We start from the raw sequence: 57,671 nt of genomic DNA on the forward strand, positions 1-57,671 counted from the left end.
CTTCGAATTCAGCCGGTTGCTGTATCCCCTATTATTAAAAGGTAAGAAGCCTTCAATTGTCAACGTAGCTTCTATTGCAGCATCTGTAGATGTGAATTCCGGGAGTCCCTACGGTATGGCCAAGGCAGGATTGTTACAGCAGACTCGAAATCTTGCCGTAGAGTGGGCGCAAGACGGGATACGCGTGAACGCCATCTCTCCTTGGTACACTGCTACGCCCCTTACAGAGGCAGTACTTACGCAAAAAGACCGGATGGACCCGGTGATTGCCACCACCCCTCTCCGGAGGGTTGCACAGCCCGAGGAAATGGCCAGCGTGATCGCTTTCCTGGCGATGGATAAAGCTTCCTATATTACCGGGCAGAACATTATCGTGGATGGTGGAATGAGTGTTTCGGCCTTCTGATCATTTCAGAATTCAAATTGTAGCTGTACGGCTATGGTATCTTCTTTTTCTTCTTCCTGATCCTGTTCTGTATTCAGGTTGCTGACGGATATCCCCAGTAGCCGAACCGAATTCTGAAGTATATCCTGGTACAACAATTCTTTTGCCGTTTGTAGAAGTATAGAACGATCCGAGGCAAAATAGGGTAAGGTCTTTGCGCGGGTCTGTAATTTAAAATCACTGTACTTGATTTTCAGGGTGATGGTTTTCCCCGCCAACCCATTCTTTTTTAGTCGTCGCTGCAATTCAATCGCGATCTGTTCCAACCTTTCTAACATGAAGATTTCGCTGCTGAGGTTTTCACTAAAGGTGCGCTCTGCACCTACGGATTTTGGTATACGTTCCGGTTTGACTGTACTATGATGGATTCCACGTACCACCTGGTAATAGAATTTCCCGCTTTTTCCGAACTGGGATAAAAGAAATTCTTCCGACTTATCTTTCAGATCCTTCCCGGTAAAGATGCCAAGTTGGTACATCTTTTCGGCAGTAACCTTGCCTACGCCATAAAACCTGCGAATCTCCAGGTTCTCCAGGAATTCCAATACGTCTTCCGGGTCTACGGTTTTCTGACCATTTGGTTTGTTGACGTCACTCGCCACCTTGGCGATAAATTTATTGATAGAGATACCGGCAGAGGCCCTAAGACCCAGCTGATCATAGATCTTTTGGCGAATTTCTTTCGCGATCATGGTTGCGGAGGGATTACCGTATTTATTCTCGGTAACATCCAGGTATGCTTCATCCAAAGAAAGGGGCTCCACCAGGTCTGTATACTCCAGGAAGATGGCCCGGATCTTTGCGCTGATCTCTTTGTAGCGGTCAAACCTCGGTTTCACAAAAATGAGTTCCGGGCAATTCCGTTGGGCAGCTTGCCCGCTCATGGCGGAACGTACCCCGAATTTCCGGGCTTCATAACTGGCAGCAGCAACTACCCCGCGCTTTGCACCACCGCCAACGGCAACCGGTTTTCCCCTTAAATCGGGATTGTCCAGCTGTTCAACAGAGGCGTAAAAAGCGTCCATATCTACATGGATGATTTTTCGTACCGGGAATTCATAAGCCATAAACAAATTTAAGTCATATCTTAGATTTATGGATACTCAGAGTAAAACAGCTATAGTGCTGGGCGCTACCGGTCTTATTGGCGGCATACTGTTGCAGATGCTGCTCGAGGATGACCGATATGGTCAGATCCGCTTGTTTTCCAGGTCATCCATAGGGTTTAAGCATCCAAAGATGAAAGAATACCTGGTAGACCTTGGCAATCCGGAAACATACAGGGAGGCATATAAAGGGGATGAAGTTTTCTGCTGCATCGGTACCACTAAATCCAAAACACCTGATAAAGCGAACTACAGGGCCATTGATTACGGAATTCCCGTACAGGCGGCTGCTCTCTGCAAAGAGAATGGTATAAGTACCTTTATCGTGGTCTCATCTTTAGGTGCAAATCCAAAAAGCAAGGTTTTCTATAACCGGACCAAAGGACAGATGGAAGCAGCCGTACTAAAACTACAGATTCCAAATACCTATATCCTGCAACCTTCATTGCTGGCGGGAAAAAGAGAGGAAAGAAGGATTGGTGAATGGATAGCAAGGCAGGTGATGAGAGCCATGAACCTGGTGATGGTGGGGCCCTTAGATAAGTATCGCTCCATATACCCGGAAAAGGTTTGCAGCTGCATGATATGGCTCGCCAATAACCCATATGAACACCGTCGGATCCCCTCGGACGAGATCCGCAAAATTGCGCATAGGCATGGAGGATAAGTACCGGGAGATTGAACGCAAATTCTTAGTGGTTTCACGGGGCTACCAGGATAAAGCCAGCGAAATAGAGCAGATCCGACAGGGTTTTCTCAATACAGACCCTGCGCGAACAGTGCGCATCCGAATCCTTGATAATTCTGCCTTCCTAACGGTAAAAGGAGCTTCCAGTGCGGATGGCACCAGCCGTTTTGAATGGGAGAAAACTATCCCTGTAGATGAAGCTCATAAATTGCTTAAATTATGCGAAGACGTTCCCATTGAGAAGAATCGTTATAAGGTGCCGGTGGGGAAACATATATTTGAAGTAGATGAATTCCTGGGCGCAAACAGCGGCCTGGTTATTGCCGAAATAGAACTTGGATCCGTGGACGAGGCTTATGAACAACCGGAATGGCTTGGACAGGAAGTGACCGGGGAGCCTGCCTATTACAATTCCCAATTGAGTAAACATCCTTTTTCATTATGGAATCCATAAAACTTTTTTTAATACTTGCTATTAGTTTAACGCTCTTGTCTGCTTGTGGTGGAGAGGGACCGGAGGAAAAAATCAGTGAGGAAAATATGCAGTCTACGGAAGGCCGGAGATCTGTCAGAATGCTTAAAGATTCATTGACCCGACTGGGATACCAGACCTTTGATTATGTAGATGAGGGGACCAACGACACTATCCTCATGCAACAATACTTCCTGGTGCTGTTAAAAAAAGGTCCCAACCGGGCCAGTGATAAACAGGAGGCTGATAGTCTCCAGGAACTGCATCTGCAGCATATGGGCCGTATGTACGAGGAGGGTTATGCGGATCTTATGGGCCCATTTGGTGATGATGGTGATATCCGGGGTATTATTATTTATAACACTCCTACAATAGAGATAGCTGACAGCCTGGCAAACCTGGATCCATTAATCCGGTCCGGCGGTCTCGTAGCCGAAATTCACCCATGGTGGGCCGGTAAAGGATTTGGGTTGCGTTGAACTAACTGCCCAGTAAGCCTTCTTTTTCAAGAATAGGCAGGTACTTTAATTCCTGCTCTTCAATACTGTTCTTCCGGAAGATATATTTGCGTTCAAAGAGCTTACCTTCCGCATAGAAGGTAACAAAGAATTCGTTTTCCAGCTGCAGCACTTCTTCCTGTACCAATTCTATTTTGGCGAAAGAACGGGCTTCTATAACCCCGATGGCGTGACGCATCGTCGAGGTTTTGGTTTCGCCGTCATAGCCCTTAGATACGATGAGAACCATCTCTATTGCCGTGGTCCTGTTATTGATCAGGTAAGCATTCCAGTCCTTGGAAAGAAACTTATCATCCCAATCATGAGCTAAGGCTACGTGCACATCTTTAGCAATAGGTATTTCTATGTCCTTTCTCATTGTTACAGCTAAATTTGGAATGTTCTATAATAATAACCCGGCTGTGAGCATATTTATTGCATCCGGATAAAGCAGCAGTGTGCTATAGTGCACTGCGGAACTGCTCCAGGAACCTGGTATCGTTCTCGCTCAATAGTCTGATGTCAGATATCTGGTGTAACAACAGGGCAATCCTGTCTATACCCATCCCAAAAGCAAATCCGGAATAGACCTGGGGATCTATATCACAATTGCGAAGTACATTCGGATCTACCATCCCGCATCCCATGATCTCCAGCCAGCCGGTACCTTTAGTCATCCGGTAGTCCGCTTCGGTTTCCAGCCCCCAGTAGACATCTACCTCTGCGCTTGGTTCTGTAAAGGGGAAATACGAAGGCCTTAGCCGGATCTCCGATTTTCCGAAGAGCGCGGTGGTGAAATACTGCAGGGTTTGCTTTAGATCGGCAAAGGAAACACCCTTGTCGATGTACAAGCCCTCTACCTGGTGGAAGAAACAATGCGATCGTGCAGAGATGGCCTCGTTGCGATACACCCGCCCGGGAGATATAGTACGGATGGGGGGTTTATTGTTTTCCATATAGCGCACCTGTACGGAAGAGGTATGGGTTCGCAATAGTATATCGGGGTCTGTCTGTATAAAGAAAGTATCCTGCATATCCCTGGCCGGGTGGTGTTCCGGCAGGTTCAAAGCGGTAAAATTGTGCCAGTCGTCTTCAATTTCCGGGCCCTGGGATACATTGAATCCAATACGTGAGAAGATTTCTATTATCTGGTTCTTGACAATGGAAATAGGATGCCTGGCTCCCAATTCCAGGGGCTCTGAAGGCCTGGTGAGATCGTCGTATGTCCTGGACGTAGGAGCTTTACTTTCCAGCCCGTTCTTCAGGGCGGCCACTTTCTCGGTAGCTGCCTGCTTCAGTTCATTGATAGTCTGTCCGAAGCGTTTTTTTTCCTGCGGGGGAACGTTCTTAAATTCGCTGAAATATTGGTTCAGCAAACCTTTCTTCCCCAGGTACTTTATTCGGAAGGCTTCTATAGCTTCTGGCTGGTCCGATGAAAAGGCATTAACCTCTTCTATATGTTTCTGAATCTGATCTATCATCCGTCGTTGGCTTGGAGAAGTGACCGGTTCGTGGTCAAAATCAAAGTTTCACAAAAAATTATGTGCGGCAAATTTAAAACATTTAAGCTTCCTATTCGCCCTTTCGTCTAAAATAGAAAAAGGCCCCTTTCGAGGGGCCTTTCTGACTATGCAGTTTTAGAAGTGGTTTTGTCTTTGACATTGACTTTTACCCAGTTGACACAATCTTTAAAATTCTCAAAAATGTGTTCCTTAGGAATCAGGTCGGGAATGATATCAATCCGTTCCATCATATACTTCGGTTGTGGGAGAACATCGACCAGCAGAACTATAATATCTTTCCTGCGCAGTTCTATAATAACGTCTTCCATCGCGTAAAGTCCGGATTGATCCATATATTGCATCCTGCCCATCCTGATAATTACGGCATCTGCAGTCGCCGGGATCTGTTCTGCCAGGCTTTGAAAATCACTGGTAGAGCCGAAGAAAAGAGGGCCTTTAATATGCTTGATGAAAACCTCTTCCTTCAATTTTTCAGGAAATTCTTTTTCATCTGCCCAGGCTTTTTCCGGCAATGGTTTCACCCCGGATCTCTCGGCAGTAAGATCCCCCATCTTTTTCATAAACATTAATGAGGCAATGATCAGGCCTACACCAACGGCATATACAAGGTTCCAGACAGAGGAAAGCACAAGTACTACCAACATGATGATCACTTCTGAGCTCAATTTCAGTGGGCCCAGCTTGATGTCTTTTGGCAGGTTAGGAATCGCCTTAAGTCCTTTATAATCCATTACACCAATACCTACCGTTACCAGAATACCAGCGAGTACAGCCGCGGGGATCTGTGAAGCTACAGGACCCATAGCCAGTAATATTACCAAAAGTAATAAACCGGCGATCATTCCTGAAAGCCTTGTCTTACCACCGGACTTAATGTTTACCACTGTACGGATCGTTGCTCCGGCTCCGGGGATACCTCCAAAAATTGCCGCAATACTGTTACCAATACCCTGTCCGACCAATTCCTTATTTGGCTGGTGCTTGGTTTTGGTCATGTTATCTGCAACTACCGAGGTTAACAGTGAATCAATGGCTCCCAAAAGTGCCAGGGTCAGGGCCGTAAAAATATAGGGCGTGACCGACGATAATTTAAACTGTGTAAAGATCTCCATCTGGGGTAAAGGCAGGCCTTCAGGGATCTTCTCTATCGGCCGGTAATCCATGCCAAAGCCATAAGCTACACCAGAGACAACGATAAGTGCAACAAGCGTACTGGGTATGGTAGTAGTTATACGCTTAAATCCATAAATAATAATTATGGTAGCCAAGGCCAGTGCCAATTCCAGCCAGTCAATATTCTGTAATGCTCTGGGAAGAACGGAAATCGTTCCAAGTACCCCGGATGCTTCTTTGGCAGCAAGAGTTCTGGATTCCTTTAGGATATCTGCTTCTGTCGTTTTTTCCGCCCTGGAAATAGTCTCCTCAAAATCCTCGAGAACAAGTATGCCTTCCCCGGCTTCTTCTCTCAGGATATTTTCCAGGATAATTTCCTCGGCCATAGGCTTATACTGATCTACGTATTCAACATCTTCCTTAGGATAATATCCAATGGCCGGTAAAATCTGCGTAACGAGTATGATCACCCCGATAGCGGTCATGAAACCGGATACTACGGGATATGGTATATACTTGATGTATTTCCCGAGTCCCATCGCTCCAAGCCCGATCTGCATCAGTCCTGCCAACAGGAAAACTGTCAGGATCGCGGGGAGCGCTTTCTCCACATCTCCTTCGTTCATCGCGATAATACCGGCGATGATCACCATACTTACCGCGGTCATTGGGGCAGTAGGCCCCGAGATCTGTGTATTGGTCCCTCCAAAAAGCGCTGCGAAGAATCCAATGAAAATAGCACCGTATAATCCGGCACTGGGCCCCAGTCCGGAACTTACCCCGAACGCAAGGGCTAGAGGGAGTGCTACGATTCCGGCAGTAATACCACCGAATAAATCACCTTTTATATGTTTAAACATTTTGTAACGAGTTAGTTATGATTTAATATCAGAAATTTGTGCTTACAGGAAATTAACTTTTCCTGACTCTATGTCGTACATAGCGCCTTTGATCACGATTTCCCCATTTTCTTCCATCTCTTTTAGAACAGGGCTGTTCTTACGGATATTCTGGATGGTCAATTCTACGTTCTTTTCAGCTACGCTATCCACAAATTCAAGGTTACCTGAATTTCTCTCGCTAGCATCCCGGGGTTCTGATACGGCCTCAACTGCTGGCCTGATCTTTCCTAACAGGGTGGTGAGGTTGCCAAGTTTGGCGTCATCACAAGCTCCTTTAACAGCGCCACAACTGGTATGGCCTAATACTACAATAGCCTTGGTACCTGCCAATTTACAAGCGAACTCCATACTACCCAGGATATCATCATTGGCAATATTACCCGCTACACGCGCACTGAATATATCTCCGATCCCTTGATCAAATACAACTTCCTGCGGAACACGAGAGTCAATACAGCCCAGTATGGTAGCAAATGGGTACTGCCCGCTTGAGGTCTGTGTTACCTGGTTCAATAGATCACGATCTGCTTTTTTATTCTGTACAAAACGCTTATTTCCTTCTTGTAAAATGTCAATAGCTTTCTCAGGTGTGATTGCTGACTGTGCTTCTTTTGTTAGTGTTTTCATAGTTTTGAGGTATGAGTAATTAAAATGGATATTCCCATATAATCAGCATGCTGATTTATAGGTTTAATAAATTAAAATGGTTAATAGATAATTTAAGTTCCTTCCTGTAGACTGCGTGGAAAGAAAGAGATGAGGTGATCTGCTTCCTAAACGTACTTGGGGGGTGGGATTATTACTTCCCAGTCCACTTGTGGTATACCCAAATCGGTATAAAAAGGCGTTTCTGATGCGAGGTAGTCAAGTTGCAGGAAACAATTGAGCCCGGCAGCCTGGTTATAGACCGTCTGGTGCAATTCATGTTTCGCATCCTTGTGCTCTTCCTCCGTCAAAGTCAACACCACCCCTATAGCATCCTCGTCGACCAAAGTTATGATCGATGGCGCCAGGAGCGAAAATGCCCATAAGAGGCAAAAGTATGTGATGAATTTAGAACGCATGCTTTTTTTAAGATTCACAAAAATAGGGGTAAATCCTGAATATTCTGTTAAGAGCGCCTTAATAATCCTTTAACAGCTGTATCACATCTTCGGGAACCCATCCCGTTTTACCGTCAGACAAGCGAATTTTCTGCCAATCCTCAAGAGTTTCGAGTGCCTGTACCTTTGTGCCCTCGTGCAGGACAAAGGCTTCAGTACTTCTCTGGTTGGGTTCAGAGCGTACAACCACTTCTTCTTTAAAGATTATAGCGGGGTTATCAGCTTTGTAATTCAAATACTCTACGTAGGCGAAGATCAAACTGAGGATGCACAGGAACAGGGCAACCAGGCTGCTTATAAAGGAGACCCTTTTCTGCGTCGTGAATCGGAAAAAATAAAATGCGATGTAAAGGAGTACAAAGAGGATCCCAAAAATGATAGCGGTCACAGCCCATTGATCAAAACTCAGCTGACCCGTAACTGAATTGACAAACCTGCTGATCCCCGTTTGCGGAACTTCATCAATGTCGTCCAGGGTCATATTCCTTGCGTATTCCAGGTTTTCTATTATCTCCCGGTCCCCGGGGGCTAACAGTAAAGCTTTTTCGTAGTTATAAATACTGGGAGCAATTTCGTTCAATTTGTAATAACTGTTCCCAAGGTTAAAGTAGAGCGCGGCAGAGTGCTGACCGGAGTCCAGGATTTCCTGGTAATACGTGATAGCCTCTTCGTAATTCCCTTCGTTATAAGCTTTTGTAGCCTTATTGAAAGCCAACTCGTTCTGGGCTAATAGCCCAAAAAGCGAAAAGAAAAACACAAAGGTGATAGCGTATTTCATAGTTACAGTTGTTTATCCATTGAAGAGATTACTTCACTCGCTTCCTGGTAATCCTGTTGCATCTGCACATTAGAAAAAGGACTGTAGCGGGCCATTTCGCAGCTTTTCAGAAGCCCGATAAACCGATCGGCCGTTCCGGAATCCACTTGTCTCTGTTCTAATAATGTGGCGATCTTATCCTTACTGAATTCCGAGGTCTCAATTTTTAGTTTGGCTTTCAGGTAGTTATGCAAGGCTTTTTCCAGGGCAATATAGAAGGCTTCTTTCTGTCCCAGTTCGCGTTTGGCTTTAGAGAGGTATTTCCTTGCCAGCCTGTTGGCCTTCCGGACTTTATTCCCCACTACATCACTGGCGATCGCCTCCCGTCTCTTGCCCGTCATTATAGCTAATGGAATAAGCAGCAAGGGTAAGAGCAACCACAGCCAGAAACCAAGGGATCCAAAGAAATGGGTTGCGGTTTTTGGCCGTAACCCGGCTTTGGTCTTCAGGAAATGAAATTGGTTCTCAGCGCCCACTACACTTTGTTTCCTGGGCCCGGAACTACTGCTCTCATAGCGCCCTGTTGCCGGCCCCGCTAGAACATTAATGATAATCTCATCGGAACGCAGGGTATTATATTTGCCGGTACGGGGATTAAAGTAACTAAAACCGATACCCGGGATAGGGTATTTTCCCTTAGTATCAGGAACAATGGTATAGTGATTACTAACACTTCCCTGCATTCCTGAAAGGGTGGTACGCACCTGTTCCTCGAATTCAGGATCATATACTTCCAGGGCCCCGGGGAGGTTGAGTTCCGGTAATTGGAATAATTTTAAATTTCCCTTTCCCTTGACTTCTACCACCGCTTGTAAAGACTCGGAAGCGTTCAGTTCATTCTTACTCGTGCTCACCGATAAATTAAATTCACCGACGGCACCGTTAAAGTCTGCTGGTTTCCCGGCCAGGGGCAATGGTTTTACATTCAAGGTGCGCCTGCCTGCCGATACAGTCCGGTTGGTCTGGGTAAAGATCCTGCCCCCGAAGAAATCTCTTTTGTTGGTAGGCACATCAATGGTGACTTCCAGGGATAGGGGTTCAATTTCCAGGTTACCGTCTTTTTGCGGATAGAGGACCACTCTTTTCAGAACCACGTAACGATAAGGTTTGCCGTCATAAGTACCGTTTTGCACATCATAACGAGTTACGGGGATGTCCTGGCTCCAGAAGTTATTATACTTGGGATTATCCAGCGGCCTGAAGTTGGAAACGTTTACCGATGGGCTTACATAGAGCTTGTAAACTACGCTAACCGCTTCGTTCAGATAGGGATTGGTCTTGGATACTTCTGCGACCAGGTGAAGACTTTCTTCGGCTATATCATCTGCAGTCATCTGGTCGCTGGGTTTCTCTACGGCCGCAGTGACTTCAACTTTTTTTTCCAGTGACTTGTAAAGGTCGCCGTCTATTTCTATAGTGGCCTGGCCAATGGTAAAAACGCCCCGGGCTGTAGGTGCCAGGGTATAGGAGTAGGTCTTGGAATAGGAGCGAACCCCGTTTACCCAGGATGAACTGATATTTTGCAAAGGTCCGCCTACAACACGGAAACCTTCAAAATCCGGCGGGGTAAAATGGTCCCCGTCTTTGTTCATGGTAAAGTCTACCCTCAGCCGTTCATTGATCCCAAGCTTATCTTTGCTCAGCTGTAACTCAAAAGTTACGGCATCCGAATCTTGTGCCGGAGCCCGTTCAATACCGCTGTAAAATACACCGATGAAAAGAAGGAAGAGAATATAACTTCTGCTCATTACCAATCCTTTTTATTTTTTACCGGTACCCCTTTAACCTTCTTGGCATCCATTTTTTCCTGTACCTTCTTTTCTTCGTTCTGCATGGCTTCTAAGAGGTTCTCTATTTGTTGTGGACTCAATTGGTTGGGCCTGGGTTGTTGTTGATCACTTTCCCGGGGCTCTTTTTTCTCTTGTTTCTCATCTCCTTGTCCCTCTTTATTGTCTTCCTTTTCCTGCTCTCCTTGGTCTCCGTCTTCTCCCTCCTGCTTGTCTCCTTTATCCTGATCCTGTTGGTCATTATTGTCCTGCTGGTCGCCACCATCCTGCTCTTCCTTATCCTGGTTTTGCTCGTCTTTCTGGTCTTGCTGATCCTGTTTGTCCTCCTTATCCTGCTCTGGCTGCTCTTCTTGTTGCTTCTTCAGCATTTCCTTGGCCAGTGCCAGGTTATACCGGGTTTCTTCATCACTGGGATTGTTCCTGAGCGCCTCTTTATACGCTTCAACCGCCTTTTGATATTCCTTATTTTTCATAAAGACATTCCCCATATTGTGGAAAGCCCTGTGTTTGTCCGTTTTCGAACCTGCATTTTCACCGGCCTCCTTAAAACGGCTGAAAGCTTCAAGGTAACTATCCCTTTCGTAATAGGCATTTCCCAGGTTGTAGGGTGCGGCCACGTTGGTCTTACTTTTATCAATGGCCCTGCGGTATTTTGCCTCTGCAGAAACGAACTGCTCCTCCTGCAGATCCTCATTGGCTTCATAAGTGAGATTTCTCGAGGATTTTAAGGCTTTAAGGTCTTCCTGTTCTGCCTTAGCCTGGGAAAAAGCAAGCAGGGTGGAAAACAATGATATCAGGATTAATATATTTTTCATCTTATTCTACCTTCTTTTCGTTAAACAGGTTCAGTTTCCTGAGCCACTCTGTTTTACGCTCTAACAGGAAAATATCTAAAAATAGGAAGAATAGGGCTGCAGCCAAAAACCATTGGAACTGGTCCTTAAATTTAGCAAATTGCTTTGCCTCAAATTCTGTCTTATCCATTTGTTGCAGAGCTTCCGCTATCTTTTTAACGGCCTCTTCCGTATCGGTACCGTCTATATAACTTCCTTCTCCCTGCTGAGCAATTTCTTCCAGTAAAGCCCGGTCTAATTTGGTGATGACTACTTCACCATTTTCATCTTTTTTAAGTTGCTGTACAACACCTTTCCGTTTTAAAGGGATAGGACCGCCTTTTTCTGTACCCACACCGATAGTAAATACACGGATACCATTTTCCATAGCTTGTTCCACGGCAGTAGCCGGGTACCCGTCACCATGGTCTTCACCATCTGACACAATAAAGAGCACCCTGTTGGTTTGCTGTTCATTATCAAAATAGGTGGTTGCCAGCTCGATAGCCTCGTGAATCGCGGTTCCCTGCGAAGAGAGCATATCGGTATTCATACTTTGCAGGAACATCTTTGCGGCACCGTAATCCGTAGTAATGGGTAATTGTGGATAGGCCTGCCCAGCATAGGCGATGATCCCTACACGGTCACTCCCCAAAGAATTGATGATTTCAGACACCAGCCTCTTGGATTTCTCCAGCCTGTTGGGGGCAATGTCCTCGGCCAGCATACTCCTTGAAACATCGACGGCGAAAACTATATCAACTCCTTCCCTTTTCACGGTTTCCAACTGGGTACCAATTTTTGGATTTACAAGTCCCAGGATAAGGAAGCCCAGGCCGATTATAAATACCAGGAATTTCAGCAATGGTTTAAAACGAGATGTGTCCGGGGCCAGGCGCCGCAATAAATCCAGGTCACCGAATTTCTGACGGGTTCTCTTTTTCCAGAACTGCACACCAATATAAACCAGTACCAGTACCGGGATAACCAGCAGGAGGTAGAAATATGATGTCTCGTCAAATTGGACCATGTCTTTTAATAACTTTTAATAGTACTAGAGAAAACTCCTGAAAACAGTATGCCGGAGCAGCCACTCCAATAAAAGCAAAATTCCTGCCAACAGCACCAGGGAACGGAATTTTTCCTCGTATTGGTAATACTTGAATTCTTCTATTTCGGTACGCTCTAATTTGTTTATCTCGTCGTAAATAGCTTCGAGTTTTTTATTGTCTGTCGCCCTGAAATATTGCCCTCCTGTCAGGGTGGCAATGCTTTTAAGTAAGGACTCGTCTATCTCTACCTGCCGCATACCATAGCGGAAAGACCCATCAGGGTTATAGGCTATTGGGGATAAGGCATTTCCATTAGTTCCCAACCCTATGGTATAGGTCTTAATACCGAACTCGACTGCCAGGTCTGCGGCGGTCTGGGGTTCGATGAAACCGGAATTATTCACTCCATCGGTCAGGAGGATGATCACCTTGCTTTTCGCCTGGCTATCCTTCAGGCGGTTTACACTCGTTGCCAGGCCCATCCCTATAGCGGTACCGTCATTAAGTTGCCCATAAGTGATCTCCCTTAGGGCGTTAAGTACGATAGATTTATCCGTGGTAATGGGCGTTTTAGTATAACTTTCACCGGCATAGGCTACCAGGCCTATCCTGTCATTCGGTCTTTCCTTTATGAACTCTGCTGCTACTTCCTTCAAGGCGGCAAGTCGATTTGGCTTAAGATCCCTTGCCAGCATACTGGAGGAGACATCTATAGCCATAACAATATCGATCCCGCTGGTGGTTTTTGTCCTGGATGATATATCCTGTGTCTGTGGCCTAGCCAGGGCAGTGATTATAGCAGCTAGTGCCAGGAGCCGCATAGCAAAAAGCACTGGTTTAAGACGGGGAAGTACACCTTGTGTGCCAAAAGCCGCAGTACTTGGCATCCGTAAAGTAGCACGGTCTTTCCGGTATTTTAAATAATACCATAGCCCGGCTACCGGCAGTAAGAGTAACAGCCAGAAGAAATTGGGATTTGCAAATTCTACCGCTTCAAACATCAGCTTTGTGTTTTAACTTCAATGGAGTTGATCACCCGCTCAACAATATCTTTTGCATAAGGATCATCCTCCAGCCAGGATACGTAAACCTGTTGCTGAAATCCTTCCCCTCCAAAAATATAGATGGCGTATTGCCCTCTCTGGCTGTCATCTCCACCCGGTTCAGGGAAAGAGCCACTCCCGTATATCTTTACACCTTTAACTCCATTCGCCGTAGTGAATTCTTCTTGTTTGGTGATCAGGTTCCTTGCGCCTTTGGCGGTCCATTTTTTCAACAGGGCATCGATATCTTTCTGGACTTCAGGAGGTTTTTGTTCATTCAGGGTCTGGGAGATGGTTCCCATGACCAGCCAATGGTCAGGCAGGCTGAATTCAAAATTCTGCTGCTGCTGGATCAGGGCCTTTTGCTCGGGATCAGGTTTCTGCTGCTGCCGTAAAAGCACCTCGGGGCTCTGTAGTTGTACAGGTGGAAAGCCATAGGAGCTGCTTACCCATTCTCCTTCTAGGAGGGTTTTGGAGGGATGACCGAAAACCGAATCCTTAACATATCCAAATCCGTAATACGAGACAGCAAAGACGATACCCAGTACCATAAAGAGGACCAGGGAAGCCGCGGCGATATACCACTTTCGCTGTTCTTTTTTCCTAGTTTGCTGTTCCCGGTATTCCTCCTGCTGTTGTAATTCCTCTTCTGTGGGTTCCGGGATGCCTTCGTGAGTTTTTACTACGATCTCTTCTACGATATCCCGATCTTTCTGTGCTATGGACGGATCGGGTTTGGATTTTGCAAATTTGACAAGGTCCGCGGTTTCCAGGATGCGGCGAAACTGTTCAAGGGTCTGGTCGTCCAATTTGAGTTCCCCTGCATCTCTCAGCAATTCTATTTTAAGGAGCAATTGGCCCGTAGTACTTTCCAATGCCGTTATATGCACATCTTCTTCCAGATAAGACCTTAGGATATCTGTAAGTTCAGAATAGTATTTTTTGTAATCGTCCTGGATAAGGTAACGTGAATTCTCAAGTCTTTTGAGCTCTATCAATGCGCGATCATACGGGGGCAGCAGGGCGACCTTTTCTTCTTCTGACAGTGGTTTTTTCCGAAAGACAAACCAATAAAGCACAGCAGCAAGCAGGAGTAGAACAATGAACACCCAGGCAATGAACTTCCACAGATCCCAATAGCTTTTTTCTACCTCCATTATAGGTTTGATATCATACATCGCCTGGTTAACCGTGTCCACGGGGACGGTATTTACGGAGATTGACAGGGAATCTGTAAAATACCCCTTGCCGTTAATGTCTATCCGTTGTATGGGCAATTTGTAGTAGCCGGAATCAAACTGCGTCAGGGCATACATTTTCTGCAGCATCATACGGTTACCGGAACGGGTGGTATCCGTTTTAAAAGACTCTACGGTTTCCAGGGGGGAGAAGGTTTGACCTTCGGGGAAGATTACCTGGTCCGTGGTATCTGCTTCAACGAAAATGGAATATTTGATCTGCTCGCCAATCCGGATCACCGTAGTATCCGCTTCACCGTAAACTTTTGGTGACTCCTGCGCCTTTGCTATGGTAAAGCAAAGGAATAGCAGGCAGCTGATGACCCATTTTTGACGGAACAGGACATTTGGGGTAATTGTTTCTATGTTTCTACTGAAAGCCATCATGATCGTTGTTTAAAATAGCCCAGTAATTTTTTTACATAACTTTCATCGACCCGGCAGCTGAGAACACCGCAGCCCGACTTGGCAAATACCTCCCTGAAATATTCCACATGGTCCTTATAGTATTGCCCGTAAGACATGCGAACACTGTTAGATGCCGTGTTCACCAATTTCACTTCCCCGGTTTCCGCATCCTGCACCGGGACCATGCCCAGGTTCGGGATTTCGGTTTCCCGTTCATCATAGACCCTGATGCCGGTAACATCGTGTTTCTTTCCGGCGATCTTCAGGTTCTGTTCGTAGCCAGAGGCAAGAAAGTCGGACAATACAAATACGATAGCTTTTTTCTTGAGAATACTGCTTAAGAATTTAAGGGCACCGGTGATATCGGTCTTTTTGCTTTTCGGCTGGAATTCCAGGAGTTCCCTGATGATCCGGAGCACGTGGCTTTTACCTTTCTTGGGGGGAATAAATAATTCTATCTCGTCCGAAAATAAGATCAGGCCAACCTTATCATTATTCTGTAATGCGGAAAATGCCAATGTAGCTGAGATCTCCGTGATAATTTCTTTCTTGAACTGGGAATTGGTCCCAAAAAGTTCTGAACCACTGATGTCTGCCATAAGGATCATGGTCAGCTCCCGTTCTTCCTCAAATACTTTTACAAAGGGTTCGTTATAGCGTGCGGTGACATTCCAGTCTATAGATCGCACATCGTCCCCAAACTGGTATTGTCTTACTTCACTGAAGGTCATCCCCCTACCTTTAAACGTAGAATGGTATTCCCCACCAAAAATATGGTCGGACAGCCTTCGTGTCTTTATTTCAATTTTACGTACTTTCTTGAGTAACTCCTTGGTGTCCATAAGTGGTCAAGGTTTAAGGTATGGTTCAGAAGAACAGTTGCGATACCTGGGCCAAAAATCAGCCGAACCCACTAAGGAACTTCGATCTCGTTAACGATGCGATTAATAATTTCTTCCGAGGTAATATTTTCTGCTTCTGCTTCGTAAGTGATCCCGATCCTGTGTCTCAGTATATCGTGTACTACAGCGCGAACATCCTCTGGGATAACGTAACCGCGACGTTTAATAAAAGCATGGCACTTAGCTGCATTGGCCATGTTGATGCTTCCTCGCGGGGAAGCCCCAAAACTTATCAATGGCTTTAATTCGGCAAGATCATACTTTTCCGGGTAACGAGTTGCAAAGACCAGGTCCAGGATATACTGTTCAATCTTTTCATCCATATACACTTCCCTCACGGCTTTCTGAGCGCTCCTGATCTGCTCCAGGGTGATCACCGGCTTAATATCGGCAGGGGTCCCCTTGAGGTTCTGGCGGATAATAAGTTGCTCCTCATTGAGTTTCGGGTAATCTATGACGGTTTTAAGCATAAATCGGTCTACCTGGGCCTCCGGTAAAGGATAAGTCCCTTCCTGTTCTACGGGGTTCTGCGTTGCCATAACGAGAAAAGGCTGGTCCAGGGGAAAAGTTTCATCCCCTATGGTCACCTGGCGTTCCTGCATGGCTTCCAGCAGGGCCGATTGCACTTTGGCAGGCGCCCTGTTGATTTCATCAGCCAAAACAAAATTGGCAAAGATGGGTCCCTTTTTTATTGAGAAATCATTTTCCTTGATATTGTAGATCATGGTTCCAACCACGTCTGCAGGAAGTAAGTCCGGTGTAAACTGTATTCTGCTAAAGCTTCCCTTTACTGCCTTAGACAGTGTTGTGATGGCAAGTGTTTTGGCAAGCCCGGGCACACCTTCCAGTAAAATATGCCCTTGTCCCAAAAGACCGATGAGCAGTCGTTCTACCATGTGCTTTTGCCCGACTATGGCTTTATTCATTTCCAACCTGAGCAGGTCTATAAAGGCGCTTTCCTGGGCTATCTTTTCATTCACCGCGCTTATATCCACAGCTGTATTGTCTTCCATATGCAAGTATTATAATATCCGTTGGTTGTAGTTGGTAGATACAAAGGCGAAATTCAAAATTAATTTATATAATGCCTGTTAACGATTGGTTAAAAATAGCCGAAACCCCTGAGTTTTATGAAGGATTTAAGGGATTTATTTTATAAATTCATCCCATTGGCAGACCAACCGGTTATTGAGATGCTTCGCTCTTTGCCCTGAATTTTTTTAAACAGGATTATCAGACAACCGCAAAGTTACCCTCAGGCCTAAATAACGAAATTTTATGAGAAATGACCAATTACTGTTTTCAAGGCTCATAGCAGGGACAATGACCTGGGGTAGCTGGGGTAAGAAATACTCTGCCAAGGAAATGGAAGCCATGATGCACCACTGCCTGGAGCTTGGGCTAACCACCTTTGACCACGCGGACATTTATGGCGCCTATACTACCGAAGCCGATTTTGGAGCTGCTTTTGCCGGGAGTAGTATTAGCAGGGAGCACATACAGCTGATCAGTAAATGCGGGATACAGTATGTCTGTGAAAACAGGGACAATACGATTAAGCACTACAATTACAGTAAGGATTACATCATTTGGTCCGCAGAACAGTCGCTTTCTAAGCTCCGTACAGATTACCTGGACCTCTTCTTACTGCATAGGCCGAGTCCGTTGATGCAGCCGCAGGAGATTGCTTCTGCCGTGGAACAGCTTAAAAAAGACGGGAAAATTCGGGCTTTTGGCGTTTCTAATTTTACTCCTTCCCAAGTGAAACTTATAGAATCTGCCATCCCGGTAGCGGCTAACCAGGTGGAGTTTTCGCTGATGGCCGATAAGGTGATGTATGATGGGACCCTGGATGACGGCTTAAGGAAAAAAAGACACAATATGGCCTGGAGTCCTTTAGGAGGATATTTTTCTGAAAAGGGCGAACAAACAGGGCGGATAAAGGAAGTGCTGGAATCCCTGACGGAAAAGTATAACGCAACAGAAACACAATTGCTACTTGCCTGGGTGCTAAAACATCCGGCGGACATTCACCCGGTGGTGGGCACAACCCGGGCCGACAGGCTGACCGAAGCGACCCATGCAGTGTCCATAGAGTTAGAGCTGGAAGATTGGTTCCGATTACTGGAGGCTTCCCAGGGACATAAAGTACCTTAGTTTGCTATGAAAAAAACAGCATTTATTACCGGGGCCAGCAGTGGAATAGGAAAAGCTACTGCCGCAAAATTTGCGGAAGAAGGACTGCGGCTCATACTCTGTGGGCGAAGACAGGACCGCCTGGATAAAATTGCCACTGAATTAGGGGAAATCACCGAAGTTCACAGCCTGAATTTTGACGTACGGGACAAAGATGCCGTATTCCATGCCATAGAAAGCCTTCCACAGGAGTTCTCAAGAATTGATATCCTTGTGAACAACGCAGGGAATGCACATGGTTTGGATCCCATCTCTGAGGGAAGCCTCGAAGATTGGGATGCCATGATAGACATTAATGTAAAAGGTCTGCTCTATGTTAGCAAAGCCATACTTCCACAGATGATAGATCGCAAATCAGGACATATTTTGCATATAGGATCTACAGCCGGGAAGGAGGTTTATCCCAATGGCAATGTGTATTGTGCCAGTAAACACGCTGTAGACGCGATTAACCAGGGGATGCGAATGGACCTGAATGCCTACGGGATTAAGGTGGGTGCCATCAACCCGGGCCTGGTTGAGACCGAGTTCAGCAAGGTGCGGTTTAAAGGGGATGAAGAAAGAGCCGGAGAGGTATACAAGGGATACCAGCCCCTGAAGCCGGAAGATATTGCAGACATACTCTATTTCGCAATCAGCCGTCCTGCTCATGTCAATATCGCAGACCTGGTCGTAATGCCCACGGCCCAGGCCAGCAGTACCCAAGTGAAGAAAGATCTATGATCAACAAACGCCTGCTAGTTAAAAATTTACTCGCCCATAATGATGAAAACAGTTTTTACGACAAGAAACGATTCATCAATATCGGGGAAAGGGAAGGAAAGGCAAAGTTCCTGAAACACGTTTGCGCATTAGCCAATTCTAACCCGAAGAACAATTCATTTATCGTCATAGGGGTAGAGGATGAAGATAATAAGATCGTAGGAGTCGATTTTTTCGACGACAGTAAAATACAGAATCTCGTCAATGCCTACCTGGATAATCCACCCAGGATCGCTTATGAGAATATTCCTTTTCCGCATCTTCCGGAAGGGAAGGTGGTGGGGCTTGTCACGATCCGCTCCAATAGCAAGGTGTGTTCACTGCGTAAGAATATCTGGAAATACTACGGGGGCGCTGTTTTTTTCAGAGAAGGGAGCATCAGCCTGCCCAAGGCTTACGGGATAGAATTGAATGACATCAATTCTGAAGCAGTGGCCACCATAGAGCTGCATGCACGGAATAATATAGAACTTACCCTGGATGGGGTGATAGACTTCCTAAATCACCGGCATAAGGACCTGCAGAGCAGTTACAAGGTTTTTAAAGAACAATTCGTTGTCTGCTGGGCCGGGCACCAGAAAAAATCCAATGGGGAAATCTATTATTCCAGGGTAGACATAGAGCTGATCAATGAACAGGTAAAATTATTCTACTCTGCCCTGGATGAGATCAGTATCAGCTACGACGAGGATTCTTTCGGGATAGTTGAGTATGTTCAGCTGGGGCTGGGAAATCAGCAAAAATACTATCCCCTGGAAAAAGTGGATATTTTATTCCAGGAAAACGGGATGTACCAGATACAAAGTGAATTGATCTTTGATCCTCCCCAATATGACCGGAAAACCCTGCACCATATTTACAACGCCAATAAAGCACTGATCCGGAAGCTAGAAAAAGGGATTAAACTTAAACCTTCTGAAAAGATAGATGTTACCCACCTTCCGGCTACATATCTTATCTGCTATCTCAATGGCTTTGAAGAAGCCCGGGAACAATTAGAATTGGCCAGGCCTGTACTGAAAAAATACGATAGTGATGTTTACCTTTCCCTTAAAGAATCCCTGCGCGTCCTCCGCAAAATGAAGTACAGTTAATTTTTAACGATCCAGTACTGGGTATAAGGCGGAATTGGGAGTAATCCGCTGTTCAGTTTAAGATGTTCGTCGCTAATCATCTCTTTGAAACCGGAGTCATGTCCGTAGCCAAGAGACTCCAGCCAGTTTGCATCTATGACCTGTTCAGACTCGTCAAAATTGCTTAAAACTAATAGCCCTTCTTCGTCTCTCCCAGTTCTTTCATAGGCAAGGATATGGGGATTACCGGTGTGGTGTAAGACAAGGTTATTGCGGTCTGAGAGTACCGGAAGGTTTTTCCGAAGCTGAATCAACTGCCTTAAGCGGTAGAAGATATCGGAAGCCTCACTCTTTTTGTCGCTTAACTGTTTGATCGTATCCCAGTCCTGGTTCGGTCGGTTCAGCCAGCGCGTGTCCTCTTTTTTATCCGGTTTCTGAAGAAAGGAATAATCGTTCAGTGTTCCTATTTCATCCCCGGCATAGATCATGGGTATCCCGCCAAAACTCAGGATTATTCCGTGAACCAGTAATATTTTGTCTATAGATTTTGAGGTCATTTCAGCATCGCCAAGATCCAGTGCTTTTTCCAAGCCCAGCAGGGAGGCGGTAGATCCCGTAATACGACCATCACCATTTTTGGGGTTGTACATGAACATCATTCCTTTGGCCGGCGACCAATGCAGTTTCTGGCAGTAATATTCCAGGAGAAAGCGCCTGTGGCTTTGGGCATTCCACCCCAGTTCTTCGATCAATTGGTCATCGTAACCAAGGCCGATATCGTCATGGCACCTGACGTAATTGATCCAGGTGGCACTCTTGGGCTTATCGGGTACTGATAACAGGCTTTTATAGAGCAGGTTGGTCTTTTTTGTCGCTATGGAGTTCCACAGTAAAGCCATGAGGCTGGCATTGTAAGCTAAGTCACATTCGTTCCCTTCAAGGATCCCGTTCCCGAAGTATTTGGTAATATCCTTGGGGGCCACAATGGCCTCCGCCAGAATAATGACACCCGGGGCGATCACTTGCATGCATAGGCGGAAGAGGGATATCAGCATATGCGCTTCGGGAAGATTCTGTGAATTGGTCCCCAGTTTTTTCCAGAGGAACGCGAGGGCATCAAAGCGAACCACATCTACCCCGTAATTGATCTTTTCCAGGAGTATGCTGATCATTTCAATGAATACTTCAGGGTTGGCATAGTTCAGGTCCCACTGGTACTTGTTAAAGACCGTCATTACCCAGCGCTGCATTTCCTGGTTGTAGGTGAAATTACCCGGGGAGGTCTCAGGGAAAACTTCGGGCATGGTTTTTTCAAACTGATCGGGAATGCTGCGGTCCGGGTAGGTGTAGTAATATTCGCGGTACTGCAGGTCGCCTTCCTTGGCTTTAAGTGCCCAGCTGAATTCGTCCGATGTATGGTTGACCACAAAATCTAACATCAGGTACATACCCCTTTTCCGCATTTCTTTGGTCAGTTGCCTCAGGTCTTCCTTACTTCCCAGCCGTTTTTCAATTTCTGTATAGCTGTTAACCGCATATCCCCCGTCATTTTCTCCGGAAGGCCTGGTGGTTAGCGGCATAAGGTGCAGGAAGTTCACCCCCAGTTCTTCAAAATACGGTAAGCGTTTGATCAATCCTTGAAGGTTATCGCTGAAATGATCTACATAGAGTTGCATCCCGACCAGTTGTTCTGACTGGTACCAGTGGTCATTTCTTCCGTAGGTTCGATCTATATCCAATGCCTTGAGTTCTGCAGGTCTTTTTGCATAGAGCATCGGCAATCGCTCTATCAGTTTATCAAACATTCCCGGGTGCTCATCTTCTGGATAAAGGGAAGAAAAAAGGTGTTTGATGATGCTGAGGTTCGCCGCCATTCGCAGCTTAAAGAGCTCTTTACTCTTGGTGGGTGAAATCTGCTTCTTGTCTTGCTCAGCCAGAAGCCGGTGTATGGCGGTCTGATTCATATCAACTTTGTAGTTGTCGTTGGGTAGGGAGAGATTCTATAGCTCCAAAATTAGTTGTGGTAATGGCGCCGGCCTTATTTGCAGTAGCGATCATATCCTGCAAAAGCTGGGCATTTTCAAACAGCGATTGATGGGAATCCATCATGGAAATCTGCCATAGCAGGCATCCGATAAATGCGTCCCCTGCACCTGTGGTATCTACCGGATTAACCGCGATACTGGGCACGGTAAAGATTCCACCCGGGCTGCTTACATAGGTGCCCTCCTTCCCCAGGGTGATGGTAATTATCCTGGTCCCCAATTTGTGCAATACTTTACAGGCATCATCCAGGTCTTCTTTTCCGGAGATCAGCCTTGCCTCTTCCAGGCTGAATTTACAGAGATGCGATTTTTCTATATAAGGCAGGCACTTCCGGATAAATTCTTTATCCCTTTTTTTCCAGAGGTCTGAGCGGTAATTAGGATCAAAACTGATAAAAGCATTCTGGGTGAGGGCATCAAAGAAATAATGTCCATAGGATTTTTCAAGGGTGCCGCCTAGTAAGGCGGTTGCGGCTCCCAAGTGTACCATATTTCCTTTAAAGAGTGATTTTACCCCGGGATTGTAAGGGAGTTCCCGGTCTGCACCCCTGCTGAAGACAAAATCCCGCTCTCCGTCTTCAGCTATAGACACAAAAGCCATAGTGGTAAAGGTTTCGCTTTTTTCAATAAAGCTGAGGTCTACCTCATGACTTTCAAGGATATCCAGTAAAAAAGTTCCGAAGGGATCATCGCCAACACTGCCTATAAAGCTGCTTCTACCTCCTAATTTTGCAATGGCACAGGCAACATTGGCCGGTGCGCCACCGGCCTTTTTAGTAAAATCACTGGCCTTGGCAAGATCACTTCCCTGGTGCTCTGCAACAAAATCGATCAGGGCTTCACCAATACAGAATACCTTTTTCATTTTTTAGAAGGCTTAAGAATATAAAGTAAGCAGAAAATAAACGGCACGCCAAATTATTAGGAGCTAAATGCCTCTCAAAAATTAGCTCAATCGATTTAGTTGCAGCGAGTCTGTGCTCTAATCTTTAATTCCCTGACTTTTTAAAACTGGATTATGGTTATCCCCTTTGGAATTGCGATTTTTGTCTTATGAGAAATTTAGTGATAGGTGATATCCATGGAGGCTTAAGAGCCCTGGAACAGGTTTTGGAACGGGCACAGCTAAGTGCGGAGGACCGCTTGATATTTCTAGGCGATTATGTAGATGGCTGGAGTGATGCTGTTGAAACCGTGAACTACCTGATGGAACTGAAAACAACCCATAATTGCGTGCTGATCCGGGGGAACCACGACGTCCTCTGTGCGGACTGGCTGAGGACAGGGAATGATAATCCCCTCTGGGAACAGCATGGGGGTAAGGCGACAATGGCCTCTTACCGGAAATGGGGAGAAGACATACAGGCCCAGCACCTTACCTTTTATGATCAATTAGATGATTATTTCCTCAAGGATGACGAATACCTTTTCCTGCATGCCGGGTTTACCAACTTGAAAGGAGTTGCCCATGAATACCAGAGTTTTAATTTTTATTGGGACAGGACCCTGTGGGAAATGGCAAGAGCCCTGGACCCCAAATTAGACAGGGAAGACCCGAGTTATCCGCCCAGGCTTAAGAACTATAAGGAGATCTATATTGGTCACACCCCGGTGACGCGGATGGGGGAGACAACTCCGCAGCAAGCCGGGAATGTTTGGAACATTGATACCGGCGCCGCTTTTAAGGGTCCACTGACTGTTTTGGATATTGAGACTAAAGAGTACTGGCAGAGTGACGCAGTACACACTTTATACCCCGAAGAGAACGGAAGGAACTAAAGATTGGTATTTTTTTATGATGGATTCAGTATATTATATACGAACTTTGTAAAACATAAGCGGATTAAAATGGCTACTAAGAATATACGACTAGAAGTAATGCAGGCAATTGAGCCTAAGGTGCAAGGATATATGGATTCTTTTCTAATTCCTATCGAAGATATCTGGCAACCTTCGGATTTTCTGCCGGATCCTCAAGGAGATAATTTCCTGGACGAGGTAGAACAGCTACGTGAAGAATCTAAGGAGCTTGGTTATGATTTCTGGGTGACTATGGTTGCCGATACCATTACGGAAGAGGCACTGCCTACTTACGAATCCTGGTTAATGGATGTAGAAGGAATTAACCAGCATACAGAAGAGGAAACAGGTTGGGCTAAATGGGTGAGAGCCTGGACAGCTGAAGAAAACCGCCATGGAGATGTACTCAACAAATATCTTTACTTGTCCGGGCGTGTAAATATGCGCGAAATGGAAGTATCTACCCAGCACTTGCTGGCAGATGGCTTTGACATCGGTACGGACAGGGATCCCTATAAAAATTTCATCTATACCAGTTTCCAGGAACTGGCAACCAATATCTCGCATAAGAGGGTAGGCCAGATGGCCAAGAAGAAGGGGAATGCCCTGCTGGGTAAGATGTGTACTATCATTGCCGGGGACGAAATGCGTCACCACCTGGCGTATCGAGAATTCGTGAAGACCATACTGGAGCAGGATCCCAACGGTATGATCCTCGCCTTTGCGCACATGATGAAAATGAAGATCGTTATGCCCGCCCACTTCCTGAGAGAATCAGGAGGGACCATTGGTACCGCCTTTGAGAATTTTTCTAATTGCGCCCAGCGTTTAGGTGTTTACACCTCGCAAGATTATATAGAAATTCTCCAGAAACTGAATGCGTACTGGGATATTGAAAATCTTCGCAGCCTCTCTGATGAAGCTGAAAAGGCACGTGATTACTTGGTAAAACTGCCTGCACGACTTGAGCGAATCTCCGAACGGATGAAGTTCCCTGAAGACCAGTACCAGTTTAAATGGGTAGAGGCCAACGGGACCCTATAGTTTACCGTGCTTATGTTCTACCTGCCACTTGTGGAGGGCTTTCCAATCTCCCTGGTGGGCCATCTTTGCCTGCATAGGCCAGGATGACGGGTCATGGATCTTATACCGGTCTCCTCCTGAGCTAAGCACTTCATAACATCGTTCTACCGTGACTTCAGACAAGTCTTTCCAGGTCTTGATGTCAAAATTATGGAATAGGCCTTCAATTTTAGGGCCTATTCCCTCAACTAGCTTCAGGTCGTTTTCCTTGATCCGTTTCCCGAAGACCGATTTAGCAGAAACGGCGTCAAAGCCTGTATCTGAAGTTTGAGCTTCACTACCGAGTTTTTCTACCTTCTTACGGCAGGCCTCAAGTTCTGATTGAAGGCTTTTGTTCTTGTTTTCAAGAACAGCTATGGATGCAGGGTCAATACTATTTTTTTTACTTCCTTTCCCAAGGTAAAAGCCCATAATGAGTCCTACAATCCCTATGAGGATCAGCAGGGCCCAGTGAAGGAGACTCAAAGATTCAATTTCCATAATCGGTTGGTTTAGTGTTTGTTCTACAATGTATTAAAAAATAATTATACATAGTATTAATAGGGAAAGCCTGTAAAATGACAGCAAGGCATAAAAAAACCCCGGAGAATACCGGGGTTTTTATCATTATTAGAGCAGTATTTCTTACAACTCGAACTTAATTCCCTGGGCAAGGGGAAGCTCAGTGGTGTAGTTGATTGTATTGGTCTGCCTTCTCATATAAATCTTCCAGGCGTCAGAACCGGACTCTCGTCCACCCCCTGTTTCTTTCTCACCGCCAAAGGCGCCACCGATCTCTGCGCCCGAAGTACCGATGTTGACGTTGGCAATTCCACAGTCACTACCCTCAACAGAAAGAAACGCCTCCGCTTCTCTCAGGTTATTGGTCATGACAGCCGAGGACAGGCCTTGTACCACACCGTTCTGTTGGGCAATGGCGTTATGAATATCACCGGAATATTTCATAAGGTAAAGGATTGGGGCAAAAGTTTCTTCCTGTACGATCTCAAAACTATTCTCTGCTTCTGCGATTGCAGGTTTTACATAACAACCACTTTCATAGCCTTCACCGGATAGCACCCCGCCTTCAACAATTATTTTCCCACCTTCTTCTTTCACTTTCTCCAGGGCTGCCTGGTATTTGGAAACGGCATCTTTATCGATCAATGGCCCCACATGGTTATTCTCATCCAGCGGATTCCCAATTCGCAATTGCTTGTAAGCATCTACCACAGCTTGTTTAACCTGGTCATAGATCGATTCGTGGATGATCAGTCTCCGGGTAGAAGTACAGCGCTGGCCTGCAGTACCTACCGCGCCGAAAACGGCCCCGATGACGGTCATTTTAATATCGGCATCCGGTGTTACTATTATGGCGTTATTTCCACCGAGTTCCAGTAGCGACTTACCAAGCCTTGAGGCTACTGCCTGTGCAACTATTTTACCCATGCGGATAGAACCTGTAGCAGAAATCAACGGGATCCTCTTATCATGGGTCATGAATTCTCCCACTTTATAATCCCCGTTGATCAGGCAGGAAATCCCTTCCGGCAGACCGTTCTCTTTAAAAACGTCAGCTACAATATTTTGGCAGGCAATCCCGGTTAACGGAGTTTTTTCTGACGGTTTCCATACACAAACATCTCCGCATACCCATGCCAGGGCTGTATTCCAGGACCAAACAGCTACAGGGAAATTAAAAGCAGAAATGATTCCTACGACCCCAAGGGGATGGTATTGCTCATACATACGGTGCCCGGGTCTTTCCGAGTGCATGGTAAGACCGTGAAGCTGGCGGGATAGGCCAACAGCAAAATCACAGATATCAATCATTTCCTGTACCTCTCCAAGCCCTTCCTGGTAGGATTTCCCCATCTCGTAAGAAACCAGCTTACCAAGGGGTTCCTTAAGCTCCCTTAGCCGGTCTGCCACCTGCCGAACTACTTCTCCGCGAAGTGGGGCAGGTTTTTTACGCCAGATTTTAAAAGCTTCGGTGGCCGTACTTAAAACCTTTTCATAATCTTCTTTGGTAGTTGCCTTTACTTTCCCGATCAGGGCGCCGTCTACAGGGGAGTAGGAAGCGATCAGTTCCCCGGATGAAAAGTTTTCCGAACCGGTAGAACTCCCGTTATTTATTTCGAGAATGCCCAGTTTATCGAGGGCAGATTGAATTCCTGTTGCTTCTGCTATTTGTGACATTTTGTAACTTTTTTAGAATATTTGTGAGATTCTCACAAAGCTACAAAACTTAAGGAGTTTATAGAGAAGTGGGATCGAGAACTTTGCGCGGTTTATAAGTTTTAGATGGTGAGCTTTATAGGCAGGAAATTACGTTGTCGTTACTTATTCCCCCGCGACAAATCTTTCATCAACTTCCATAACGGTACCGCAATTATTACACGTGCGTAATTCTTCGGATCCGTAGAAATGTATAAAATGCTTTAAAAAGTCTTTTTCAATATCGTGAAGGGTAAAATAGGCTTCGTACAATTTATGATTGCAATTATCACAGAACCATAGCAGGCCATCATCCACTTGCATCTCTGCCCTCTTTCGTTCAACGACCAGTCCGATAGATCCTTCATGGCGCACCGGCGAATGTGGTATTTTGGAGGGGTGCAGGTACATATCCCCGGGCCCTAATTTCATAGTCTTTTTTTCACCCTCTACCTGAACATGGATTTCTATGTTCCCCTCTAATTGGAAAAACAATTCTTCGGTCTCGTTGTAGTGGTAGTCCTTACGCGCATTAGGTCCGGCAACGATCATAACAATATAGTCGCCCGCATCCTTATAAAGATTCTTATTGCCTACGGGAGGTTTTAAGGTTTCACGGTTTTCTTCTATCCATTGGTGAAGATTAAAAGGGGGCCTGATGCTCATGGGTATGCAATTTTGTTATTACCATGGACTGTTAGGCTGACCTGGTAAACTTTAGTTGGACAGCAGGTACACGGCAATTAAAAATAAGCATTCCTGATCTATAAAAAGGCTATTAACGGTAGAAGAGTTGTGTAAAATAGAATTTTCCGTTCTTATCAACTTTAACACTGATCGCAGTATGGGTATAGTTACCTTCAATAGACCTGCGGTGATCCGGGCTGCCTAACCAGTGCTCAAAAGCTTCCTGGGCGGTATCGTAATGACGGGCAACATTTTCTGCAACCTGTTTTACTTTTACTTTGGTGGAGATCTTATAGGCTCTTTCCTGGAATTTATCATGGCTCAGCTTACCCTTGCTGATCATATAATCTGTGTGGTTATTTGCTTCTTCGTACGCAGCAGGGCTAAAGTCCAGCTCGTTAGAATTCATGGCCAGCCTGTGCTCATTGGTAAGCGCTAATATCGCTTTTTCAATGTCTACCTGGTTGTCGGCACCTGCTTCTGCCTCGATAGAACCTAGTTCGTAGGCACTGTCGTCCTCGAAATTAATAACGGTTTCTTTACTACAAGAGGTGTTCATCAGAACCGTAAGAACTATAGCGATAGGAAGTAAAAACTTTTTCATGGGGGAAAACCTTTAGTTAACATTCAGTATTTGGGGGAATCGTGAACATTATTGTCTGCTGATTCTATTCCAAAACTAGCCGAGGGGAGGTGGATGTAAGAAAAGGAGGGCATTTTTTCGATTATAGACCCAATTTGACCGAGCTATGACATTATTCGTGTCGTACATCTATATTTTATGCACCTTTCCCGATGAACGGTTATTGGTTTAAAAACACTTTTTGCCGATAAAATGCGCGTAATTTTCCTACAAGAATTGTAACTCCTTCTCTGGTTCAGGTTCTGTGATCTCCGGGATCACTTTTTCAAAAACCAGTGCACCGATGTCGCGCAGGGGTTCATACAGGACAGAGGAAGAGGTCTCAGTGTCCTTATAAAATTTAATAGAGGTATTAGCCCTTTCAAGGAATAGTAGGAAGGTGCCCAGCATCACCGCAATTTTTAGTGTGCCAAATACACCGCCTGCCAGTTTATTCAACCAGCCCATCATCGCGAAATCTACAATTTTGGTCAGTAAGCGGCCAACCAGGTTGATGATGATAACGATAAGGATAAAAGTAATGATGAACGCGATCAGGTTCATGTACTGTTGGTCCCATTGCATGTGTTCTTCAAGGAATGCGCCTGTAATGTAGGAAAAACGAATAGCGCCATAGAGCCCGGCAATGAGGGCGACCAAGGTGGCAATTTCGATGATCAGTCCGTTCCTGAGGCCTTTATAAAGTCCCCAGATCAGTAATAATCCCAATACAATATCTAAAAATGACATCCTGGTGTTTACGCAAATATAGTACTTAGATTTGTACCTTTGGGCTTTGAAAATTAACAGAATTCTCACCTGTCCGGGAAGGGTGATGCAGATAAGAGTAGGAATTATGGTAAGAGACCAACAACTTAAAGAACGGTGGGACCTATTGGTCGAAAAACTGTCTGCCCAATTTTCTGACGGGGATCCGTTAGAACTGGATGCGATTATCTACCTCGTGGGCGTACAGGAACTGGGACAATTGCACCGGAAATTTAAGAAGGACGAGAAGATCAACCTGATGCATATTGCGATCTGCAGGCTTCTGGAACCCTATGGGTACTATGAATTTGATTACTTTGACGATGAGGGATGGCCACACTATAAGATCCGGGAGATGCTGCCGGAATTAAAGTCCGGAGAACAGTCCGTCCTGATGAAAGAGGCTATAGTGCAGTATTTTGTAGAGAAGGAATATATAAAGTAATAGACTATATTGGTCAATCCAGTTTTTCGGTTAATTTCTGGAACACTTTTTTAGCATTTCCTCCATCGTAGAGGACCTCGTAGACCGCATCGATAATAGGAGTCTTGACCCGCTTTTTCATATCTGCCTTCAGTTTTTTGACGCCTTTTGTTGCATAATACCCTTCTGCAACCATTTTCATCTCCATCATCGCACTCTTTACCGTATAGCCTTTTCCAAGCATATTCCCGAACATTCGGTTCCGGCTGAAGGTAGAGTACCCGGTAACCAGCAGGTCTCCCAGGTAGGCAGAGTCGTTAATATTACGGTCTATCTTGTAGATGCGCTTGGTAAAGCGCTTCATTTCCCGAATTGCGTTGCTCATCAGCACGCTCTGGAAATTGTCTCCATATCCCAGGCCGTGAGCAATACCGGCGGCGATCGCATAAATATTCTTGAGCATGGCGGCGTACTCTGTCCCCAGTATATCCTTTGATACCTTGGTCCTGATATAGTCGCTTTGTAATCGCTTGGCCATGTACTTGGCCTTTTCTTCATCAGCACAGGCAATGGTCAGATAAGACAGGCGCTCCAGGGCAACCTCTTCTGCATGGCAAGGTCCGGTGATCACCCCGATATTCCTGAAAGGGATGTCATAGGTTTCATGGATGTGCTCCCCTACGATCTTCCCGGTTTCCGGGACTATACCTTTGATGGCCGAGAAAATGATCTTGTCCTCCATGGACTCTTTAAGTTGTTCCAGTTCTGAAACGAGGAAGGCCGAAGGAATGGCAAAGATCAGGATATCAGCTGCAGCAACCGCTTGGTTCATATCGCTGGTCAGTACCAGTTGTTCCGTGTGGAACTCCACGGAACTAAGGTAGTTGGGGTTGTGTTTGTTTTTCCTGATGTAGGCCACGGTTTCAGGGCTTCGCATGTACCAATGGATCTTATCGAGATTTTCTGAAAGCATTTTTACGATAGCCGTTGCCCAGCTTCCCCCGCCTATAACCGCAAAGTTCAAGTTCTTATCCATAGAGCCTTTTCTGTGTTTTCAGGATGTGCGGCAAAAGTACTTAAAATAGTGCGAAAACCTTATAGTGCACCCAGAAGGAAAAACAGACTTTGGCACGAAGCTTGTTTCTATGGCTGTAAATTGAAGCATATGAAGCCAATACAACTACTCGCAATGATCTTACTAGTTGGTATCGCTACTTCCTGTACCAGGGAAGTGCTGGTACAAGACAGTTATATAGAGACCTCTGCCCTTAATACCCGTGAGGTGCTCGAGTCTTTTGACCTATGGTACGTGGATATCACCGCGACCCAGGGCAACGGCTCCGTTCCTTTCCTGGACCGGGCGTTTACCGTGTCCTTTGATCGGGGTGTCCTTTTGGCCAATAACAACCTGGTGGGTATAGGGAAGACCGGTGGAGGTCTTGGGATTGATGTTGGAAGCTACGCTACCCTCCGGGGCATTGTCGAAGTCGCTCATGACCTGGATGGCAACTGGTTGCTGGAGGTGTTTGCCGTAAACGGGAATACCATAGAATTATACTCTGCGGCTACAGATACCTCGTATTTTCTTAAAGGTTACCAAAGAGCGGCTTTTGATTACGATGGACTGTTCCTGGATAATATCCGTTACTTTTTGCAGGAGTACGAGGCCTGGGAGAAGGTCTATACCAGTGAAGAAGGAGCGCTGAACGAGTTTGATGAAGAAAACTACCTTCAATTCAATGCACAGGGTGATTTTTTCCGGTCTTCTGTGGATGGTCCCGGGAGGGCACCTTCAGAAATCGTATGGGATTACGAGGGGGATTACGGGGTGTTCAATATAGCCGGAGACCGTGGACTTAAAACCCTGACCCTGGATTACGACTATATGGGAGAAGATTATTTTGAGTTATATGTCATTAACGACCAGGCCATAGAATTGTACCACCCGGAAAGTGGCACGATTTATGAGTTCAGGGGTAGAGGCTACCTGCAATACCTGAAGGGCGGTACCGAAATGAAAAGTAAAGTTCGAAGCAGGGAGAAATTGCCCCTGATGAATGTAGAGCGCAAAAGACCCTCGAAAGAGTAGTATAAAAATTTGTTTTGTTTGTTTAGTTGGTTAGTTAGTTAGGGATCGCCCCGGCCGTTTGGTCGGGGTGATTCTTTTTATACCGAGGTCATAGGAAAGGAGGTAAATTTTGTATCTTAAATGTCCTATCCGGATAAGCTAACAGTAATGAAAAATACAAATCCCGACCCGGCAAATAAAGCCCACAAGGATATACCCGGAAACCCTTCTACAGCCACCAGCAGCACACTTAAGCTTAACGAGAGGAAAAATGGAGAGGCTTTGAGGGTTCTAAGCGAGGACGATTGGGCTTTCTGGAAGCAGAATGGCTATATCGTCGTAAAGAATGCTGTCTCCAGGGCCCAGGCAGAACGCACAGCGGCTTTCTTGTGGGAATTTGAGGAGAAAGACCCGGCAGATCCCGCAAGCTGGTATACACCACCCCGTGCAGAAATGCGTATGAAAGAATTAACGGGTACCGGGATGGTAGAAGTTTATAACCACCAGTTGTTGTGGGATAACAGGCAGGTTAAAAAGGTTTACCATGCATTTGTGGATGTCTGGGGAACGGAGAAATTATGGGTTACCATAGACCGGGCAAACCTGAATTTTCCCAACAGGCCCGGCTACGAACAAAAAGGCTTTATTCACTGGGATTACGACCCGGAAAAAAAGCCACAGAATGTACAGGGTGTACTGGCCCTGGCGGATCAGTTGGATGAAGAGATGGGAGGATTCCAGTGCATCCCATGGTTGTACCGGAATTATGACCAATGGAAGAAGACCCAGCCGGCAGACAGGGATCCCTTTAAGCCGGATATCAGTGGGCTGGAGGATAAACTGGTCAAGGTGACCATGGAGGCCGGTGACCTGCTGATATTTAATAGCCTGCAACCGCATGGAATACGACCCAACAGGTCTGAAGATAAAGTCAGGATTGCCCAGTATATTTCTATGATGCCGGCAGAAGAGGATAACGCAGCCATGCGTGAATGGAGGGTGCATTCCTGGAAGAACCGTGTGGCCCCCCAGGGTTATGCATTCCCGGGTGATCCCCGTAATTGGGAACAGGAGAAATACGAAACTGCCAAATTATCTCCGTTGGGAGAGCGATTGCTGGGGTTGAAGTCCTGGTAAATTATCAAATTGTCAAAAGCAGTTAAAGCTCATGTTATGCGGGGAATTAGCCTTACTTTTGCCCCCTTAATTTCTAATGGGCATGAAGAAGTACCTCAATTTGTTCGATTTTTCACAGGAAGTAAACTATAAGACGGAAATTCTTTCAGGACTTACCGTGGCACTCGCCTTGGTTCCTGAAGCAATTGCGTTTGCCTTGATCGCCGGGCTTAACCCACTAACCGGACTGTACGCCGCATTCGTTATGGGGCTGGTAACTTCTATCCTGGGCGGACGCCCGGGGATGATCTCCGGGGCAACCGGTGCTATTGCTGTGGTTATTGTTTCCCTCGCCATGAAATACGGGGTAGAATATGTCTTCGCAACTGTGATCCTGGCCGGGTTGATTCAAATGGCTGCGGGCTTCCTCAGACTTGGTAAGCTGATGCGTTTGGTGCCCCAACCTGTGATTTTTGGTTTCGTGAACGGGCTTGCGATTATCATATTCATGTCACAGTTAGTACAATTTAAATCTGCTGACGGGAGCTGGCTCAGTGGAACAACACTTTACATTTTCCTGGGACTGGTATTGCTTACCATGTTAGTGATCTGGGGACTCCCCAAGCTCACCAAGGTATTCCCGGCTTCACTTGCGGCCATACTGATTGTATTCGGGATCGTTTTGGCTTTTGGTATAGACACCAGGTCTATTGGGGACATCGCTTCGATACGCGGTGGATTCCCTCCTTTCCATATTCCGGAAATTCCTTTAGAATGGGAAACCCTACAGATCATCTTCCCATATGCAGCCATTGTCGCAGGGGTTGGATTGATAGAAAGTCTACTGACCCTGAATATTGTTGACGAGATCACGGAAACCCGGGGTCGAGGTAACAAAGAGGCGGTAGCACAGGGAACAGCAAATATTCTTTCCGGGTTTTTCTCCGGGATGGGAGGATGCGCAATGATCGGTCAGAGTCTTATCAATACCTCTAACGGGGCTAGAGCTAGGCTATCAGGGATCGTCGCTTCTGTAATGCTGTTGATGTTCGTAATGTTCGGGGCCGATTTTATAGAAATGGTACCTATGGCGGCACTTACAGGATTGATGATCATGGTTTCCTTAGGTACGTTTGAATGGGCCAGCCTACGGACCTTCAGGAGGATGCCAAAATCTGATGTTCTTGTTATGATACTGGTAACCCTGGTCACCGTATTCCTGCACAACCTGGCACTGGCCGTACTGGTAGGAGTCATCATCTCTGCTTTGGTATTTGCCTGGGACAATGCCAAGCGAATCCGGGCGAGGAAAAGGATCGATGAGAACGGGGTAAAGCACTATGAAATTTATGGCCCGCTCTTCTTTGGAAGTACTACGCTCTTTAATGAGAAGTTTGATGTGCTCAACGATCCGGACGAGGTGATCATAGATTTTGCTGAGAGCAGGATTGTAGATATGTCGGCTATTGAAGCCCTGAACAAGATCACCGAACGATATTCTAAAATGGGCAAGAAAGTTCATTTAAAACACCTCAGCCAGGACTGCAGGAGGCTGTTGGCCAATGCCGATGCGCTGATAGAAGTCAATGTGCTGGAGGACCCAACCTATAAAGTAGCTGTAGACCGCCTTTAAATAAAAACGCCTGTGAATGTTCACAGGCGTTTTTATTCTGGTACAGTTTATCTTTATTGGATCATGAACTTTACGTTCACCATGGCTTGTACGTTAACTTTATTAAAAGGTACGTCAATAGGCTCAGCATTGTCGCTTTTGGCCATTTCCATCATGACCCGGGGACCACGATCCTGGTAGGGGGTATATTCAGTGCTCAGATCGGAGATGTAAAGTGCTTTTCCCACAGATTGCCCTAATGGTTCTACCATGGCCTGTGCCTGTTCTTTTGCTTTTAACACGGCCTTGCTTCTCATACTCACTTTAAGCTCATCCAGGTTAGAGACCTCGGCCCCCCGAAAGGAGATGTTAGAAATACCAGCCCCTTCTAAGGCTTTTATCGCCTTCCCGGCCATCTGTGCATCGTAAACCACTAAAGTAAATGCCTTGCTTTTTTGCACATCGGTACTCCGTAAAAAATAATCCTTGAAATTACTGGAGAGGTCGGCCAGCATGAGCTGATCTTGCAGATCTATACCGATTTTCTGTAATTCTGCGGCCATTTTATTTTCCAGTTTTTCCACGGACGTTCGACCTTTGGAATCTGATTCCTGCAAAACGATGCCTAGGTAAATGCGGTCCGGAACAACAAGGGTATCTACCCGTGAATTGGTTTCCAGGTACGGCTGATCTATAAAATTTTTATCCTGTGCATTTCCCGTAATTGGGATGATCAGTATGGCTGCCAAGGCCATAGCCAGTCTTAGTAAGTACTTTTTCATAGTTGAGTAAATTTAGTAAAAGAGTAATTCCAAAAAGCGTGCCACCTATGAGAATATCGGGCTAAGCGGTATTAATCATCAATATTAAATATCAATGCCTGGTAGGGTTTCATCTGCACTGTATTGGCAGCCATGTCTACATCCGGATAATTGTTAATCAATATATCTGCATTATCGCCAAGGGGTAGGATGGCGGTCGCCGGTTTCTCGGAGAAGTTCATAACTACCAGGACCTGTAGTTCCCCCAGGCTGCGCGTATAGGCATACAACTGTTGGTGATCAGGAAGCAGTAGACGGTAATTCCCATAGACAAATACAGGATTGTTTTTCCGGAGATTTACCATCTTCCTGAAGTAATTTAGACAGCTGTTAGGGTCTTCACTTTCCAGGGCAACGTTCACTTTGGTATAATTCTCATTGACGGGTAGCCAAGGATCCCCGGTCGTAAACCCGGCATGTGCGGTAGTGTCCCACTGCATCGGTGTTCTCCCGTTATCCCTGGATAAGAATTTAAGTTTGGCCATATATGCTTCCATATCTTCACCTGCAGATAATGCCTTTTCATAACCATTAATCGCCGCAATATCACGGTATTGTGAAATGCTATCAAAACCGATATTGGTCATACCAAGTTCGTCCCCGTAATATACATATGGTGTACCCCTCATGCTTAGGATAAAGGTGTTCAGCATTTTAGATGAAACTGCCCGGAAAGCCGTGCTGTCATTCCCGAATTTGGAGACCATTCTCGGAACGTCGTGATTGGCGAGGAAAATAGAGAGCCATCCTTTTTCGGCAAAAGCACTGTCCCACTTGGTATAGACCTCTTTAAATTCGGAAAGTCTATAACCTTCCAGGCTATTTCCTACATCCATACCTTCAAAATGATAAGCCATCTGCAATTCTTTCCTATCTGCATCCACAAGCGAATGTGCATCTTCAAAGGTGCTACCCGCCCCTTCGGAAACGGCAAACACGTTGTACTTGCTCAGTACTTGCTCGTTCATCTCTTTCAGGTACTTGTGGATGTTCGGCTGCATGCCGTAATACTTGATGACATTCTTCTCAAATCCTTCCGGGAGTTCTGGCCAGGTGGTGTCTTTACTGGCATACTGGAAAGCGTCTAGGCGGAAACCATCCACGCCCTTTTCTGCCCAAAACTTCATGATATCGTAAACTTCCTGCCTCACCTTGGGGTTTTCCCAGTTGAGGTCCGGCTGTTTTTGTGCAAAATAATGCAGGTAATATGCGTCTGTAATAGAATCGTATTTCCAGGCATCGCCCTTGGGATCAAACAGGCTGTAGCGATAAGGTGGTTTTCCTTTTTCGGCTGGCCACCAGTGGTAGTAATCACGAAATGGGTTGTCACGGGAGCTGCGCGACTGTTTAAACCATTCGTGCTCATCACTGCTGTGGTTCACCACTACATCCATGACGAATTTAATACCCCTGTCATGGAGCCCCTTAAGCATACGGTCAAAATCTTCCATATCCCCAAAATCTTCCATGATGCCACGATAGTCGCTGATATCATAGCCATTGTCAGCATTGGGTGAACTGTAAATGGGGTTCATCCAGACCATGTTTACTCCCAGGCTTTCTATATAATCCAGCTTTTCTATCACACCCTTTAAATCACCTATTCCATCCCCATCAGAGTCTTTAAAACTCCGGGGATAGATCTGGTAGATGATTCCTTCTTTCCACCAAGCCCTGCCCGTAATAGAATCTTCTTTCTTTTTTACATTTTCGGCACAACCCAGAACGAGCAGTAGTAAAGAGAGGAAGAGCAGTGATTTTTTCATATGGGAAGTGTTAAGGCAGAAGAATGAGGGCGTCAGTTATAGCTCATAAATCTGTCCTAAAGATACTCATGTTTAGGCAAATCTAATCACGAGAGTTTTCCAATGCCTGGGCAATAGAAGTATCCATAATGGCAATGCCGAGGTCTATTTCCTCCCGGCTGACATTCAGGGGTGGAGCTATGCGGAAAACACCGCCCATTCCCTTAACCCTCACGATATTCATGCTGAGTCCATTTTGTAAACAATGTTCTGATATGGAATGGCCAAGTTCTGGTGCCGGTTCCCTGCTTTCACGGTCCTTTACGATCTCTACGCCTAAGAGCAAGCCACGTCCCCTGATATCACCTATACATTCATATTTTTGCTGTAACTCTGATAATTGTTGCTTTAAATAAACTCCTTGTTCAACGGCGCGTTCCGCCATCTTCTCTTGTTGCAAGACGGCGATCATCGCCAGGCCGACATGGGCAGGAAGGGGATCAGAGATGTGAGAGGTAATATTGAGAAATCCTTTCTTATAGCAGTCTTCTTCTATGGCCGAACTGGTTACCGTAGCGGCGAGTGGGATACCCCCACCAAGGGTTTTGGAGAGCGTGAGAAAGTCGGGCAGGATCCCATCCCTTTCAAATGCAAAGTTGAGACCTACACGACCAAACGCGGTTTGAGCTTCATCGAGGATCAGTAGCAGGCCGCGTTCTTCACAAAGCTTTTTAAGCTTCCTGAGGTAATCCGTGGGCAAATCTATAATTCCTGCTGCACTGAGAACGGGCTCCGCAATGAATGCAGCATAAGCGCCAACAGACTGCCGGTCCACTAAGGCCATACCTGCCTCGAGGCAGCTGTGATCACAACTGTCCTTGCAATGGGAGATGGGGCAGCGATATGCATAAGGTGCCGGGATGGCCAGGCTTCCGGGCATGGCTGGGCCGTAGCCTTTACGAGTATGGGAATAGGTGCTGGCCTGGGCCCCTGAGGTCATTCCATGCCAGGAACCTACAAAGCCGATAACCTCGAACCCACCGGTAGTTAGCTTTGCCATCCTGAGGGCTACTTCGTTAGATTCAGAGCCTGTATTGATAAACAAACACTTGTCAAGCCCTTCCGGTAACAGATCGACAATTTCCTTACTTAATTGCACCACAGCCGGTGAAAGCATAGTACTTAATAGGTGGATGGATTGCTCCCCCGCCTCTTTCATTGCCTTTAATATAGCCGGGTGGTTATGACCATAGACAGAGCACATCTGTCCCGAAGTAAAATCGAGGATCTTTTTCCCGTCGCGCGTAAACAGGTATGATCCCTCCGCACGGGTGATCATCAGGGGAGAGAATTCCCCACAGTAGCGAATCAGGCAGGTTTCAGCTTCTTTCAACCATGCCGGTTTATCAGGTGTTTTCATGGATAAAACAAAAGTGCTTACTCCTTAAAAACTGAGATATTTTACTAGCCGTAGACGGAGGTGCCATTCAGAACAGCGGATAGGTAATCCATCAATAGCTGAAAACAACAGTAGGGAGCTATACTTAAAGGTAGAAAATAAAAAGTCAGATTTTCAATAAAAATAACGGGTTTTCAGGAGTTGTAAAGTTTTTATCCCACTGATAGCCAGCAGCCCCAATAAAAATCCCTGAATGATGGTGAGCAGGTTATGAAAGCTGTCTGCCCATTGGCCTGTGTCGATTAGCTCGGGGTTGTTGAGCGAATCAAGGTTATCGCTGAATGAGCCATTAACCAAGGTGGTCAGTCCAAAAATCAAAGTCATCATAAGGATGGTTGCCGCGATAAAGATCAGGTTAACAGCGGTGATCCTGAAATTACTGTAGAGCATTCTTCCTAAATAGACTATGAAGAAGGATAAAACAACCAAAGCGATATTGGCATAGAGCGACGGGATGGCGTAATACGTATCGTAGAAGTTAAAAGTAGTGTGTGAATCTATTTGAAGGCTCTCCGTTCCCAGCAGGAGTATTCCCAAGCCAAGGCCGCCGGACGTAGTACCCAGCAGGCAATACCATTCCTTTTTATTCATCGGGTATGTTTTGGTTAAACAATGATGTTGTTACATGCCGGGGGAAACAGCAAGGTTAAATGCCAAATCGAACTCTTGTTGAGATCGAATCATTGTCCAATTCGTAGGATTAGGGTGTATTAAATGTAAGAAAAATATTATATAAAAACTAGGAGGCTGTTTTTCATTTGTAAAACGCCGTATTTAAGCTTCCCATGAAACTCATGGATAAGGGATAAAACCGGAAAAGGAATTCTTCTAATTCCACATCTTCCAGCTTCCTGTTCCCGCAGTAGTTTGCAAGCACCTATCCTCCCTGTTTATATTGCCTTGACAAAGGATAGACTTAGCCTATGAGGTATAGAAAAACTCGCTTTTATTTTACGGTAACTACTTCGTATTTTTGCAGCCTGAATTAAGAAACATAAAAACTAAATACTATGGCCTTTACAGGTAAAAAATTCCCAAATATTACAGTACCCGCAATGAACGAAATGGGTGATACTATTCACCTTAACGTATTTGAAGAAGCGGTGAAGAACAAGAAAAAGGTATTGCTTTTCTGGTACCCGAAAGATTTCACTTTTGTATGCCCAACTGAGCTACATGCCTTCCAGGATGCACTAAAAGAGTTTGATAAAAGAAATACAATGGTTATCGGCGCTTCTTGTGACAGCCCGGAAGTACATTTTGCATGGTTGAATACCCCAAAAGATAACGGAGGAATAGAAGGAGTTACTTACAATATCCTGGCAGACACAAACCGTAACCTTTCTTCGGCTCTTGGTATCCTGGATGCGGAGTATAAAGGATTTGATGAGGAGTTAGGTATTGAAATCCTTAAAGGGGACAATGTCACCTACAGGGCAACTTACCTGATCGATGAAGAAGGAACTGTTTTCCACGAGGGGATCAACCATATGCCGCTTGGAAGAAATGTGAACGAATTCCTTCGTCTGGTAGATGCATACGAGCACGTACAGAAGCACGGGGAAGTATGCCCGGCTAACTGGGAAGAAGGAAAAGATGCCATGAAGGCAGACAGGGAAGGGGTAGCCTCTTACCTGAAGCATTCTTTAAATTAAAAAAGAAAACTATGTACACGGAAATAACTGAAGACAATTTAGCGACCACCGTCCAGGAGAACGACACCGTACTGGTACAGTACTCCGCGGGATGGTGTGGCAATTGCAGGGTGATGAAGCCCAAGTTCAAGAGGTTTGCTTCTGAAAACGAAGATATTCCTTTTGTCATGGTTGATGCGGAGAAATTTCCGGAATCAAGGCAGCTAGCCAAGGTTGATAACCTGCCTACATTTGCTGCTTTTAAAAACGGGAAGCTGCTCAAGCAGGTGCAGACGAACAAAGTAGATTCCTTAAAAGAATTTATCGATGCGGCTACCAGTAATTAAGCACCTGAACCAGTTTATCGAGGAGAACGACCAGGATTATGCTATTGAAGCCCTGGAACTCCTGGAGCACCTGACGGAAAGCCGGGCCATCAAAGATGAAGAACTGGATGTGATCGGGGAACTGATCTCTAATATCGCCGGTTCCCTGGAAGTCCGGGAATTGATGAAAAAGGATGGCCTTTCGGAAAAGGAAGCCCTGAACGCTTTTATGAAAAGGGTTACAGGATCAATTGACCAATAAAGGTTGCTAAGATGAAGAAGAAAGAACCCCGGGATTTCCCGGGGTTTTTTATTTATGCCTGGAACAATACCTCGAAACCATCGATGAGCATTTGTACGGCGACCATGACCAGGAGCATACCCATCAGGCGTTCTACGGCGATCAGTCCGCGCTCTTTCAGGAATCTCAGTAGGATGGGAGCTGCGAGCAGTATCACTGCAGACATACCCCATGCCAGCAACACGGCAAAGAACCAGTTGGTCATTTTCGCCGGTCCGCTCTGTGTCATCAGGATCAGCATGGCCAGGACGGATGGTCCCGCGATCATGGGGATGGCGATAGGAACCAGGAAAGGTTCTCCCCCCGGCTGATGGCCCATAATTCCTTCCGGCTTGGGAAAGATCATCCTTAACCCGATGATCAGTAATATCAGTCCGCCCGAAATAGTAACTGCTTCCTGTTGCAGGTGCAGAAACCTGAGCAGGGGTTTCCCGAGAAAGAGGAACAAGAGAAGGAGGGCCAAGGCCATCAGCAGCTCACGGGCAATGATCACCCGCTGCCTTTTGGCCGGGATCCCTTTAAGTACTGAAAGAACCAGGGGTATATTCCCCAGGGGGTCCATCAGTAAGAATAACAATACAGCTGCCGACCAGATAGAGCCTCCTAATTCGTCCATATGATTCTCATTTACTTTGGTTTACAATTAAAGATCATTGCAGGTTTAATGTTCACCGTAATTTTCCGGGCTATCAATTACCCCCGTTCGATGCAGGGGAGGAGAATGCAGGAGCCTGAATCTTCCTGGGCTGTCCTTTCAATTGCTTCATCAATTCCGTAACGGCTCGCTCTAACTGTGGATCACGCCCTTCTGACAGGGATTTTGCATCCTGGCGTACCTCGATATCCGGGGATATGCCTTTATTTTCACCTATCCACTCTCCTTTGATAGGATCAAAGATAGCATTATCCGGTGCGGTTAACGCTCCACCGTCGATCAGGCGGTAATGAACAGAACTCTTGACCAGGCCTCCCCAGGTGGTGGATCCGATCAGCAAGCCGGCTTTCTGTTGCCGGAAAACCCATGGAAAGAAGTCGCCCCCGGACCCTGCCATTTCATTGATCAGTAAAACTTTAGGGCCGAGTATCCCTGCAGGCATACCCTTGGGTTCTGCCCCGGGAACCTCGTTGGTATAGGCCGCGCGGAGCTCGCGTGTCATCAAATCAACCATATAGTCATCCAGGAGTCCTCCCCCGTTATAACGGGCATCGATCACTGCCCCTTCCTTATCCTGTTGAGCAAAGAAGTAACGGTTAAAGGAAACCAATCCCTGCCCACTGGTGTTGGGAACCCAGACATAGGCCAATTTGCCATTAGACAAGCTATCAACCATCCTTCGGTTGTCCTCAACCCAGGCGCGGGTGCGCAGGTCATTCTCGCTCTTTAAGGGCTTTACGGTAATGGTCCAGTGGCCTTCAAAAACAGGCTTGTCATTAATATGCAGTACCGTCTGTTTGTCCACAGTGCCATCGAGAAAGCGATAGGGGTTTTGTTCTGCGGTTAATTCTTGCCCATTTACACCGACCAGGTAATGCCCTTGGGATACTTTAAGTCCCGGTTCGTCCAGTGGGCTGGTCAATTCGGGGTTCCAGTTCTCAGTGGTATAGATCCTGCTGATTTTCCACCTGTTCTTTTCACGTACAAGGTCTGCACCCAGCAGGCCTGTCTTTGGGTCACCTGTTTTTGGGAAATCCCCGCCGAATACAAAACTATGCCCTACGGATAACTCGCCATTCATCTGGTCCAGGATGTAACTAAGATCCTCCCTGTGTCGAACATAAGGTAACATAGGAGCATACCGATCATACACCACCTGCCAATCCCTGCCGTGAAGGTTAGGATCGTAAAAATAATCACGTTCGTATCGCCAGGCCTCCTCAAAGATCTGCTCCCATTCGGCCCGGTGGTCTACCTTAGCTTCAAGGGATACGTTGACACTTTTAGCGGCATCCGCACTTTTATCCGTATCGGCAACCTTATAGCTGCCCTTCGCCTTAAGCAGCATTTTACTTCCATCAGCAGAAACAGAGAGGTCAGAAACTCCGCCTGTATAATCGGATAATTTCCGTTCAGCTAATTCGTATTTATGAATCTTTAAGCCTCTTTCTCCCGGTATTCTTTCCGTGATAAAAACAATACCCTTAGGACCGGGCAACAGCCCGCGATAGTTAGCATCTTCTATAGGGAGGGGTATGATGCGGCGGTCTAATCCGTCAAAATCTATCTTTACGACCAAAGGTTCTTCTTTGGACTCTTCCTTTTTCTGCTCCTTTTTATCTTCGCTATCTTCTTTTTTTATGTTCTCTTCGTCACTTCTCAGTTTAAAAGGAGAGCTGTCCGATTTATCCAGGTTTAGCACGTAGACAGCATATTCAGGGTCCGAGTTCATAGAACTGGTATTCACCCACCCGGATCCCAGGGCAACTTCTGTGCTCGCCAGGAAATACAAGTGTTTCCCGTCCCTGTCCCATGCCGGGGAAGAAGCATCTGCAAATGCATTGGTGATCTCCCGGGACCGGTTTTCCTCTGAAGACCAGATCACTATCCGCCTGAAATTGTTATCGCCACTCTTGGAATAGACCAGCCATCGCGAATCGGGAGACCAGCTGAGCCCCATATTTCCGCGCTCTATATTAACTCCGCCCGTTCCCACGGTTTTAATCTGCCCGGACTGCATATCAACGACACGAACCCTGAGGTCATCGTCTACAAAAGCGATGAACTCGCCGTCCGGAGACCATACCGGTTCCCAGGCCAATTTAGATTCGCCCAGGGAAATGTCCCGGGTACTTCCCAATCCATCTTGTGGGGCAGTCCTCAGTAGATATCCATTACGCCCTTCATCGGTAAACCAGGCAATACGATCTCCTTTTGGAGACCAGATGGGGCGGCGGTCTGCAACCCCCGAACTACTTGTCAGGTTGCGGGCATCTCCGTATTCTACGGGTACGGTGAAGATATCCCCCCTGGCCTCCATCAATATCCTTTTACCACTGGGAGAGATAGAGGTATAGCCTACGTAATCGTCTACAGATTCCCATCTGGTTTCTGCCCATGGAAAATCTCCGCTGATACTGATCTGGAGCTGTTCCGTATTCCCGGTTGCCGGATCCATCATATGCAGATAACCTTCTCTTTCAAAGACCAGCTTATCTTTTCCCGATAACCATTTGATATCGGAGCCCTTGTACTGTGTCAATTGTTCCAGGTCCTGGTTCGCAACCGAATAAGCCCATATGTTCATGACTCCTCCTTCCCGGTCTGAAAGAAAATATACGGTATCGTCGATCCAGGTAGGGTGCAGGTCTATGGATCTTTCATTGGGGATCAGGACTTCTGACTGTGTATCAAGATTGAGCAGGATGAGTGGTGTATTCTGTCCTCCGCGGTAATTCCGGAATTCGGATTCCCAACGGGTAACGCGATCGATGGCAATAGCGTCGCCAGCAGGGGAAAAGGAACCGTCAAAACCCCTTTGGGCACTGAGCAGCAGAGGGACACCACCCTCTTTAGAAATGGTCCATAAACGGTTAGATGGTCTTGGTGCGAATTCTCTTGAAGAGGCATACAGGACGCTTTTACCATCCGGGCTCCAACCTCTTACAAAAGCACCGGAAGGGTGCCAGGTAAGCTGTTCGGCCTGCCCCCCAGTAACAGGAACGGTATACACGGCATGGTATCCAGTCTTATTGGAGTTAAAAGCGATGGTTTTGCCATCCGGTGAGATCGCCGGGTTTTCTTCTACTGCTGCTGTACTGGTGATGCGTTTAACATTGCTCCCGTCAAGTGCGGAGATCCAGATATCCCCACCATGGGCAAATGCAATGTGGGTATCACTGGCTGAAGGTTGCCGCAGCAGCCGGGTACCCTGTGGTCGGGCTTCTTGAAAGCATACTATTAGGATAAGAAAAATAGCGGTATTCAGTATTAGTTTGGTCATGGTACTCGGATAGGTTATATAAGCTTACTTTGTTGGACCGGATCGGTAATGATCCGGGCTTTATTCAACTTAAAGCGGTTTTTTGCACATGAGTATTTTTGGTTTAAACCAACAAAATTGATGTTTAAACGAATGGATGATAAATGTAGTAAATATTAATAGGAAAAGATCAGGCCTTGTTCGGCCTGATGGCGAATATCGGTTCATTAATAGAGAGACCCGTGAATTGAAAGCCCCGCGACCTATTCTTATGGCAGCTGGAACCGGATGCTAACTGCATTGGCACAATTCTAAATTGTACTATCCCCTGCACGGGGATATACCTATTTTATAATAAGATTCCCTGGCTAAGCTGAAGGCGATTCAAGTATGATGTTACTATCCTATTTCAACTTCCCGTACATACCTGCCTTTCCTGAAGAGAATGCTGAACATGATCAGGATATATAACAGCAGGTGAGCACCCCAGAGAACGAAATAGTCGATAGCGATGAAATTCTGAAGGATGTACCAGGCGAGCAGGCAGAGGAGGTAAAATGGCAAAAGTAATGCCCCGTATTTAGCACCATCTACCTTCAGCACTTTTTTTTCATCGGGCTGGATTTCAAAAACCATGGTATGGCTCCTGAACCAGTCAATATCGGTTTTCAGGATGTGGTTTCCGGGTTCGATGCTATACTGTATAGTTTCCCCGTTTTTAATTGATCCCAGTTGCTTGCCATTGATAAAAAGGCGATATGCTTTTTCCCGGGTCATCCAATGAGAAGGTCTCTCAATAATCAATGTTGGCATGAGGTTAAGTATTACTCCGAGGGTTAGTCAGAGGCGGTTGGCGATCTGGGGGATCTTTGGTTGGATAAATATAACAATTATAGAATATAGATTATATTCTAAACTGTTAAAAATCTGATTATTATGCTGTTTTGCTTGCAAGGCGCATTGCTTCCAAAGGGGCAGGGCTTGTATTTTATGGTGGGATGAGGTGTTATAATGAGCAGGGGAGGATTGCAGATAAAAAAAAAGGGGCAGACTTTCGTCTACCCCTTTTCACAGTCAAGCGTATGGTTATCGTTATTGCTTAAAGAATTTTAAGACGAATGTTTCACCATTATCGGCCAGTACATGCATAATGTAAAGTCCCGGGTTTAATTGGGCTACATCCAGCTCAACGCTGTTAATGCCTAAACCAAATTGCTGGCTCATCGGCACTCCGCCCATCAGGTCAAATACGGTAACAGCAACCATGTTGGCATCTGCCGTGCTGATATTGATGGTCGTCACAGCAGGGTTAGGGAATACGGTGAATTCTGCGAATCCGCCTTTATCGCCTTTAACCTTATGCTTATGATCTTTATGATCGTGTTTACCATCGTGTCTTTCATCGTCATCATCGTCATCATTTCCAGGATCTGTAGGATCTGTGGGATCTGTGGGATCCGTCGGATCTACAGGGTCACCGGGAGTATAATCAAATTCCTGGACGATACTGGCCGCACCAGATCCTTTAAAAGTACCGGTAAAGGCCCTGAATTGCCCGTCCACATCTACATTGGTCAACTGACCATTCAATTGGAAGTTATGCAGGTCTGCGTCGGCATCATTCATATTGGATGAATTTACTTTCATTGGGATCAAGGATACCGTTTCATCAAAAGCATTCAGTTCATCTTCCGTGAAGTAGAGGGTCAGGTCATAGGTGGCATTAGCGTTTTCAACACTGATACCGAAAGCCTTGGAAGGCCTGGCCGTATTTACATTATCAAAGATCCTGAAGCTGGTCCCCTCATCGATAACAGACATGGTAACACAACCAAGGTCTTCAGATACGTTCTCGATCTTGGCGATCAGGCCGTTATCGGAATTACTCATGAAGTAGATAGTCTGTCCCAAGTGAACCTGGGTGGTAGATGAAGATCCCTTTTCGGTTGCTATTCCTGCAGGAGTAGCGGTAACGGTGACGTTATCCACGGTCATACTGAAAGCAGTTCCGACCAGGGCGTCATTATACCATCTCCAACCAAGGAAGAAGTTCTTGCCATCTACCTGTGGAATCACCCCGTTAAAGGTTCCACTTGCAGGACTAACTCCCGCGGCATCACCCACAAATTGCTCTACGGTCGTCCAGTTCACCCCATCCAGGGAGTACATGAATTCGCCATAATCGAACAAGATATGAGTTTCCACAGCATCCGTCTCCCCACCTGCTTTCCAATCAAAGCTTACGGTAACATCGCTGGCAGCACCTGCATTCAGCATTGGTGAACGTAGTATAGTATTTGCATCTACTAATTGATCGTAAGTAGGGACATCTGCACCTAGGGTTGTGATGAAGGCTTTTCCTGCGGCTTCACCCGTTCCGTTAAAGGTCCATTTGTTCACCCCGTCCAATACGTTTTGTATGGACCAGCCATTAGGCATCCCATCGTTAGAGAAGGTTTCCGTGGCAAGCAGATCAAAAGGTGAATTTCCTGTTCTCGGGGCAAAGTCATTATCCCCGATAGAGAATTCTTGCTTCAGCAATTGCCCGTTGTAAACAAAAGATAAGACAATCGTCTCGGTTTGTTCAACTACTGCATCATCATAAACGGTAACAGTAATATTATTGGTTTCTGAACCGTTGAAAGTAAAGGACTGTCCGGAGATGTCGTAATCCTGTCCGCGGGTAGCTGTGCTTCCTGCTGTACTAATATTGATCGTTGTTCCTTGGGGAACTTCCACACTTCCGATAAGTACGTTATAGGTATTGACATCCGCACAACCATTAATCGCATTATCTTCGGAAAAGATCAGGACATTACTGTCGCTGAAGGTAATGGTATTAGGGTCACCGGCAGAAAAAGCATCTCCAATATCTACTGCATACCACGCATTGGTGGTCTGAACCTCTTCGTTAGAACCTATTCCGTAAAGCACCTGTGCTGCGAAGATAGAGGCCTGCCTCATATCGATAAACTTGGCATTCGGCGCCAGCATTGTTTCTGCTAAGTATGTTATGGCCGAAGCTTTGTCAAAACCTATTCCCTGTACTTCGTACTGACGACCACCGTCAGAAACCTGGTCGTCACTGGCTGCTTTTCCACTTCCGGCGGAAAATGCCTGTCCGCTTCCGGTTACCAGTAGGTAGTACCATTTGTTAAGTACACCGCTATTAGTGTGTACGCCACAATAGTCATTCGCAAGGGTAGGCGTTCCACATTCCGGCTCCTTCCAGTTAGCACCACCGTAAGAATCAGGATCTCCGGCCGCTTTAGGGTCGTCCATCCAGCGTAGGGCTACTGCATTGGGATCACCGGGCTGTAAGCCACCATCACGCTCATCGATCTGCTCACCGATACCCCATGGGTCATAGTTCAGCGAGCCATCAATTTCTGTCAGTACATACTGTTCTACTGCGGCAGCCCAGATATCAGAAAAACCTTCGTTCATGGCACCCGACTCTCTTTGGTAAACCAGGTCTGCAGTGAATTCGCAGACTCCATGGCCAATCTCGTGCGAGCATACATCCATCGATGTTAAGGGAGCAAACGAACCATCAGGATTTGTGCCTCCCTGGTAGCTTCCATCCCCGTAGGTCATGGCAGAACCATTCCAGAATGCGTTGTCGTAGCCATCACCGTAGTGTACATAGTTAAAGACCTTGGTACCCAGGTTGTCATAACTGTCACGGTTGTGTTTCTCCTGCCAGTAATTCAGCACGATCTCCGCACCCCAGTGGGCATCAAGTGCCACGTCATCATTATTCTTCTCGTTAGCCACCGGGTAAGGGTTAGTTGCCGAGAAGTTATCCTTGCGGTGTTCTGCTGCAGTCCAGTTATTATCAGCAGTTTCAGGGTTTAAAAGGTCCCCGTCCCCGTCATAGATAGGTTCGGATAGGGTGTAAATAGCTGGCACACTAAGGGGAAGTCCACCGATGCCCTCCATAGAGCGAGTCTCATTCGCCACCCCTGTAGGAGTGGTTCCCTTAAGGACATACATACCGTTTTCCAAGGATGTGTCAAACATCCTGGTGCCGGCGTAGCGAGTGTCACCTTGTGCTGCCATCACCGGTAACGGCTGGGTGTTCTTCTTCCCGGCTTTTCCAACCATGTTGCGGATCTCTTCTTTTCCGTGGCCATCGGCGTGTTTAATGATGGCATCTAGCAAAAGCACCTGCCCGTTGTTAGCATCTACATAAATGTCTGCACGGGATAATGGCTCGGCAGCATAAACATTGAATTTATAAGCCAAGGCGAGATCAACAGCATCAGTAAGGTAATTGTCCACAAAGACCAACTCGCCTTTTGGATAAACCTCGTTATATGCCGCGGTGATCTCGGGGGAGTTGCCAAGGCTTTCAATATATTCCCAGGCATAAAGACTTGCGCCGACATGATCCAATGCCTTTTGCAAGGCGGCTGATTCGCTTAATGACGCGGTAGAAGTTATGGAAGCCGGTAAATTGTAGTATTCCGCGGTAAGACCGTATACAATGCCTTTCCGTGACGTGGCTTTGAACACACCGTGTTCTACCTTGATTCCATTAGTAACCTGCTGGTATTTATCCACCTGTACACCATTGGTGTTAATGCTTGAAATTTTATTAAAAATAGTTTCGTTACCAACGCCCATTGCGCCGCGCAGGAAGGCGGGGACATCGTTAACGCCGAGGGTAGCCCCGGAGGTATTCATTTTTATGATAGATGGTGTGCCGCGAAGCGGTTCCATCGTAAAAGAATTCACTCGCTGGTCTTCGGACAGATTAGTCGAAATATCCTGTGAACTGGTCTGTGCCTGCAAGCACATCATACCCGAGTAACAGGACAAAGCGGTGAGAATTAATTTTTTGGGTAATAGTTTTTTCATAGAATGAAAAATTTAGTGGGTTAATAATAAAAAGGGCTTTTTAGAAAATATTATATAATGAAAACTGAGTTTGACTAAGAATCCATCAAAATTCCAAAGTGCCCAAAATAAAAGTTAAAATTAACATAAGGGCTGATCGGTCGAAAAAATCGATGAAATGCACGAAATTTTTCGGGGAAATTGATAAAAATCATAGTTTTTTTAGGCCGGAACATCTACAACCCACCCCGATATTAGTTGACCCTGAGGAACAATAAGTGCTCAATAAAAAAATCTTTGATCCTTTGCGAAAACGTTTTCGTAAAAAATTGTGAAAAGCTTATATGTTGTTACGGATACAACACAGACGTATTATATTTGTTAAAATTATAACAATATCACTGTAGGAAAATACCTATGAAACCGAGAAAAACTCTAGTCCGAGTTAATTTATGATCATGAATCGACAAAATGCAAGGGGATAATCCATAGTAAAAATGTTCAAGCTGCAGTTGATTAATGGTTTGGCGGAAGTACGAACCCAGGACATAGAGCAAACCGATACCAAAGCACAGGCTAAGTGGAGAAAGCATTCGAATCAAAAAAGAATTCAGCTGTGACGCACACCATAAAGCGTATTTATGATGTAGTTGCCTTGGGATTAAGAGTAGGACAACAGAGGTAAGGTTAATAAAACCACCCAGAAATATATAAGGGTAACGGCTCTCATCTGCCACAAGGATCAGGGCGGTTGCTGGGATCATCCGGATCAGGATCTCACTATAATGAATAACGGGGGTACTCGCTGCTTATGCTATGTAGTTCCGGGCTCGTATAGGATGCAGGAGCATAAAGACACCCACGAGTATTATGAACAGGGCAAAGCCAATCACGACCCACCTGGACAGGGTATAAAGCATATTACATCTTTTACTAAAAGTAAGCTATTACCGCTTAAGATGTTGCGGTTTTAGGAGGGAGGAAATACCTAGACAACAGTGGCCCTGGGAATGGTCGAGATTCGGGCTGAGAAATAGAGCCAGCTTGCAGCACCCATGAATTTGGCACCATCTTCCATAATAATTCGAATTTCCAGTAGCTCTGCAGGGAAAAACCTTTGAGTCATATCGATCAAGACAGAGGTGGCCAGGAACAGTCCTGTCATTAAAAACCCCTGGGGTTCTATCCGCATTATATAACTGTAATACCGGTAAAGCAGCATTACGGCTACCAAGGCATAGAATAGGAAAAAGATCTTTTCATTAAATCGTTCGTGCAGCATAAAAAAATTATCAGCGCCCAGTGACATGGCCAGTATCCCCACTAACAGTAGTAATTCCTGTTGCCAACGGCTGAGTTCCTGCCAACGGGTGAGTAGGGTAAAAAAACAGATACTCCCGGCACTGATCCACAGCCAGACCCCTATATTAGAGACAAAACCCAATACACTGGGATAACTCATCTGCTGGGCTGGATCACGCAGGATCTCCATGGGCGTAAATCCTAATTCCATAAGCCCGGATAGCGCAATGCCCAGGAAAAGGACAGACGGAAAAAATACGATCAGGAAATAGTAAACAATTTTATCTTTTCTCCACAGTGGAGGCCTAAGTTTCTTCATCGGGCGATTCGATTGGTTCATAAAAGGAAAAAGCATTTCCTTTTGCTAAAAACGAAGGCAGAAATAAGTTTATTGTAATTCTTGCTGGGCAATCCTGTTTTAATGTGTTTGCGGCACACGGTCTCAATATACCTTCCAGGAGAAAAGCAAAGTATTGGCCTAATTCATTTTTCTTCCTGGATTATCAAGCTAACATCCTTGTCTTTTAAAAAAGTGGCGTAGGCACTCAGTAATTGTTCCTCTCTATAGATAAACATATAGATGATATTGAAAAGGTTATCGCTTTTGTCCAAGATAGATTTGATTCCCTGCTGTATCATCAGACCATACAGCTGGTCGCCAATGGCCCTGGCTTGGAAATCATAACGCTGCTGTAATTGATAGAGTTCTGAAAGTTCAAGTACGGTGCCGTATTCCATATTCCTTAAGGCATCCGTAGCCCGAGCCGCTTCCCAGGCCGTAGCCAAGGGTTGCCTTTGTGCAATAAAACCCCCGTTAAAGAGCGAAATAGGAGGGAGCAAGGAATCTTTACCTACATAAAATTTCAAAGTGTCTACGAGGTAACGATGATATTCCAGGTTTTTGACAATCAATTCCCTGTTATTCTCAACTTCCCTGTAAACCGTCTCCAACGCATGGGCTGCATGGTTATTTACATCCCGATTTTCACGACATTGGTTAATGGAAAATGCAAGCACAACTCCTAAGACCACCAGAAATGCCTCTAATATAATGGCCGTCAGGGGAATGTTTTTCTTCCTGCCCATAGTTTTCTTAATTATGGTCTATTTACGGCATACAGGTATTGGTTTGGAAAACATAACCTTTATAGCCCGGGTTATATCCTTAAAATTTCCCCTGATCCACATCTTTGATAAACCGGATCACTCCTTCAAAATAGGTCTCGGGATCATCATACATGGCCAGGTGGCTCCCTTCCGGGCAGTATAGGTAGCGACCGTTCTGCACTTCATCTGCGATCCACTCCATATGTTCCGGATCCATGGTATCATGTGCCCCGCCTATAGCTAAGGTCGGTACACTGATATTTTTTAATTGCTCCTTGATGTCCCAGTTCTTAAGCTTGGCATCTCCTACTACCCCGAATTCACTGGGTCCCTGCATAGTGAGGTACAGGTCGTAATTGATATTCGCAAAAGCTCGGTTTACAGGGTCTGGCCATTGGTCCGGCGGCATGCGTAGAACATGTTTTGGATAATAATGGGTGCCTACTAACTCCAAGTAGCGAGGGTCGGTGAATTTGCCTTCAGCTTCCAGTTGACGGATTTCCGCAAGTACTTCCGGATCCAGTTGTGGTCCAAGAACCTCCTCTGCGTACTTCATATAGTCCGGGATAGAAGCCATCATATTAGATACGATAAGACCTTTCATTTTATCCTGGTGTTTCAGGGCGTATTCCATCCCCAGGATTCCGCCCCAGGAACTACCCAGGATATAAAAATTGGTGCTGTCCAGTCCTAATGCCTGCCGCACCTGCTCCACCTCGTCTACGTATCGGTCCACCGACCAAAGTGTACTGTCATTGGGCTGATCACTATAAGCAGATTCCAGTTGGTCATAGTAGTAATATTCTATTCCCGCGTTGGGGAAATAAGAGTCGAACACCTCAAAATACTCATGGGTAGCCCCGGGACCGCCGTGCAACAGCAACACCTTCATATCCGGGTTGTTGCCAACTCTCTTGGTCCATACCTTAAAAGTCCCGGAAGCAGTCTCAATCGGGATTAATTTAACGCCCCCGCTGAGTTTGTCATCCCTGTCAGAGTAATCCAGGTAAGTATTTTCAGCGGTGCTTTTTTCTTCGGATGTGGTCTGTTCTCCGCAGGAGAGCAGGAGCAGGCACAAAAAGAGGAGGCTAAAGCTTTTCATAATAGGTTGGTTTATTTAGAGGATTCGTCAGCAGTTTTGTTCTTCACATATTTTTCCAGCCATTGGTCTTGTTCCCAAAGCAGGTGCAGTATACTTTCCTTTGCCCTGTAGCCATGGCTCTCTTTAGGGAGCACTACAAGCCTGACCGTAGCGCCCAGACCTTTTAAGGCGTTAAAATATCGTTCGCTCTGCATTGGATAGGTGCCCGAATTATTATCTGCTTCCCCGTGAATAAGCAGTAATGGCGTCTTCATTTTATCCGCATGCATAAAAGGAGACATGGTGTAATAGATTTCCGGGGCATCCCAATACGATCGTTCTTCACTCTGGAAACCAAAAGGTGTCAGTGTCCTGTTATAGGCACCGCTTCTCGCGATTCCAGCAGCAAACAAGTCTGAGTGAGATAAAAGGTTGGCTACCATGAATGCGCCATAGCTATGTCCTCCAACCGCAACACGGTCACGGTCTACATAGCCCATGCTGTCTACGGCATCTATGGCGGCTTTGGCATTGGCTACCAGTTGTTTCCTGAAACTGTCATTGGGTTCTTCTTCCCCTTCACCCAGGATAGGGAAGGAAGCATCATCCAGGACCACGTAACCTTTGTTCACCCAATAGACCATGGAACCGTAATAGGGGTAGGTAAATTCATTGGGATTATTGGTGTTCTGCCCGGCTGTGGATTTATCCTTGTATTCCCTGGGATAGGCCCATAGTATCATGGGCATTTTACCCATCTGCTCATAATTGGAAGGCAGGTAGAGGGTCCCGGAAAGCTCTACTCCGTCATCACGCTTGTAGGTGATCACTTCCTTATGCACGTCCTGCAGGCTTTTAAACGGGTTTTCAAAAGCTGTTAATTGCTCTGTTTTCTTTTTACCGATTTGCTTTTCGTAATAATTGGGATACTCGGTAGGAGATTCCAGTCGTACGATTAGTTCCTTATTATCCGGGTCAAAAGCGACCAGGGTTTCTTTTTTGTCCTTGTAAGGAGAGGTATACAACCTGCTGCTTTTTCCATTTTTGAGATCTAACTGGTCTACAAAGGGGAATTGTCCCTCATCGCTGAATCCATCTCCCAGTAAGAAGGCTTTCCCGTTCTTAAGGGCAAGCACCTCAGAACCGAATTCGTTATGAGTCTTGACAAAACTGCCCGGGTCGCTGTAGACATCCTGGTAATTTCGATCGAACAGTATTTTAGGTTCCTTAGAAGCATCGGAGGGATCAATTGCATAGGTTTTAGTATTCCGGGTATTCCACCAGTAGTCGTGTACCACCGCCAGTTCATCCGTTCCCCATTCTATATAGCGGTACCGATTGATCGTCTTCAACAGGCTTTCACCATCCCCACTGAAGGGTGCCTTAAGTTGAAATACCTCGTCCCTGTAGTCCACTTCATTGTCCGGGTCGCCACCGTCCAGGGCTACCGCATATACCAGGGTGGCAGGCTGATCTGCTCGCCAGGAAAAATCTCTTTTCCCTTTCCTTTCGGCCATAAATCCTTTGGGCAGATCTTCTATCAGTGGGACTTCCACAACGGTATTCACTTTTGTACCATCCTTAGTATAAATAGTAGTGGTGGAAGGAAAACGATAGTATGGTACCAGGTATGAAAATGGTTTTTCTACGGTATTGACCATCACGTATTCTCCATCCGGAGAAAAACTGATATTGTTATACATAGCACGTTCTAACCAGGGTTGTTGTTCACCTTGTAATGATACCTTGGTAAGTTCAGAAAGGGCCAGTTGCTCAAAATTATGCTCATCGTTCTTATTCTTCAATAAGTCCTGGTAGGTGCGGTTCTGGGCTTTTTTTCCATCGTTCACAGATATGGTGGGTCCGGCAGGAACGGCAGCCCCGGCATCGACCAGGGGTTGTTTGTTCCCGGGAACCATTTTCACCAGAATATGCTGCCCGTTCTCAAACCAGTTAATCACGTCTCTCAGGTTGGCATTTAAATTTGGGCCGCTAAGTTTTTCTGCCCTTGCCTCCTGCAGGAAGAGGACCCAGAGCTCCACTCCCTCTTTAGAAGTGTGGGTCATGGCGATTTTCTCCTGGTTCGGAGAAAAGCTGAAATTAGAGAGTTTAGGATTTTCGGGAAGGCCGCTAACCTGCTGTATTTCGGCATTTTTCTTAGCCAGAGGTTTCAGCCGTACATTATTGTAATAGGTAGTCCTTGAACCTATATTGGTCTTTGGGTCAATACGAAGGCCTCCCAGGCGTAATTCTTCTTGTGAGAGTTCTTCTATAGACTTATAGGCATCCCGGTACAGTAAGATCATATGGTCCTTATCTTTATCAAATAAAACGGTGGGCGCCCGCTCCACATCAACCAATTCCAGGATCTCCGGAGAGGGTTTCTGGTAATCAAGGTTAACTTGTGCGAAGGTCAGGGATACTGTCAGGAACAGTAAGAACGTACTCAGGTATTTCATTTTTCTCTGGTATAAAATTTTGTTTTGTTTGTCAGGATGTTAAATGTACCCATTTTTAGCCAATTTTTTCACGGCAAAAACACTGAGCTCCCCGGAAGGTCACTGCCAGTATTTTGTCCTGAAAATTTCCGGATCAGCCAGCCAGGGAAACTCCGACCAGGGAGCCGATCCCAAATGTGATCGCCGCTGCTACCAGGCCAAAGAGTACTTGCCGGAACCCGGAATACCAGACATTTTTCCCGGTAAAAAGGGTAATAGCACCGCCGATCACAAAGAGGCCCAGGGCACTGAAGAGGGAGCTGAGAATTACAGCTTGCATGCCTGTTGTCAGAAAGAAGGGTATTACCGGGATGATGGCGCCAAAAGCGAACATTACAAAAGACGATAGTGCGGCCTGCATAGGAGATCCCTTCATCTCTTCGGCACTGATCCCCAATTCCTCCTTTACGAGAACTTCATGGGCCAGGGTTTTGTCGGCCATAATTTCGCTGGCCATTGCTGCTGCCTGTTCTGCGGGAATGCCCTTTGCCTGGTAGATCAGAGCCAGTTCCTGTTCTTCCCCTTCCGGGTTGGTTTCCAGCTCTTCCATCTCCAGGTCCATCTGGTTTTCATAGAGTTCCTGGGAGCTTTTAACAGAAATCCACTCTCCTAAGGCCATGGATAGTGCCCCGGCGAGCAGTCCTGCAATCCCTGCCAGTAAAATTTCGGTGCGCCCACTCGTGGCACCGGCTATACCCATCACTAAGCTGAAATTAGACACCAGCCCGTCATTCCCGCCCAGTACGGCAGCACGTAATGCATTTCCTCCCACATGCCTGTGGCGTTTTTCAAAACGGGCGAGGTCTTTTCCGGACAGTTCGTAATCCCCTTCGAGGATATTTCTTAAAATAGCTACGTGGGCCGTATCGGAAAGGGAGGGCTCTGTTTTAGAAGTACGCCTTAGGTTCTGGGCTGCCGAGGCTATGCTCTTTTCCGTATCCATCAGTACCCCGAGGATATAATCATAGCCGAGGATCTTTCCTATGGTATGGAGTAAACGGGCCCTCCAGGAAGGTCCGGGTAAATTTGCAGGATCCATACCATTCTTTTTCATAAAAGCTACAGCATGCCCTTGTTCTATTTGGCTCATCTGCTCAAAGACACTGGCTACATTGGGGTCTTCTTCTACCGCTGCAAGTACTTTGTACAAATAGCTGGCATCTACTTCGGTCTGTATATTCTTCAGGTTGATCATTTTGCTTATACCATTACATTTTCAAATTCGGAATCCCCGCAGAAAATCGCAGAGATCCTGGACTCGTTCACTAGGAGGACCATTTCTTCTATGGTCATTTTTCCCTCTATACTGATGACGTTGACATCGGTGCTTTTTTCACTTTTCACCTGGTCCAGGAGATGTCCTTGTTTAAGTTCAAAGGTGGTCGACTTGGGGAATCGGACCATGGTCATCAGGTCGTCCAGATCCGTCGCTGAAAAACTCAGTTCCGGGTCATTGTTCAGGATCTTAACATCTATATGGCCTTTCCAGTTCTTACGCAGCAAGAGGGAAATCAAGGTAGACAGGTTATTTTCCCGGATGTTAAACGACTCTTTCCAATTCCGGGGAATGTTGGTCATCCAGAGTGTAATGTGTTTTTCAATGGCTAGACTGGCTGTTGAAAAGGGGACATAGATAATAGTTCCAAATCCATTTTTTTTAGCATCCTGTATCAGCTTATTGTAATAGGACAGTTGGGGATTCTCACTGTCTACACTGACAAAAACGATATTGGGTTTAAAAAATGCAGCATTCAGGGACTGCATGCTCACATTGAGGGTAGTATTGAAATCCACATTGTCTATAAAAGTGTAGGAAACAGTGATATCAGCCTCCTTGAACTTCTGAACGGCGTTGTAAAGAAAACTTTCAAGATTTCGCTGTTCGGCAGGGTCATCATTTCGGAAGGCTAAAATCTTGACAGAGCCTTTTGGATAGACAATAGATCGGATCAGTTTAAAAGAGCTACGGATCTCTTTTGGCATGGTCATCGGGATAAGCAAATCCGGTTTCCAGGAGCGCACCTCCTTTTTAGGGCTAATGCTGTTGGTCTTTTCGGTAGCCCAGGCTGCCAGGGCGGTAAACAGACCACTGCGGGAATCCCCGGCCTCTGACCTGATATTCTTTTTGACCAGGTAAAAATAGAACATGACGATAAAGATCAGTGCGAAAAGAGCGGCCAGTACGTTGATGATGAACATAATTGCTATAGAACCAAAAGCCCCCAGGGCCGGAATGATCAGTGGGATCTTTAAAGTG

At 46.0% G+C, this 57,671-nt stretch carries 52 protein-coding genes (2 of these 52 cut by a window edge); 16 read left to right on the forward strand and 36 right to left on the reverse strand.

Annotated elements, in window-relative coordinates; genetic code table 11:
- Positions 1-406, forward strand: the 3' portion of a protein-coding gene (locus tag PP178_RS04765; protein WP_272593162.1) for an SDR family oxidoreductase. The gene continues 353 nt to the left of window position 1, outside the view; 406 of the gene's 759 nt are visible here — the last part of the coding sequence; the start codon falls outside the window, past its left edge; it ends in the stop codon at positions 404-406.
- 5 nt (positions 407-411) lie between these two features.
- Here PP178_RS04765 and dinB read toward each other — a convergent pair whose 3' ends face one another.
- A complete protein-coding gene (gene dinB / locus PP178_RS04770) occupies positions 412-1,512 on the reverse strand; it encodes a DNA polymerase IV (RefSeq protein WP_272593163.1) in 1,101 nt (366 codons plus the stop codon).
- 28 nt (positions 1,513-1,540) lie between these two features.
- Between dinB and PP178_RS04775 the strand changes: the two genes are divergently transcribed.
- The 3 genes from PP178_RS04775 to PP178_RS04785 are packed head-to-tail and all read left to right on the forward strand — an operon-like array spanning position 1,541 to position 3,190.
- Positions 1,541-2,218, forward strand: coding sequence for an NAD(P)H-binding protein (locus PP178_RS04775; protein WP_272593164.1), 678 nt, complete (start codon positions 1,541-1,543; stop codon positions 2,216-2,218).
- On the forward strand, positions 2,208-2,693 hold the full coding sequence (locus PP178_RS04780; RefSeq protein ID WP_272593165.1) for a CYTH domain-containing protein: 486 nt from the start codon (positions 2,208-2,210) through the stop codon (positions 2,691-2,693). The genes PP178_RS04775 and PP178_RS04780 overlap by 11 nt, the downstream gene beginning before the upstream one ends.
- The gene (locus PP178_RS04785; RefSeq protein ID WP_272593166.1) at positions 2,681-3,190 is read left to right on the forward strand and encodes a YciI family protein; all 510 of its coding nucleotides are present in this window, start codon (positions 2,681-2,683) and stop codon (positions 3,188-3,190) included. Before PP178_RS04780 ends, PP178_RS04785 begins: the two co-directional genes overlap by 13 nt.
- Before the next feature lies 1 nt (position 3,191).
- Here PP178_RS04785 and PP178_RS04790 read toward each other — a convergent pair whose 3' ends face one another.
- The 13 genes from PP178_RS04790 to PP178_RS04850 form a co-directional block, all read right to left on the reverse strand.
- On the reverse strand, positions 3,192-3,587 hold the full coding sequence (locus PP178_RS04790) for a hypothetical protein (protein WP_272593167.1): 396 nt from the start codon (positions 3,585-3,587) through the stop codon (positions 3,192-3,194).
- An 82-nt stretch (positions 3,588-3,669) separates the two neighbouring features.
- Positions 3,670-4,689, reverse strand: a complete 1,020-nt coding sequence (gene pheS / locus PP178_RS04795; RefSeq protein WP_272593168.1) for a phenylalanine--tRNA ligase subunit alpha — start codon at positions 4,687-4,689, stop codon at positions 3,670-3,672.
- A gap of 146 nt (positions 4,690-4,835) precedes the next feature.
- On the reverse strand, positions 4,836-6,704 hold the full coding sequence (locus PP178_RS04800) for a SulP family inorganic anion transporter (RefSeq protein WP_272593169.1): 1,869 nt from the start codon (positions 6,702-6,704) through the stop codon (positions 4,836-4,838).
- A gap of 42 nt (positions 6,705-6,746) precedes the next feature.
- Complete coding sequence (locus PP178_RS04805) at positions 6,747-7,373, reverse strand: carbonic anhydrase family protein (protein ID WP_272593170.1); 627 nt, start codon at positions 7,371-7,373, stop codon at positions 6,747-6,749.
- A 146-nt stretch (positions 7,374-7,519) separates the two neighbouring features.
- Positions 7,520-7,810 carry a hypothetical protein gene (locus PP178_RS04810; RefSeq protein WP_272593171.1) on the reverse strand — a complete coding sequence of 97 codons (291 nt, stop codon included), beginning with the start codon at positions 7,808-7,810 and terminating at the stop codon, positions 7,520-7,522.
- Between the two features lie 58 nt (positions 7,811-7,868).
- Positions 7,869-8,627 carry a tetratricopeptide repeat protein gene (locus tag PP178_RS04815; protein WP_272593172.1) on the reverse strand — a complete coding sequence of 253 codons (759 nt, stop codon included), beginning with the start codon at positions 8,625-8,627 and terminating at the stop codon, positions 7,869-7,871.
- A 2-nt stretch (positions 8,628-8,629) separates the two neighbouring features.
- On the reverse strand, positions 8,630-10,414 hold the full coding sequence (locus PP178_RS04820; protein WP_272593173.1) for a BatD family protein: 1,785 nt from the start codon (positions 10,412-10,414) through the stop codon (positions 8,630-8,632).
- On the reverse strand, positions 10,414-11,268 hold the full coding sequence (locus PP178_RS04825) for a tetratricopeptide repeat protein (protein WP_272593174.1): 855 nt from the start codon (positions 11,266-11,268) through the stop codon (positions 10,414-10,416). The genes PP178_RS04820 and PP178_RS04825 overlap by 1 nt, the downstream gene beginning before the upstream one ends.
- 1 nt (position 11,269) lies before the next feature.
- Positions 11,270-12,316: a VWA domain-containing protein gene (locus tag PP178_RS04830; protein ID WP_272593175.1), complete on the reverse strand. Its 1,047-nt coding sequence runs from the start codon at positions 12,314-12,316 to the stop codon at positions 11,270-11,272.
- A 24-nt stretch (positions 12,317-12,340) separates the two neighbouring features.
- A complete protein-coding gene (locus PP178_RS04835; RefSeq protein WP_272593176.1) occupies positions 12,341-13,339 on the reverse strand; it encodes a vWA domain-containing protein in 999 nt (332 codons plus the stop codon).
- The gene (locus PP178_RS04840; RefSeq protein ID WP_430974700.1) at positions 13,339-15,003 is read right to left on the reverse strand and encodes a hypothetical protein; all 1,665 of its coding nucleotides are present in this window, start codon (positions 15,001-15,003) and stop codon (positions 13,339-13,341) included. Before PP178_RS04840 ends, PP178_RS04835 begins: the two co-directional genes overlap by 1 nt.
- Positions 15,003-15,869, reverse strand: coding sequence for a DUF58 domain-containing protein (locus PP178_RS04845; RefSeq protein WP_272593178.1), 867 nt, complete (start codon positions 15,867-15,869; stop codon positions 15,003-15,005). Before PP178_RS04845 ends, PP178_RS04840 begins: the two co-directional genes overlap by 1 nt.
- A 71-nt stretch (positions 15,870-15,940) precedes the next feature.
- The gene (locus tag PP178_RS04850; RefSeq protein ID WP_272593179.1) at positions 15,941-16,942 is read right to left on the reverse strand and encodes an AAA family ATPase; all 1,002 of its coding nucleotides are present in this window, start codon (positions 16,940-16,942) and stop codon (positions 15,941-15,943) included.
- Between the two features lie 265 nt (positions 16,943-17,207).
- On the opposite strand from PP178_RS04850, the gene PP178_RS04855 reads away from it, so the two are divergent.
- From PP178_RS04855 to PP178_RS04865, 3 genes are read left to right on the forward strand one after another with little or no spacing between them, the layout of a single operon-like run.
- Positions 17,208-18,086, forward strand: coding sequence for an aldo/keto reductase (locus PP178_RS04855; RefSeq protein ID WP_272593180.1), 879 nt, complete (start codon positions 17,208-17,210; stop codon positions 18,084-18,086).
- Between the two features lie 6 nt (positions 18,087-18,092).
- Positions 18,093-18,848 (forward strand): SDR family NAD(P)-dependent oxidoreductase, encoded by a 756-nt coding sequence (locus tag PP178_RS04860; protein ID WP_272593181.1) that lies wholly within the window; start codon positions 18,093-18,095, stop codon positions 18,846-18,848.
- Positions 18,845-19,981 (forward strand): ATP-binding protein, encoded by a 1,137-nt coding sequence (locus PP178_RS04865; RefSeq protein ID WP_272593182.1) that lies wholly within the window; start codon positions 18,845-18,847, stop codon positions 19,979-19,981. The genes PP178_RS04860 and PP178_RS04865 overlap by 4 nt, the downstream gene beginning before the upstream one ends.
- On the opposite strand, the gene PP178_RS04870 is transcribed toward PP178_RS04865, so the two are convergent.
- Entirely contained in the window at positions 19,978-21,924 is a 1,947-nt protein-coding gene (locus PP178_RS04870) for an alpha-amylase family glycosyl hydrolase (protein ID WP_272593183.1), read from the reverse strand. The genes PP178_RS04865 and PP178_RS04870 overlap by 4 nt on opposite strands.
- A 1-nt stretch (position 21,925) precedes the next feature.
- Positions 21,926-22,870: a carbohydrate kinase family protein gene (locus PP178_RS04875; protein WP_272593184.1), complete on the reverse strand. Its 945-nt coding sequence runs from the start codon at positions 22,868-22,870 to the stop codon at positions 21,926-21,928.
- A gap of 188 nt (positions 22,871-23,058) precedes the next feature.
- On the opposite strand from PP178_RS04875, the gene PP178_RS04880 reads away from it, so the two are divergent.
- Complete coding sequence (locus tag PP178_RS04880; protein WP_272593185.1) at positions 23,059-23,784, forward strand: metallophosphoesterase family protein; 726 nt, start codon at positions 23,059-23,061, stop codon at positions 23,782-23,784.
- A gap of 69 nt (positions 23,785-23,853) precedes the next feature.
- A complete protein-coding gene (locus tag PP178_RS04885) occupies positions 23,854-24,849 on the forward strand; it encodes an acyl-ACP desaturase (protein WP_272593186.1) in 996 nt (331 codons plus the stop codon).
- Here the strand turns inward: PP178_RS04885 and PP178_RS04890 are convergent.
- From PP178_RS04890 to PP178_RS04910, 5 genes are all read right to left on the reverse strand, one after another.
- A complete protein-coding gene (locus tag PP178_RS04890; RefSeq protein WP_272593187.1) occupies positions 24,844-25,368 on the reverse strand; it encodes a hypothetical protein in 525 nt (174 codons plus the stop codon). The two genes, PP178_RS04885 and PP178_RS04890, sit on opposite strands and share 6 nt — an antisense overlap.
- A gap of 144 nt (positions 25,369-25,512) precedes the next feature.
- Positions 25,513-27,066: an L-piperidine-6-carboxylate dehydrogenase gene (gene amaB, locus PP178_RS04895; RefSeq protein ID WP_272593188.1), complete on the reverse strand. Its 1,554-nt coding sequence runs from the start codon at positions 27,064-27,066 to the stop codon at positions 25,513-25,515.
- A 144-nt stretch (positions 27,067-27,210) separates the two neighbouring features.
- Positions 27,211-27,750, reverse strand: coding sequence for a 3-hydroxyanthranilate 3,4-dioxygenase (locus PP178_RS04900; protein ID WP_272593189.1), 540 nt, complete (start codon positions 27,748-27,750; stop codon positions 27,211-27,213).
- 112 nt (positions 27,751-27,862) lie between these two features.
- Positions 27,863-28,375, reverse strand: a complete 513-nt coding sequence (locus PP178_RS04905) for a CAP domain-containing protein (protein ID WP_272593190.1) — start codon at positions 28,373-28,375, stop codon at positions 27,863-27,865.
- A 246-nt stretch (positions 28,376-28,621) separates the two neighbouring features.
- Positions 28,622-29,143: a CvpA family protein gene (locus PP178_RS04910; protein WP_272593191.1), complete on the reverse strand. Its 522-nt coding sequence runs from the start codon at positions 29,141-29,143 to the stop codon at positions 28,622-28,624.
- A 106-nt stretch (positions 29,144-29,249) separates the two neighbouring features.
- Here PP178_RS04910 and PP178_RS04915 point away from each other — a divergent pair, with 106 nt between their 5' ends.
- Positions 29,250-29,606: a hypothetical protein gene (locus PP178_RS04915; RefSeq protein ID WP_272593618.1), complete on the forward strand. Its 357-nt coding sequence runs from the start codon at positions 29,250-29,252 to the stop codon at positions 29,604-29,606.
- Positions 29,607-29,619: 13 nt separating this feature from the next.
- Here PP178_RS04915 and PP178_RS04920 read toward each other — a convergent pair whose 3' ends face one another.
- Positions 29,620-30,621, reverse strand: coding sequence for an NAD(P)H-dependent glycerol-3-phosphate dehydrogenase (locus PP178_RS04920; RefSeq protein WP_272593192.1), 1,002 nt, complete (start codon positions 30,619-30,621; stop codon positions 29,620-29,622).
- A 129-nt stretch (positions 30,622-30,750) separates the two neighbouring features.
- Here PP178_RS04920 and PP178_RS04925 point away from each other — a divergent pair, with 129 nt between their 5' ends.
- The 3 genes from PP178_RS04925 to PP178_RS04935 all read left to right on the forward strand — a co-directional run bounded on the left by PP178_RS04925 (position 30,751) and on the right by PP178_RS04935 (position 34,402).
- Complete coding sequence (locus tag PP178_RS04925) at positions 30,751-31,674, forward strand: nicotinic acid mononucleotide adenyltransferase (RefSeq protein ID WP_272593193.1); 924 nt, start codon at positions 30,751-30,753, stop codon at positions 31,672-31,674.
- Positions 31,675-31,821: 147 nt separating this feature from the next.
- Entirely contained in the window at positions 31,822-32,790 is a 969-nt protein-coding gene (locus PP178_RS04930; protein WP_272593194.1) for a phytanoyl-CoA dioxygenase family protein, read from the forward strand.
- A gap of 82 nt (positions 32,791-32,872) precedes the next feature.
- Entirely contained in the window at positions 32,873-34,402 is a 1,530-nt protein-coding gene (locus PP178_RS04935; RefSeq protein ID WP_272593195.1) for a SulP family inorganic anion transporter, read from the forward strand.
- Positions 34,403-34,455: 53 nt separating this feature from the next.
- Here the strand turns inward: PP178_RS04935 and PP178_RS04940 are convergent, their stop codons facing one another.
- From PP178_RS04940 to PP178_RS04955, 4 genes are all read right to left on the reverse strand, one after another.
- Positions 34,456-35,163, reverse strand: coding sequence for an SIMPL domain-containing protein (locus PP178_RS04940; RefSeq protein WP_272593196.1), 708 nt, complete (start codon positions 35,161-35,163; stop codon positions 34,456-34,458).
- Positions 35,164-35,234: 71 nt separating this feature from the next.
- Positions 35,235-36,968 (reverse strand): glycoside hydrolase family 13 protein, encoded by a 1,734-nt coding sequence (locus tag PP178_RS04945; RefSeq protein WP_272593197.1) that lies wholly within the window; start codon positions 36,966-36,968, stop codon positions 35,235-35,237.
- Positions 36,969-37,050: 82 nt separating this feature from the next.
- Complete coding sequence (locus PP178_RS04950; RefSeq protein ID WP_272593198.1) at positions 37,051-38,367, reverse strand: aspartate aminotransferase family protein; 1,317 nt, start codon at positions 38,365-38,367, stop codon at positions 37,051-37,053.
- A gap of 153 nt (positions 38,368-38,520) precedes the next feature.
- Positions 38,521-38,997 (reverse strand): hypothetical protein, encoded by a 477-nt coding sequence (locus tag PP178_RS04955; RefSeq protein WP_272593199.1) that lies wholly within the window; start codon positions 38,995-38,997, stop codon positions 38,521-38,523.
- Positions 38,998-39,416: 419 nt separating this feature from the next.
- On the opposite strand from PP178_RS04955, the gene PP178_RS04960 reads away from it, so the two are divergent.
- The 3 genes from PP178_RS04960 to PP178_RS04970 are packed head-to-tail and all read left to right on the forward strand — an operon-like array spanning position 39,417 to position 40,628.
- On the forward strand, positions 39,417-40,061 hold the full coding sequence (locus PP178_RS04960; RefSeq protein ID WP_272593200.1) for a peroxiredoxin: 645 nt from the start codon (positions 39,417-39,419) through the stop codon (positions 40,059-40,061).
- A gap of 11 nt (positions 40,062-40,072) precedes the next feature.
- On the forward strand, positions 40,073-40,387 hold the full coding sequence (locus PP178_RS04965; RefSeq protein WP_272593201.1) for a thioredoxin family protein: 315 nt from the start codon (positions 40,073-40,075) through the stop codon (positions 40,385-40,387).
- Positions 40,368-40,628, forward strand: coding sequence for a DUF6952 family protein (locus tag PP178_RS04970; RefSeq protein WP_272593202.1), 261 nt, complete (start codon positions 40,368-40,370; stop codon positions 40,626-40,628). Before PP178_RS04965 ends, PP178_RS04970 begins: the two co-directional genes overlap by 20 nt.
- A gap of 52 nt (positions 40,629-40,680) precedes the next feature.
- Here PP178_RS04970 and PP178_RS04975 read toward each other — a convergent pair whose 3' ends face one another.
- From PP178_RS04975 to PP178_RS05020, 10 genes are all read right to left on the reverse strand, one after another.
- On the reverse strand, positions 40,681-41,283 hold the full coding sequence (locus tag PP178_RS04975; protein WP_272593203.1) for a MarC family protein: 603 nt from the start codon (positions 41,281-41,283) through the stop codon (positions 40,681-40,683).
- Positions 41,284-41,356: 73 nt separating this feature from the next.
- On the reverse strand, positions 41,357-44,605 hold the full coding sequence (locus PP178_RS04980; RefSeq protein WP_272593204.1) for a S41 family peptidase: 3,249 nt from the start codon (positions 44,603-44,605) through the stop codon (positions 41,357-41,359).
- A gap of 378 nt (positions 44,606-44,983) precedes the next feature.
- Complete coding sequence (locus PP178_RS04985) at positions 44,984-45,397, reverse strand: hypothetical protein (RefSeq protein WP_272593205.1); 414 nt, start codon at positions 45,395-45,397, stop codon at positions 44,984-44,986.
- A gap of 279 nt (positions 45,398-45,676) precedes the next feature.
- Complete coding sequence (locus PP178_RS04990) at positions 45,677-49,447, reverse strand: M4 family metallopeptidase (RefSeq protein WP_272593206.1); 3,771 nt, start codon at positions 49,445-49,447, stop codon at positions 45,677-45,679.
- Between the two features lie 967 nt (positions 49,448-50,414).
- Entirely contained in the window at positions 50,415-51,047 is a 633-nt protein-coding gene (locus PP178_RS04995) for a hypothetical protein (RefSeq protein ID WP_272593207.1), read from the reverse strand.
- A gap of 164 nt (positions 51,048-51,211) precedes the next feature.
- Positions 51,212-51,814: a hypothetical protein gene (locus PP178_RS05000; protein WP_272593208.1), complete on the reverse strand. Its 603-nt coding sequence runs from the start codon at positions 51,812-51,814 to the stop codon at positions 51,212-51,214.
- Positions 51,815-51,893: 79 nt separating this feature from the next.
- Complete coding sequence (locus tag PP178_RS05005; protein WP_272593209.1) at positions 51,894-52,937, reverse strand: proline iminopeptidase-family hydrolase; 1,044 nt, start codon at positions 52,935-52,937, stop codon at positions 51,894-51,896.
- Between the two features lie 11 nt (positions 52,938-52,948).
- Positions 52,949-55,375 (reverse strand): alpha/beta hydrolase family protein, encoded by a 2,427-nt coding sequence (locus PP178_RS05010; protein ID WP_272593210.1) that lies wholly within the window; start codon positions 55,373-55,375, stop codon positions 52,949-52,951.
- Between the two features lie 133 nt (positions 55,376-55,508).
- Entirely contained in the window at positions 55,509-56,609 is a 1,101-nt protein-coding gene (locus PP178_RS05015; protein ID WP_272593211.1) for a VIT1/CCC1 transporter family protein, read from the reverse strand.
- Between the two features lie 5 nt (positions 56,610-56,614).
- Positions 56,615-57,671: the final stretch of an amino acid permease gene (locus PP178_RS05020; RefSeq protein ID WP_272593212.1), read on the reverse strand. The gene runs 1,121 nt beyond the window's last position; only the last 1,057 of its 2,178 coding nucleotides appear in the window; the start codon falls outside the window, past its right edge — the gene reads right to left on this strand; it ends in the stop codon at positions 56,615-56,617.

The organism is Zeaxanthinibacter sp. PT1 (assembly GCF_028464225.1).
In the GTDB taxonomy this organism is placed as follows: domain Bacteria; phylum Bacteroidota; class Bacteroidia; order Flavobacteriales; family Flavobacteriaceae; genus Zeaxanthinibacter.

Coding starts and splice junctions, on each gene's coding strand:
- dinB (WP_272593163.1), bottom strand. CDS start 1,512: ATGGCTTATGAATTCCCGGTACGAAAAATCATCCATGTAGATATGGAC.
- PP178_RS04775 (WP_272593164.1), top strand. CDS start 1,541: ATGGATACTCAGAGTAAAACAGCTATAGTGCTGGGCGCTACCGGTCTT.
- PP178_RS04780 (WP_272593165.1), top strand. CDS start 2,208: ATGGAGGATAAGTACCGGGAGATTGAACGCAAATTCTTAGTGGTTTCA.
- PP178_RS04785 (WP_272593166.1), top strand. CDS start 2,681: ATGGAATCCATAAAACTTTTTTTAATACTTGCTATTAGTTTAACGCTC.
- PP178_RS04790 (WP_272593167.1), bottom strand. CDS start 3,587: ATGAGAAAGGACATAGAAATACCTATTGCTAAAGATGTGCACGTAGCC.
- pheS (WP_272593168.1), bottom strand. CDS start 4,689: ATGATAGATCAGATTCAGAAACATATAGAAGAGGTTAATGCCTTTTCA.
- PP178_RS04800 (WP_272593169.1), bottom strand. CDS start 6,704: ATGTTTAAACATATAAAAGGTGATTTATTCGGTGGTATTACTGCCGGA.
- PP178_RS04805 (WP_272593170.1), bottom strand. CDS start 7,373: ATGAAAACACTAACAAAAGAAGCACAGTCAGCAATCACACCTGAGAAA.
- PP178_RS04810 (WP_272593171.1), bottom strand. CDS start 7,810: ATGCGTTCTAAATTCATCACATACTTTTGCCTCTTATGGGCATTTTCG.
- PP178_RS04815 (WP_272593172.1), bottom strand. CDS start 8,627: ATGAAATACGCTATCACCTTTGTGTTTTTCTTTTCGCTTTTTGGGCTA.
- PP178_RS04820 (WP_272593173.1), bottom strand. CDS start 10,414: ATGAGCAGAAGTTATATTCTCTTCCTTCTTTTCATCGGTGTATTTTAC.
- PP178_RS04825 (WP_272593174.1), bottom strand. CDS start 11,268: ATGAAAAATATATTAATCCTGATATCATTGTTTTCCACCCTGCTTGCT.
- PP178_RS04830 (WP_272593175.1), bottom strand. CDS start 12,316: ATGGTCCAATTTGACGAGACATCATATTTCTACCTCCTGCTGGTTATC.
- PP178_RS04835 (WP_272593176.1), bottom strand. CDS start 13,339: ATGTTTGAAGCGGTAGAATTTGCAAATCCCAATTTCTTCTGGCTGTTA.
- PP178_RS04840 (WP_430974700.1), bottom strand. CDS start 15,003: ATGGCTTTCAGTAGAAACATAGAAACAATTACCCCAAATGTCCTGTTC.
- PP178_RS04845 (WP_272593178.1), bottom strand. CDS start 15,869: ATGGACACCAAGGAGTTACTCAAGAAAGTACGTAAAATTGAAATAAAG.
- PP178_RS04850 (WP_272593179.1), bottom strand. CDS start 16,942: ATGGAAGACAATACAGCTGTGGATATAAGCGCGGTGAATGAAAAGATA.
- PP178_RS04855 (WP_272593180.1), top strand. CDS start 17,208: ATGAGAAATGACCAATTACTGTTTTCAAGGCTCATAGCAGGGACAATG.
- PP178_RS04860 (WP_272593181.1), top strand. CDS start 18,093: ATGAAAAAAACAGCATTTATTACCGGGGCCAGCAGTGGAATAGGAAAA.
- PP178_RS04865 (WP_272593182.1), top strand. CDS start 18,845: ATGATCAACAAACGCCTGCTAGTTAAAAATTTACTCGCCCATAATGAT.
- PP178_RS04870 (WP_272593183.1), bottom strand. CDS start 21,924: ATGAATCAGACCGCCATACACCGGCTTCTGGCTGAGCAAGACAAGAAG.
- PP178_RS04875 (WP_272593184.1), bottom strand. CDS start 22,870: ATGAAAAAGGTATTCTGTATTGGTGAAGCCCTGATCGATTTTGTTGCA.
- PP178_RS04880 (WP_272593185.1), top strand. CDS start 23,059: ATGAGAAATTTAGTGATAGGTGATATCCATGGAGGCTTAAGAGCCCTG.
- PP178_RS04885 (WP_272593186.1), top strand. CDS start 23,854: ATGGCTACTAAGAATATACGACTAGAAGTAATGCAGGCAATTGAGCCT.
- PP178_RS04890 (WP_272593187.1), bottom strand. CDS start 25,368: ATGGAAATTGAATCTTTGAGTCTCCTTCACTGGGCCCTGCTGATCCTC.
- amaB (WP_272593188.1), bottom strand. CDS start 27,066: ATGTCACAAATAGCAGAAGCAACAGGAATTCAATCTGCCCTCGATAAA.
- PP178_RS04900 (WP_272593189.1), bottom strand. CDS start 27,750: ATGAGCATCAGGCCCCCTTTTAATCTTCACCAATGGATAGAAGAAAAC.
- PP178_RS04905 (WP_272593190.1), bottom strand. CDS start 28,375: ATGAAAAAGTTTTTACTTCCTATCGCTATAGTTCTTACGGTTCTGATG.
- PP178_RS04910 (WP_272593191.1), bottom strand. CDS start 29,143: ATGTCATTTTTAGATATTGTATTGGGATTATTACTGATCTGGGGACTT.
- PP178_RS04915 (WP_272593618.1), top strand. CDS start 29,250: ATGGTAAGAGACCAACAACTTAAAGAACGGTGGGACCTATTGGTCGAA.
- PP178_RS04920 (WP_272593192.1), bottom strand. CDS start 30,621: ATGGATAAGAACTTGAACTTTGCGGTTATAGGCGGGGGAAGCTGGGCA.
- PP178_RS04925 (WP_272593193.1), top strand. CDS start 30,751: ATGAAGCCAATACAACTACTCGCAATGATCTTACTAGTTGGTATCGCT.
- PP178_RS04930 (WP_272593194.1), top strand. CDS start 31,822: ATGAAAAATACAAATCCCGACCCGGCAAATAAAGCCCACAAGGATATA.
- PP178_RS04935 (WP_272593195.1), top strand. CDS start 32,873: ATGAAGAAGTACCTCAATTTGTTCGATTTTTCACAGGAAGTAAACTAT.
- PP178_RS04940 (WP_272593196.1), bottom strand. CDS start 35,163: ATGAAAAAGTACTTACTAAGACTGGCTATGGCCTTGGCAGCCATACTG.
- PP178_RS04945 (WP_272593197.1), bottom strand. CDS start 36,968: ATGAAAAAATCACTGCTCTTCCTCTCTTTACTACTGCTCGTTCTGGGT.
- PP178_RS04950 (WP_272593198.1), bottom strand. CDS start 38,367: ATGAAAACACCTGATAAACCGGCATGGTTGAAAGAAGCTGAAACCTGC.
- PP178_RS04955 (WP_272593199.1), bottom strand. CDS start 38,997: ATGAATAAAAAGGAATGGTATTGCCTGCTGGGTACTACGTCCGGCGGC.
- PP178_RS04960 (WP_272593200.1), top strand. CDS start 39,417: ATGGCCTTTACAGGTAAAAAATTCCCAAATATTACAGTACCCGCAATG.
- PP178_RS04965 (WP_272593201.1), top strand. CDS start 40,073: ATGTACACGGAAATAACTGAAGACAATTTAGCGACCACCGTCCAGGAG.
- PP178_RS04970 (WP_272593202.1), top strand. CDS start 40,368: ATGCGGCTACCAGTAATTAAGCACCTGAACCAGTTTATCGAGGAGAAC.
- PP178_RS04975 (WP_272593203.1), bottom strand. CDS start 41,283: ATGGACGAATTAGGAGGCTCTATCTGGTCGGCAGCTGTATTGTTATTC.
- PP178_RS04980 (WP_272593204.1), bottom strand. CDS start 44,605: ATGACCAAACTAATACTGAATACCGCTATTTTTCTTATCCTAATAGTA.
- PP178_RS04985 (WP_272593205.1), bottom strand. CDS start 45,397: ATGCCAACATTGATTATTGAGAGACCTTCTCATTGGATGACCCGGGAA.
- PP178_RS04990 (WP_272593206.1), bottom strand. CDS start 49,447: ATGAAAAAACTATTACCCAAAAAATTAATTCTCACCGCTTTGTCCTGT.
- PP178_RS04995 (WP_272593207.1), bottom strand. CDS start 51,047: ATGAAGAAACTTAGGCCTCCACTGTGGAGAAAAGATAAAATTGTTTAC.
- PP178_RS05000 (WP_272593208.1), bottom strand. CDS start 51,814: ATGGGCAGGAAGAAAAACATTCCCCTGACGGCCATTATATTAGAGGCA.
- PP178_RS05005 (WP_272593209.1), bottom strand. CDS start 52,937: ATGAAAAGCTTTAGCCTCCTCTTTTTGTGCCTGCTCCTGCTCTCCTGC.
- PP178_RS05010 (WP_272593210.1), bottom strand. CDS start 55,375: ATGAAATACCTGAGTACGTTCTTACTGTTCCTGACAGTATCCCTGACC.
- PP178_RS05015 (WP_272593211.1), bottom strand. CDS start 56,609: ATGATCAACCTGAAGAATATACAGACCGAAGTAGATGCCAGCTATTTG.